Origin of the sequence: Temperatibacter marinus, from assembly GCF_031598375.1 — a bacterium.
GTDB lineage: Bacteria > Pseudomonadota > Alphaproteobacteria > Sphingomonadales > Kordiimonadaceae > Temperatibacter > Temperatibacter marinus.
In genome coordinates, this window is record NZ_CP123872.1 from 744,508 (window position 1) to 802,178 (window position 57,671).

The following is a 57,671-nucleotide window of genomic DNA, read 5'->3' on the forward strand; positions in this document are numbered from 1 at the left end:
TATCCTGGGACATATTCACGAGATCGGTTTTGACCGCTATCATGTTCATAGTAAAGTCCCGCAATCCAGTTTAAGGCACCTTCATTATTCGAGAGAACCCGTGTCTCATGAACAAAAGTTTCAGACTCAGCTTCTTCCTTTGTAAAACTAGAGAATTGTGCGAAATCACCATAACCAGGCCATAAAAACAGAAGAAGATCTGTCTGATCGCGACGCCCATCCCCTGTATATTTAGAATAAGAAGTACTAGAGAGCACAGAAAGGTCTTCGCCTTCATGGCTAATTTCCAGATTAAAGATCTCATCTTTGTTCCAGCGCGGCTCAGTATAACGCAAGCTTGAAACATATTTTTCACCAGTAAAGTCTGGATTAACCGCCTGACGGCCCTCAGCAAATTGATCTTGCATATAATAGCTGGCCGAAATTTCAGTCTCTTCAGAAAGCTTCATCAGCGCGGCGATTTTAACATTCAGTGTTTCTTCGCCGTTATTGTCTTCCACTGGCTTCGGAGCGTCAGAAACGCCCGGCACTAAATGTACATAGTTATAGTCCACAAAGCCACTATCGTGCAGATAGTTAACTGCTGCTCTGACAGCAAAATTGTCAGAGTAAGAGACATTGGCAACACCTGTAAATTCTTGACTTACAGAACCGCTGTCTTTTGTGAGATAAAATTCAGCATCCATTTCGCCGCTGACGTCATTCATGACAGGCTTCTTCGTAATATAACGAAGCGTACCCCCCATAGCCCCGCGTCCATAAAGTGTCCCTTGTGGACCACGAAGAACTTCGATGCGGTCAATATCAAAAAGCTTGATGTCCGCCGTCAAAGGCGTTTCATTCATATAGCGAGAAACTGTTGTTCCTGAGCCCTGGTTTTCAGCAGCCTGCAACGGGCCATCAGAAAGACCTCGCATAATCAATTTTCCGTTTTGGCGCGCGCCTGTATCAATAAATTGAATCCCTGGAACCATGCGAGAAATTTCTGTCAGATCACGTGCACCAAAATTTTCTAGGGCATTGCCTGACATGGCAGAAATATTATACGGTATTGATTGAATACTTGCAGCACGACGTGTCGCTGTAACAGTAATTTCCTCAAGAGAAGCTTCATCATTATCTTGCGCTGCAACTTGTGGAGCAGCCAGTGTTAGTGTTAACCCCATTGCTGTTGTTGTCAGTAAGGCTGTCGCTCTTTGACGTGGTAATTTTATCATTTTGTTATTCTCCGGCATTATTTTTCCCTTTTATATTCTGCACAAGCTTCCTGAGAACACCCGAAATTCCTGAGAACACTTGGCAGAATTCTTTCCTGTATTACCAGTTTACAGGGTTTGAATGGAGAAAATATCAACGCCGATCTTAATGTTGCGCTGCAAAATTTTTCCTATGTAACAAAAAAGTCACAATAGCAATACTTTAGACATAAAGTCCGTGCTTTCAAGATGACCATAGTCTTCTTGTAACTGCTTGATACATTCGGTAGAGTGTGCCCTCATAGAGGTGGAAAAGGGGCGCGCTAGTGACTGAAAAAAATAACTCATCGACATTTCGATTATTGAAAAGTCGACGCTTTCTCCCCCTATTTATCACCCAATTCCTAGGGGCATTTAATGACAATTTATACAAATTGGCCATGTTGGCACTCATTGTTTATGTGCTGGCAACAGGCAGTTCATCAGAGGCAGCCCTTTTGTCTAACATTGCCGCAGGGCTTTTTATGCTCCCCTTTTTCCTCGCCAGTGCACTGGCAGGGCAACTCTCTGACAAATATGAAAAATCCACATTGATAAAATTCATTAAACTCTGGGAAATAGGTTTAATGATTATTGGGGCTTATGGATTTTATACTGGGAATATCGTGTTAATGATGATCATTCTCTTCGGCATGGGGCTTCAATCGACCTTCTTTGGACCCATAAAATATGCCATTTTACCACAACACCTTGAAAAAGATGAGCTTTTACCTGCAAATAGTTTAATGGAAGCCGGTGTATTTCTGGCAATTTTACTCGGCACGCTGTTCGGGGCCCCGCTTATCTTAGCTGAAAATGGGATAGTCCTCGCTGCTATGGGCACCATTAGTATTGCAGTGCTAGGCTTTATCACAGCCCTTTTCATTCCAAAGACGGCACGCGCCGCGCCTGACATTCGAATTAGGAAAAATATATTTGCCGAAACCCGCACGCAGTTCAGAGAAGCCAAAAGCAATCCGATCATCTTTTTGTCAATTATAGGAACCAGCTGGTTCTGGATGTTTGGCTCTGTATTTTTAGCGCAAATTACACCAATGGCTCGATCGCTTCTGTATTTGGACGAATATGGTATGACAGCCATTTTGGCCCTCTTCACAGTGGGAATCGGCATCGGCTCAATTTTATGCAACCGGATCCTAAAAGGTCAGATATCAGGCATATATCAACGAAAAAGCCTCGTGATCATTCTACTCTGTGGCATTTTTCTATATGGGACACTCGTTTGGTATAGCACTGCGGTTGAACAGCCTGTGGACGGAACATTAATCTCGGTTTGGGCCTTCATACAGAACCCTATCACATGGGTCATGGGCTTGGCCATTTTGGGCATGTCCGCTGCCGGGGGAATGTTTATAGTCCCTCTCTATGCCCGACTACAGCACCAGAGTGATCCTGATAAATGTTCGCGGACCATTGCATCCAATAACGTCATGAACTCTGTATTTATGGTTTTGGGGGCTGTCGCAGCTTTGCTTATACTAAAGCTTGGTTCTGTGCTAGATCTGCCCCTTGATGTGGCAGAAATTTTACTGATTGTAAGCCTTTTAAACTATCCAATGATCAAAATATTAAAACCTCTCGAGCAAGATGTCCCTCAATCGACATCACATTGAGTCGCTAAATTTTTAGGGAGTCCTTGAAAAAATCATTTTCCCTTGCAATAGTAAACATTGGGCACAAAGAGGTAAGTTATGACGCGGATTTTCACAAAGAAAAAACGACCGATTTTAGAGTTTTTCGGCAGTATTATTTTAATTTTATCCATTATTGCTGCTGTGGTTTATGAGCTTAAATCCTTCCCGGATACTCTCACATGGTCACTGGTGGCTAAGGGCTTACCTGTGGCTCTTCTCGGTGTTTATGCCCTGTTTAATTTTCGCACCCTTGATCATGCAATCTTAGCCCTGGCTCTCTTTGCTTCCGCCGCAGGAGATATTGGCCTAGAGCTGCCTTTTGACAATAAACTCAGTTACGGCATAGCCGGCTTTTCGGTGGCGCATGTTTTTTATATGCTTCTTTTCTTGCGCAACAGACGACACCTTCAGGATCTTGCGAAAATTCGGTTGAATATCGCCTCTCTCGCTTGGGCCTTGACAACAATTGTTGCAATATTGCTCTATGACAGCTTAGGTGAAATGCAATATTTAATCATCGGCTATATGGTAATTTTAACAGGCATGGTCTCATGTGCTCAGCTATCTAGATATCCTTTCATTCTTGTTGGCATAGGCTCTATGCTCTTTTTCATCTCAGACGCTTTCATTGCTGGACGCATGTTCCTAAGCCTCCCAGATTGGTCTAATACTGTCATTTGGCTGAGCTATTATTTGGCACAATTCCTAATTACGATGGGAGTTTTAATTGCCCCTGATCAGGAAAAACGCTATCACATAAAGACCTTTACTTAATAAGATTTGAACTATGAGTGTCATTGTGAATACAGATCAGAAGAAACTGCAGAAAAAAGCAAAAATTCTCTGCGAAGCCCTGCCGTATATGAAAAAATATGCTGGGGAAACCTTTGTCATTAAATATGGCGGTAATGCAATGATTGACGATGAACTTTCCCGTCAATTTGCAGAAGATGTCGTTCTTCTCAAGCAAGTCGGAATTAACCCAATCGTTGTCCACGGCGGAGGACCTCAGATCGGCAAAATGCTAGACCGTCTTCAATTAGAGAGTCGATTTATTGACGGCTTAAGAGTGACCGACGAGCAAACGGTTGAAGTGGCTGAAATGGTTCTCTGTGGGTCTATAAATAAATCCATTGTGGCTGATATCAATGCCGCTGGTGGCAAGGCTATTGGCCTGTCTGGTAAAGATAGTAATCTGGTCATTGCAAAAAAACGAGAAAGTACTATTGATTTAGGCTTTGTCGGAGAACCAGAGGCCGTCAATCCTGACATTTTGAATTCAAGTGTCGAGGCTGGAATGATCCCTGTAATTGCACCTATCGCCGCAGGCAAAAACGGTGAAACTTTCAATATCAATGCAGATACAATGGCTGGCTGTATTGCGGGCGCGATCCAAGCAAGGCGTCTTTTCTTACTGACTGATGTTGAAGGCGTTCTCAATGAAGAGAAAGAACTGCTCACTGACCTTGTTGAATCAGAAGTAAAAACGCTGATCACTAATGGCACGATCGCAGGGGGCATGATTCCAAAGGTTACAACCTGTCTGGATGCCCTTAAAGGAGGCTCCAATGCAGCATCCATCATCGATGGACGCGTCATGCATGCCATCCTTCTAGAGATTTTCACAGAACGCGGAGCAGGCACACTTATTCGGCTCACAGAAGACGATTAACTCTGTTTGAGGCTAACGATTACTGCCTTAATCAGCTTGGTCAATAAAATAGCTGAGATGCCAGTCCAATTCATCTTCATCAATGGGATATTTCTCCCCCCCTTTGCCGTGAAGCAGTTGAGCCGATGGAACGAGCGCTAATTTCGTTTGAATGGCATAAGCAGTCCGCATTTTCAATTGGGCCCGCCAAGACAGAGCCGTCACAGCCCGTCCACTCTTTGAAAGAATGATTTTTCGCACAATTTTTGAAGATAAGTCAGCCATCAATGCCAAGCATTGGATGATAAGTTCGCGATTACTTTCTTCAACTTGCTTAACGATAAAGGCATCATCCAGAAGACCCCGATCCATGAAGTCACGAGCTTGTTTTGCAATTGCCATTTCTTCGCTTTGCTCGAGCCGTTCCCCTTCCACACGTTCTCTTACTTTCTCTAGGATATCTTCTGCTAGATCCTCCTCCAATGTCGATTGTTCCATCATGGCAAAGACAAGGGCTGAGGCAACAAAGCCTGCAATTCTTTTCATCGCTCTAATTGAAAGTTGTGGGCGCAGTGCAAGGGGTTTGTGTAATTCTTCTACAGAACTGGCTTGATCAATAATCCGATCGAGGGTGTCTTCTCTGATTTGGGCTTTTTCATTTGTTAAAAGCGCAGCAATCGCCGGCACATCTAGGCTTGAGACAACATCATCAGACACATCTTGAGACAGGCCTGCTCGCTCAGCAATCGCCTTCAAAGCGCCTGAGCTAGTCCCTGCAGCGATAATTTCTCTTAAGTCATCATCATTTAACAAGGGTGAATATTGTAGGATGGGTCCACAAACAACATCTTCGACATCTTTCGCAAGCTTTGTGACAATATCCTTCGGAATGGCTTCTAGATGCTTAATTGCATCTGCAATAAGGCTTCTAATCTTTGGTTCTTGATCTTTTGCAAGATCTTCTAAAATTTCGATGGTTGTTTCTTGCAGCACTTCTTGATCAGAAGGGTCCATATCAGGCACGATCCGCCCTATTTTTCGCGCTAATTCAAGCCTCACTTCTTCACTCTCATCTTTGGATAGAAGAGTATCTGCCTGTACTGGCGTTGCTGGATTTGAAGCAATCTTAGCGCGCACATCTGGATCTTTATCATCTGCCAAATAATAAAGCACCTCTGGACGGGCATCCTTTTGTTGAGCCAGCAGCAGACGATCTTTCTTATTGCCTTTAGAAAGCATCACACGCGCTTCTTCATACGTGACTGGCTTTTTATCGCCCCCACTAAAAAGGTTTTTTAATTTATTAAATACCATCCATTTTTATCCTTAGTGCTTTCATGATATGGCGTCGTCAGTGAGAACACCTGTCACATAGGTACTCTTTCCTTTTTTCTTTGCCGCATACATTAATTGGTCAGCTAACTTAGTCATATGCTCAAGGCTATGCTCAACAGTTGGGTTAGATTCAACGATCCCGATTGACATAGAGAGCCGTAAAGCGTCAGCCCCAATTTCTTTTCGAATTGCAGGCATAGCTTCTAACAGTGTCTGCGCTTTTCCTTTACCGACATCTGTCGTGGCTGTATCGAGCCAGACAACAAATTCATCGCCCCCAATTCTCGCAACACAGTCTTGCTCTCTGACCTGTTCGGTCAATAGCTCAGAAACTTTCTTAAGTGCCAAATCCCCTGCTGAATGACCAAGAGTGTCATTGATTTCCTTAAAATGGTCTAAGTCCACATAGAGAATAGTGCCAACTTGTCCTGTTGCTCGCATGTTTTTCAACCGTTCCCCTACGGTTTCATCCAGAGCCCGTCTGTTCATTAGTCCCGTTAATTCATCGCTGCTTGAAAGATGGTTAAGGCGCTCAATCAGCTCTGATTGTGTAATAGCGACAACCATATTGTCAGCGATGCCTGTTAACAGTGCTTTTTCCTGCATGGACCAAGGAAATATGGTGGCATCTCGGTACAAAAGAATAACACCTTTAAGCTGGTCCCCGCTTTTAAGTCGCACTGCTAAATAGCGATCCTCTTGCACAGTCATTTCAAAGGCCTGATCTTGGTTGATGTCCTGTGCGAGAGCGATCGTCACATCTTGCAAGTTCAATAGATGAGGGTCTGTTTGATTTTCCTGTGCATCTTGATCTTCGCTTTTCGCCATAAGTTTCAGCCCTCGGGACGCAGAATAGAGGATCCAACATTGATCGGCCCTTAAAACTTCTGCGAGGGCATTGACTGCGGTGGAGAGAAGGTGCGTTGCCCCTCTATTAGTGTCCTGAAGAATACGTGTGATCCGTCCTTGCAAACTTAAACGGAGGGCGTTCTGGCGCGCAACTTTCTCTTGTTCCACGAGGCTAGACATATCACGACAAATCCCGCGTACGGCTTCCAGCTCCAATTCATCATTAAAAACAGGCTGGACATAAAAAGTAATCCATTTATCACCTTCCGGAGTTGAGACACGGTGGGGTTTGCTCTCATATTTTTCACGGCAATGAAAAGGATCAATGGTTGGGCCTTCCCCGTCTGGCCAAAAAAAGCCCGAAGCATGCTTGCCGTGCAAATCTTCTGGAGATTGGCCGAATACGGCCCCAGGGCCAACATATGTAAAGCACCCATGAAGGTCCACTTCCCAGCCAAAGTCAGCGCTACAACTGATCATGTCTTTGAACATATTTCGACTATACATTAAAGCCTCAGTTACTTTATCTTGCATAGAAAAGTCTCGGCCTGCAATAAGCACTTTGTCATCTGCAACAGGAAGGGCCACCAACCAGTAAGTTACAAGAAAGCGATCAAAACGAACTCGCGATTCAATCAGTGTTTCTTCATCATAAGCCCGCACAGCAAGGGCGCGGATTTCCTCGCCCTCTTTGGCATAAATATCACTTAAAGCCTCTGCAGATTGAGAGCGCTCAACGATAGCTAACCTATTATCTAACAAGAGAGCCGGCATATCCAATTTGGATACATTGATAAACTGGGACTCTTTTTTTAACCAATTAAGCACTGACTTGCCTCTGAGTAATTTTGTCTCTGCATCGTTTTAAGAAAGGAAAAATAGATATTTTGTCATCAACTCTTGCCCTCTCGCTCACATGCTCTAAAACACTACAACAAGACAATATTAATTCATAGTGCTATACAATAGTCAATCTATGGAATAGCGATTGAGGGCAAAAAATGGCATCTTCTATCCCCTATCACCCAGATCTCATCACCGATAGATCCATCTGGATTTTTGATCTTGATAATACACTCTATCCAGCGGAGAGCGACCTCTTCGCGCAGATCGATGTCAAAATGACGGAGTATATTGCCAATCATTTTCAAATTGATAAGGCTTCAGCCCGTGAAAAACAAAAGCACTATCTTGTGACGTATGGGGCAACAATGCGGGGACTTATGGAAAATGATGGTATTGATCCGCATCATTTTCTAGAAAATGTACATGATATTGATTTTTCGCCGATTCAAAAAGACGTTCTCCTGCGTGAAGCCATCGAAAAATTACCTGGACGAAAGCTAATTTATACCAATGCGGATGTAACCTATACAGACAATGTTCTAGAACGCCTTGGGCTTTTGAACCTCTTCGAAGGCGTGCACGACATCCTAGCTTCTAACTTGACTCCGAAACCCAGTATCCCAGCGTTTGATGATTTCCTCAGTTGCTATGATATTGACCCCGCAAAAGCTGTTTTCTTCGAAGATAGTATTCGAAATTTAATCCCGGCAAAAAAAGCAGGCATGGGGTGCGTCTGGATTGATACAGGATGCGAATGGGCCGGCATGGAGTATCAAAATGATATCGCCCATGCTGAGATTAAGTTATTGAGCCCCTGGTTACAAAAATTTACAGATCGATTATAGAAGAGTTTTCATAAGACTGATCCATTCAATTTGTTGTTAGACCCATTGACAGTCCTCAGTTTACCTCTATTGTGCTCCGCAAAATATCGCAACTCTAACTTCAATGAGAAAATCTATGTCATATGAAAATCTAGAAAAAAATATCAATGACGCCTTCGACAATCGTGACACAATTAATGCCAGTACAACAGGCACATACCGCACAGCAGTTGACGAAGCTCTTGCCCTTTTAGATAGTGGGAAAGCCCGCGTTGCTGAAAAAATTAATGGATCGTGGGTGGTAAACCAGTGGCTTAAAAAAGCCGTTCTTCTTTCATTCCGTCTCAATGACATGGAATTGATTGCTGGGGGACCGGGAAAGTCGACAAATTGGTGGGATAAAGTCCCGAGTAAATTTGAAGGCTGGTCCTCAGAAGACTTTAAAACAGCTGGCTTCCGCGCTGTACCTGGGTCAATCGTACGAAAGTCTGCCTACATTGCCCCTTCCGCTGTTCTCATGCCTTCTTTCGTAAACTTGGGTGCTTATGTGGACGAAGGAACAATGGTTGATACTTGGACGACTGTTGGATCTTGCGCTCAAATTGGTAAGAATGTTCACCTCTCTGGGGGTGTTGGAATTGGGGGTGTTCTTGAACCCTTACAAGCAGGGCCCGTGATTATTGAAGACAATTGCTTCATTGGCGCACGGTCTGAAATTGCAGAAGGTGTCCTTGTGGAAGAAGGGGCTGTTGTCTCTATGGGTGTATATATCGGGGCTTCAACAAAAATCATCGACAGAGAAACTGGCGAAATCTTTATGGGGCGCGTGCCTGCATATAGCGTCGTTGTCCCTGGGACTCTCCCTGGCAAGCCTTTGCCAGATGGCAGCCCTGGGCCAAATCTATATTGTGCTGTCATCGTGAAACGAGTGGATGAGCGTACACGCAGTAAAACTTCCGTGAATGACCTTCTTCGCGATTAAGAGGAAGGGGAAGAGACATGACATCACTCACGGCTCTAACACTTGCACAAGACCTAATCCGCGTTAAATCCGTGACTCCGGATCAAGGCGCTGCAGTCTCTCTCTTAAAAGAGGCTCTTGAGGCACTTGGCTTTACCTGTCATATGCTCCTTATGCAAGAAGAAGGGGCTGAAGATGTCATGAACCTTTACGCTCGCTATGGCACTGCCGGGCGAAATTTTTGCTACGCAGGCCATACAGATGTTGTTCCCGTCGGCGTCTTAGATCACTGGAATAGTGATCCTTTCGGTGCCGAAATTAAAAATGGCATCTTGTTTGGCCGCGGCGCCAGCGATATGAAAGCGTCCATAGCTTGTTTCGTTGAAGCGGCTGCACGGGCCATTGAAAAAGAGACCCTTGGAAATAATAGTTTATCCCTTTTAATCACTGGTGATGAAGAAGGCCCTGCTGTGAATGGGACCAAGAAAGTTCTGACATGGCTTGAAGAGAAAGGCGAAACGCTTGATCTTTGCCTAGTAGGGGAGCCCACTAATCCTCATACGCTAGGTGAAATGATGAAAATTGGGCGCCGGGGGAGCATGCATGGTTATTTAACAGTCAAAGGAACTCAGGGGCATGTTGCTTATCCTCATTTAGCATACAATCCAATTCCTGATCTTGTAAAATTACTCAATAGTTTAGAGGGAGACCTCTGTTCAGGAAATGATCACTTCCAACCCACAAATCTTGAAGTTGTAAAGATAAACGCCACCAATGACAGTGACAATATTATCCCCGGGGAAGCCTTTGCCCAGTTCAATATTCGCTTTTCTAGTGAATTTACGCCTGATGCACTTCAACTCGAGTTAGAAAAGCGCCTGAAAAGCACAGGCATAAATCATGAGTTACGCTGGTGGGTTTCTGGGGATAGCTTTTTAACAGCTCCTGGAGAACTAACTGAGGCTATTTCCAAGGCATGTGAAAAACGTCTCAATAAAACTCCCGAACTCTCAACAACAGGGGGAACTTCCGATGCACGCTTCATTAAAGATATGTGCCCTGTCGTAGAATTCGGTCTGGTAGGTGCAAGCATGCATAAAGTAGATGAATGCACCACACTTGATGATCTAGAAGCTCTCACGGATATATACGAAGATATTATCTATCGGTTATTCTCGGCTGAATAAGACGTCTCCCTTGAATTTCTGCCCAGCATAGACAATTTTCTAATTGTCGTTCCTTTCTTTCTGCCTTAGGTTCTATTCATTACTTTTGGGAGAATATTAATGAATAGCGCTAGCCTTATTGCAGGACTCTTATTTTTCGCGGCGACAACATCAACGCCGGCCTTGGCTGAAGAAAGTCAAAGAAAATTCAAATCAGCAGATATTTTTAATCTCGAACATGCAGAAGACCCACGATTATCTCCAGATGGTCAATCAATCGTCTTTGTAAGGCGACAACAGGATATTATGGCAGATCGGTCAAGGTCTAACCTGTGGATTACAGACAAAGACGGCAAAGATTTACGCCCCCTCTTCACCGGCAACAATTCTTATTATTCCCCGAGATGGTCACCCAGTGGTAAACAATTAGCCTTTTTATCAAATAAAGAGGGGCGCACTCAGCTTTTCGTGCGCTGGATGGATACAGGCCAAATTGCACAATTAACTCATGTTCAGCAGGGTCTTGGTAATATTAGTTGGTCCCCTGATGGTCGAACCATTGCTTTTACAATGCGAGTCACGAAAAAAGAGCGCCCTCTCAAAGTAAAGATGCCCAAAAAGCCCAGAGGCGCAACTTGGTCAAAGCCTGTTCAATATGTCTCAAAGGCGCGGTATCAAGCTGATGGCAGAGGTATAATGGACCCCTCTTATACACATATTTTCACAATTCCTGCTATTGGCGGAACACCAACACAATTGACAAAAGGTGATTATCCAAGAAGTGGCTCCTTTAGCTGGGCTCAAGATGGATCTTCTATTTATTATTCTGCCAACCGAAGCGATAACTGGGAATATGAGACTCGTGAGAGCAATCTCTACAATGTCACCCTTTCAGGCAAAAGAGAGCAGATCACTGATGAGCCTGGCTCGGAATATAGTCCTCGGGTCAGTCCTGATGGCCGCTCCCTTGCCTATATAAAATCTGATAATAAAAAATTAGCGTTCCGTCCAGCAGTCTTAATGGTGCGAGACATTCATTCCTCTAAGACAAAATCCATTACACACACCCTTGATCGCAGGGTGAGAAACATTCAGTGGGATAGCCGAAGTAAAGGATTATATTACCAATATACAAATCGCGGCCTAACACATGTTGGCTTTTCTGATGTGGCCAAGGCAAACCATAGTGTTAAAGCCGAAGACATTGGCGGAACAACACTTGGGCGTCCTTATCTAAGTGGTACATATCATACCAATGGCAAAGCTCTAACTTACACCAAAGGCACAGCAAAGCGACCTGCGGATCTATATTACGGTACAGGCAAATCAGAGAAGCGTCTGACAGAGTTAAATCATGATGTTCTCAGCTCCATTACTTTGGGTGAAACAAAAGAGATTATCTATAAATCCTCCATCGACGGGGAAGAAATTCAAGGCTGGTATATTCTACCACCTAACTATGATCCTTCGAAAAAATACCCTCTTATCCTTGAAATTCACGGAGGCCCACACCTCGCTTATGGCCCCCATTTTACTGCCGAACTTCAGAGATTTTCTGCTGAAGGCTATATCGTCTTCTTTGATAACCACCGCGGCAGTACAGGGTACGGGGAACGGTTCGCCTTGCTGCTTCAAAATAAATATAGCAGTGAGTATGATTTCGCCGACCATATGTCCGGGATCGATGCCTTAATAGAAAAAGGCTTGGTGGATGAAAATAGATTGTTTATTGCAGGCGGCTCTGCGGGCGGTATTGCCAGTGCTTATGCGATCGGCCTAACAGATCGTTTTAAAGCCGCTGTTGTGGCAAAACCTGTGATTAACTGGATTTCAAAAGTCCTCACAGCAGATAGCTATTTATTTCAAATCCCCAATCAATTCCCAGGCATGCCTTGGGATCATGTTGAGCATTATTGGAAAAGATCGCCCCTTTCCTTGGTGGGCAACGTAAAAACACCAACAATGCTTATTACTGGGGAAGCTGACAGGCGGACCCCGATAAGTGAAACAGAACAGTATTATCAAGCGCTTAAACTCTTGAAAGTAGACACTGTGATGGTTCGAGTGCCTGACAGCCCTCACGGAATAGCTGCAAGACCGTCCAGAATGATTGCAAAGATTGAAAATATCATTGCATGGTTCAACAAATATGATGGCCAAGAAAAAGAGTAAAAAAGAGAGCCCCTGAATCTTCGACAGATTGAGGGGCTCATCTATAAAAAGATATTTCTATTGATTAACTGATATCCAGAGCATACCCCATCGATCGAACAGTGCGGATATAGTCAGGTAAATCATCGACTTCTAAAGCTTTTCTTAGACGCCGAATATGCACATCAACAGTCCGCTCATCAATAAAGACATCTTGCCCCCAAACACGGTCTAAAAGCTGATCTCTGCTAAAGACATGCTTAGGGTTTTCCATAAAATGGCGAAGTAATCGATATTCGATAGGCCCTAATTTCAAGGCGGCCCCATTACGGGTCACACGGTGAGTGATTTTATCCATTTCAATATCTTCAAACTTAAGGTTTTCGGCCGCAAAGGCTGGCCTCACACGCCGCAGAACTGAGTGCACACGGGCCATTAATTCTTTAGGCGAAAATGGCTTAATGATATAGTCATCAGCGCCTGTCTCTAATCCTCGAATTAAATCAGATTCTTCCGATCGCGCTGTAATCATCAAAATGGGTACATTGGCTGTGGCTGCTTCTTTTCTTAGACGTCGGCAGATTTCAATCCCTGACAGAGAAGGCAGCATCCAATCTAATAAAACCACATCTGGGCCTACTTCTTCTGCCAACAACAAAGCCTCTTCGCCGTCTTCTGTTGAGGTGACATCATAGCCTTCAGCTTCAAGGTTATAGCGAATAAGTTCACTGATCGCTTGATCGTCTTCTACTAAGAGTGCTTTTAATTTCATCATTTCCTCTTTAACCACTGTTTTTTTAAAACAAGAGAGCCTCACCTCTTCAATCTGATGTCTTCGTCGCATCCAAATCGAAAGAAAATGTTGTCCCTTTACCAAACTCACTCATAATTTCTAATCGGCTAGAATGGCGGAGCAAAATATGCTTCACGATAGCGAGCCCAAGGCCAGTACCGCCCATCTGTCTAGAACGGGCCGTATCTACTCGATAAAACCGCTCTGTGAGGCGTACAAGATGCTCAGGTTCAATACCTGGCCCTTCATCCTTCACATAAATTGTAACGCTTTTGTTTTTTCTATGGGCTGCGCCTATATGCACAACAGAATTCTCATTGGCATATTTAGCAGCATTTGATGCTAAGTTGATCAAAACTTGCAAGATCTGATCGCTGTCCGCCATGACAAAAGGTAAATCCTCCGCACAGTTTATTTTGAAAGTTATTTGACGCTCTGCGGCTTTTGGCGTTATCGAGTGGACGATATTTTTAATCAGCGTTGCTATATTCACCGCTTCAGTCGGGGTTGTATGGCGTTCCATCTCTATACGCGACAGAGACAATAAATCCTCTATAAGCCTTGCCATGCGCTCAGATTCTTTTTGCATAATCCCAAGAAATCGTTCAGCTGCCGCTGAATCGCCTTTGGCTGGTCCTTGCAGGGTCTCAATAAATCCCAAGATTGAAGACAGAGGCGTCCGTAATTCATGGGATGCATTCGCAACAAAATCCACCCGCATGCGTTCGGTTTTGAGCAAACGTGTCACTTCATAAAAAAAGACAATTGCTCGGCCATTGCGGACCCCTGATTGTTTTGAAATAGGTTGCACAGAAACATCAAAACTTCGGTCATCTGCTGTGGTAAACCTTAAGTTATTGTCGGAGGCAACCTTGTCTGTCACAGCTTCAGTGACAGCTGTTACGATTGCAGGCTGGCGAACATACAAAAACAAATCTTTCCCGGACAAATCCTGTCCAACAATTTCTTCTGCGGCCTGGTTTGCAAAAGAGATGGTAAGGCCATCAGAAATAATAAGAATAGGTGTGGGGATGTTATTGAGCGCTTTAGCCCGCAGTTTCATCGCGCCTTTTTTTATCCGCGATTTTTTACTTCTGGACTTTCGTTTCCTATATCTCATCACCAGTTTTCTAGTCTGGCTCTGATGCTGAAAAATAAAGAAAGTGACACAGCTACCTATGAGAAGAAGAGCGAAAGTAGTTATTGTTTCAAAAGACCAAAGAATGATCAACCCGATCCAAATCAAGCCAGTTAACAATCTGTCATCAAGGGTGTTTAAATAGTTTTTAATACTCATTTTAGCTCTCACTTCATCAATCGCGCTATAGTATCTAAAAATTCGAGACTGACGAGTTCTTATTTCAATAATATGACCCTTGCCTAAGAAATATTACACTTTTATGAAGGTAAAGAAAAAACGAGAAAATACTCTTCCTCATTCATCCTCCATAGCATACAGTGATTTGCATGACACAGTCCCTCTCTATAGCAGCACTCATTTTAGCCGCAGGTGAATCTCTTCGCATGGGTCACTTGAATAAACTGTTATTGAAACAAGGGGATAAAACGCTTGTGCATCAAGCAATTCAGCCCTATCTCCCGCTCTGTACCTCTGTCACTGTTGTTCTAGGTTGTGACGCTCAAAGAGTGGGGGATGCGATTAAAATGCTCCCTGTAGAAACAATCATAACACCGCAGTACAAAAAAGGGCATCATCAGTCTGCCCGTTTCGGGTTACAGGCATTACGGTCAAATCCTCAAGATGCTGTCCTCATTGGATTGGCTGATCAATATGCACTGACTCATGAGGATATTGCAGAAATGGCCTCTCTCTACAAGCAAGACAATAAGATAATAATTCCCAGAATCGCCAATAAACGTGGTAACCCTGTCCTTCTTCCGAAACGATTCATTGAACCTATTTTAGCTTCCAGAGAACCCATACGGACATTCTTAGATCGCCATCCAGAAGAAATATCCTGGCTTGAGTCCACGTCAACGGCTTTTCTACAAGATATTGACACCCCCGAAGAGGCTAAGTCTGCTGGGTATAGTGCTGAATAACTTCTGCAAGGCAGGAAAGAGCGACCATATTGGCATCCCTTAAAGAAGGGATGAGGCCTATGGGCCCTTTGATAGTTGCTACCCTCTTTTCAGACACCCCCTTTTCTATGAGAACTTGCTTGCGAACAGCATGGGTCTTTCGGCTGCCAAGTGCCCCTAAGTAAAAGGCCGGGCCAGAGAGGGCCTGTGCTAGCACTTCCGGTTCCCAATCATGATCATGGAACATGACAACCACAGCCGTCCAACAATCATCATCCGTTCCCGGTAGGTGATCAGGCGTTAACAAATGATGTGTCTTGAGCACACCCAGAAGGTTTGCTTGCTTCAGAAAACCATCATTAGGAGACTGTGCAATCACATCGAAGCCTGACGCTCTGCTTATACGGATGAGGGCCATCATTTCTGCGCCGACCCCCACGATCCTGATTTTCAGCTTGGGGGATAAGGTAATACTATAGGTATCTGTCACGTGGAGCCGTGTCGTCTTTCGTGCATTTAATTGATCCCTGCACTGGGTCAGGCCTAGAATATCTGGCATCGGTTTGATGAGCAGTTCAATAGACCCGCCGCAGGGTAATTGCAAATCTTTATAGGGTGACCCTGCGCCAAATTTTACTGTCATCTCCTGCTGGGCCTTCATGGCTTCTTTGGCCTTAAGAATGAGTGTCGCATCCACGCAGCCATTCGATATATGACCCGCCATTTCCCCTGTATCAGAAATGCCTATAATCGACCCAACAGAGCGGACAGACCCTCCAGATGTGGCTATCACTGCGACAAGCGCACTCATCTCGCCATTTTGATATTGATCAATGAGAAAATCTAATACATCAACAGGGTGGTCGTAAGAAATCATCAGGCATCCATTTCAAAATTATAAGCAGAGATGCCGCGACTACGCTCATCAAGAACAAGCTTTCTAGAGAGAGGTGGATGGGCGCGCTGAGCACAGCTTGGGCGCTCACATAGGCGGCAGTTTGGGCCAACTGGTGCCGCATCATTAGCCTCTAAATTATGGCCTTTAGCATAGGCCAAAGCAGCCGCATTTTTTAAATCACAAACTAGGGCGACTGCTAAGCGCTGGCGAGGTTCACCATAAGGTGTTACGCCGCGCTCAACCGTTCTAGCCACAGAGAAGAATCGTGTTTCATCAGGCATTTCAATCATTTGACTATGAATTTTACCAGGTGTGACAAAACTTTCATGGACGTTCCACAAGGGACAGGTACCCCCAAATTTAGAAAAAGGAAAGCTGCCTGCTGAAAATCTTTTGGAAACATTTCCAGCTGCATCCACGCGCAAAAAGAAAAAAGCTATTCCTTTTTTCCCTGGGCGCTGGAGCGTGGTTAGTCGGTGTGCAGCCTGTTCAAAACTGGTGCCAAATCGCTGAGCTAAATGCTCGATGTCATAGGATAAATTTTCCGCCGCCCCATGAAATTTTGAATAGGGCATCAACAAAGCGCCAGCGAAGTAATTTGCCAACGATATTTTTGCAAGTCTCACAGCCTCGTCCCCTTGAAAGTTAGCCTTATCAAGGCAAAGGTCGATGGTAGGCCCGTAGTTGAGCAGACCAATCAAATAGGCAATTTGAAAAGTCGCAGCGGAGGGCGTGAGCATCTCCGAGAGCATGAGTTGACGTCGATGCCGATCAAAATGACGCAGCGTATCTGGTAGCACATCCGTGGGCATAAATCGAGGCCTCACCGCTGTGGTTAATTCAAGGTGCGTCCCTAAAGCTTCTAGGTTATTCTTACCATTCAAGCCAAGCTCTTCACTGAGAAGTTCAGCCGCCTCATCAAGCTCAGGAAAATAATTCTGATTGTTTTGAAGAAAATCTCTAACTTGATCATTTGGCAATTGCGTAGAAGGAACCTCTCCTCCTTCTTCTGTCATATGCAAAGAAAGTTCACTTGTTCGCTCTCTGGCTTGTTGGTAGGCCCTATATAACCGTGCCATCGCTTCTGCCATCTGCGGAGCAGAAGCCACCGAATCTTGAATATCCGCTTTTGAAATGTCGATCCCTTTAAAAAGAGGATCAGATAATATTTCAGCCACTTCTGCAAAGGCACGCGCATCTCCCGATCCTGCTAGCGTGGCCAAATCTAAATCATAGACCTCGGCAAGTCGCAGTAAAAATTGGGCAGAAACAGGTCGTTGGTCTCGCTCTACTAGGTTTAAATAGCTGGTACTAAACCCCAACTCGCTCGCCATACGGCTTTGACTTAACCCCAGTTCGCGGCGCAGCCGTCTTATTTTGGGACCGGCGAATATTTTCGACTGTGCATCCATTGTGTAAATCCTGTTAATTTTTACAAAGTTTACAATTTTACAAAATTATATTTTACAGAGATATACATCAAAACCCTTTTTTAATCAAGTGTTACTAGACAATCAGGATATTTTTGTAAAATATGTTTACACAATTTCTGAGGTATTATTATGACACATGCACTACTTGATTCTATAACCAGTAATTCTCTTTGCATCGAAGGTCCCATTCATGCAGGGTATGATAAAATTTTAACGCCGCAAGCGCTTGATTTCATTCAGCAGCTAGAACGCAACTTTGGTCAAAAGCGTTTAGACTTGATGCAAAAACGACAAGACCGTCAAAAATCTTTCAATCAAGGAACTCTACCAGATTTTCGTAAGGATACTCAGTCGATCAGAGACGAAAGCTGGCACATTTTAGGGACACCGGCAGAGCTGGTAAACCGAACTGTAGAAATCACTGGTCCTGTCGACAGGAAGATGATGATCAATGCTTTTAATAGCGGCGCAAATGTTTTCATGGCTGACTTTGAAGACGCCAGTGCGCCCACATGGGATAGCATGATCAATGGGCAAATCAATATGTATGACTATGCCAGAGGCATGTTATCGTTCGCTGATGAAAGCCGCGGCAAGACTTATGTGATGAATGAGCAAACAGCTATTCTAAAAGTAAGACCGCGCGGCCTTCATATGGAGGAGAAATACATAACCTTGGATGGTCAACCCCTCTCCGCTGGTTTTACTGACTTTGGCCTCCATATGTATCACAATGCGCTCGCATTGATGCAAAATCCAAACCCTTCTATCGGCGGCCCATTCTTCTACTTGCCAAAGTTAGAAAGCTATGAAGAAGCAGCGCTTTGGAATGACGTCATCAATTATACGGAAAAGGCTTTAGGCATCAAACACGGGACGACAAAAGTGACCGTATTGATTGAAACCCTACCCGCTGCTTTTGAAATGGATGAAATTCTCTTTGCCCTTAAAGATCATATTGTGGGCTTAAACTGCGGCAGATGGGATTATATCTTCAGCTATATCAAACGCATTGGCTGCACAAACAAAGCCTATCAACTGCCGGATCGCAGTCAAGTTCTGATGAGCGATGCTTTTCTTAAAGCATATTGCCTGCTTCTTATTCAGACATGTCACAAACGAGGAGCCCATGCAATGGGCGGTATGGCAGCACAAATTCCAGTAAAGGGGGATGATGCCAAAAATCAGGCCGCTTTCGACAAAGTAAAAGCCGACAAAGTCAGAGAAGTTTCCATTGGTCATGACGGTACATGGGTCGCCCATCCAGCCATGGTAGACTTAGCAAGAGAAGCGTTTGAATCTGTCATGACGGGCCCTAACCAATTGCATCGCACCCGCGACGAAATCACAATTTCTCAACAAGACCTTCTCGAACCACACCAAGGTCAAGCCACTGAAGAAGGCTTACGTGAAAATATCCGTGTCGGTGTTCAATATACAGGGGCCTGGCTCAATGGCAGTGGCGCAGTGCCTATAAACGGCCTGATGGAGGACGCTGCTACGGCTGAAATTAGTCGGACACAAATTTGGCAGCAACTGAAATTCGGCACGGAATTGAAGGACGGCCGGTGTGTCACGCCCGCCCTTGTAGAACGCCTGTTCTTACAAGAAATGCGCACCCTCAAAAAAGATTCGATTGCCATAGCTCAGGCAGGAGATCGCCTAGAAGATGCAAGCCGCCTCTTCTTGCAAATGGTTTTAGATACAGAACTTGCTGAGTTTTTAACAACACCAGCCTATGCCGAAATTAATGAACCGAATTCATAAGTTAAAAGTAAGGAGACACCCAATGACCACGATGCAACCATCCTATACAGATGATATCAATACCGTACAAAATTTAATCAAAAGCTTTGAAGGCACATGGGATGGAATAAATCCAGAATCTGTTGCCCGAATGCGTGCTCAGAATCGATTTCAAACGGGGCTAGATATTGCCCGCTATACTGCCAAAATCATGCGCCGCGATATGGAAGCCTATGACGCAAATTCCGCAAATTATACTCAATCCCTAGGCTGTTGGCATGGCTTTATCGGGCAGCAAAAAATGATTTCTATCAAGAAACATTTTGGCGAGACCAAAGGCCGCTATTTATATCTTTCAGGATGGATGGTTGCAGCACTTCGGTCAGAATTTGGCCCTTTACCGGATCAGTCCATGCACGAGAAAACATCAGTTCCTGCCCTCATTGAAGAGCTTTACACTTTTCTTAAGCAGGCCGATGCTCGTGAACTTGGAATGCTGTTTCGTGACCTCGATAAAGCACGAGATCAAAAAGACACAAAAGCTGAAGCAGCTATTCAAGGTCAAATCGATTCTTATCAAACCCATGTCGTCCCTATCATTGCAGATATTGACGCAGGCTTTGGTAATGCTGAAGCCACCTATCTTCTGGCTAAGAAAATGATCGAGGCTGGCGCGTGTGCCTTGCAAATTGAGAACCAGGTATCCGATGAAAAACAATGTGGTCACCAAGATGGTAAAGTAACAGTACCTCACGAAGATTTTCTCGCTAAGGTTCGTGCTTGTCGATATGCCTTCTTGGAACTGGGTGTTGAAGACGGCGTGATTGTCACCCGGACAGATAGCCTTGGTGCCGGCCTAACAAAACAGATTGCTTATTCAAAAGAAGCTGGTGATATCGGCGACCAGTATAATGCATTTCTTGACTGTGATGAGATCGACCCTAGTCAATTAAACGGCAATGATGTTGTGATCAACCGTGAAGGCAAACTGCTTCGCCCCAAAAGACTCCCCTCAAATCTTTTCCAATTTAAAGAAGGTACGGGTGAAGATAGATGTGTTCTTGACTGCATCACCTCCTTGCAAAATGGCGCCGATCTTTTATGGATTGAAACTGAAAAGCCTCATGTTGAACAAATTGCTGGCATGGTAGACCGAATCCGAGAAGTAGTGCCTAACGCGAAGCTCGTTTATAACAATTCGCCTTCTTTTAACTGGACTCTCAATTTCCGCCAGCAAGTTTTTGATACATGGTTGGCAGAAGGAAAAGATGTTTCCAGTTATAACCGGGATCAATTGATGAGTGTCTCATATGATGAGACGGAGCTTGCTCAAGTCGCTGACGAAAAAATTCGCACTTTCCAACAAGATGGTTCGAAGCGTGCAGGGATTTTCCACCATCTCATCACCTTGCCGACATACCATACAGCTGCTTTATCCACGGATAGTTTAGCGAAAGAATATTTTGGTGATGAAGCAATGCTTGGCTATGTGAAACAAGTCCAACGCCGTGAAATTCGCGAAGGTATTGCCTGTGTCAAACACCAAAATATGGCTGGATCTGATGTTGGTGATGATCACAAAGAATATTTCGCAGGAGAAGCAGCTCTTAAAGCTGCTGGTGAAGATAACACTATGAATCAGTTCAACGAAGCTGCTGAATAAGTGCCACACCACATTCAGCAAACTCAAGGGGCCAACAGGCCCCTTCTTTTTTCTTAGGTTTTATCTCAGTTTAATTAAGCGTCGTGATAGCCCATAGCCGCTTTGATTTCTAAATAGTCATCAAAACCAAAGACACCGCCTTCGCGTCCATTACCGGATTGTTTAAACCCGCCAAAGGGTGTTGCCTCAGTGCCCCAATTACCATTGATATGGATATTGCCTGCCCTCAATTGACGTGAAACTGCGTTCGCGCGCTCCCGATTAGAGGAATAGATATAGGCGGATAGCCCATAGTCTGTATCATTAGCAATGGCGATGGCCTCAGCCACGTCTGAATATGTCATGATGGCCAAAACTGGCCCAAAAATTTCCTCCCTAGCAATGGTCATATCATTAGTGACGCCTACAAATATTGTTGGCTTCACGTAATACCCGGTCTCTAGGCCTTGGGGTTTTCCAACACCGCCGCAAATGAGCTCTGCCCCCTCATCAATCCCCTTTTGGATGAGGCCTTGGATTTTCCGCCACTGAAGATCTGAAACCGCAGGCCCCATAAAGACCGCCTCATCTTCTGGAGAACCGATCGTCATGGTCTCAACTACAGATAAAGCCAGTGCCTTGACTTCGGAAAGCGATGCCTCTGGAACCAAGAGCCGCGAGGGAGCATTACAAGATTGTCCAGTGTTTTGCATCATCGTCATCACGCTCTTTTTAATCGCTCTCGGCAAATCAGCATCATCGAGAATAATGTTCGGTGATTTTCCACCTAGTTCTTGCGCTACTCTTTTTACTGTAGGGGCAGAAGCTGTTGCGACAGCTGAGCCTGCGCGGGTTGATCCTGTAAACGACATCATATCAATATCAGGATGTGCAGACATGGCCTCTCCAACGGTAGGCCCATCGCCGTTTACAAGATTAAAGACCCCTTTAGGCAGGTCACTTTCATCAATAATTTCAGCCATGATCATAGCATCAAAGGGCGCGATTTCACTTGGCTTCAAAATCATTGTGCATCCGCAAGCTATGGCGGGACCGACCTTATTAGTGACTTGATTGATAGGCCAATTCCATGGCGTAATAAGCCCACAAACACCTATAGCTTCATGAATAATCTGGGTATTCCCCAACTTCTTTTCAAATTCAAATGATTTTAACGCTTCCAAAGCAGCACTGAAATTTCCATAGCCTGCACCAGTCTGTGACCCCGTAGCCAGTGTTTTTGGGGCTCCCATCTCTTTCGAAATCGCTTCTGCCATTTCTGACCAACGGGCTTTATACCCTTTTAGAATTTGCTCCATCCAATGAATACGTTCTTCTACACTGGTTAGGCTATAGGTCTTGAATGCTTGCTTCGCAGCTGCAACTGCTCGATCCACATCGGCTTTCCCGCCAAGACTGATTTGGCCCATCGGAGATTCTGTGGCAGGATTAATGACATCGAGGCTCTTCTTGGTAAAGGGCTCGACCCAAGTGCCATCAATATAAAATTTTAGATCATTTTTTGTAATCATTATCTCATCCTCTAACTCTTTCAAGACTATTTAGAAGATAAGGTAGCATTTACAAGAGTGAGAAGGAAAAGAATTATGTCACAGTTTGATAATCAGCCATCAACCCGTGTCTTAGCGCAAAATGAATGACTTCTGCTGTAGAATGAGCATCAATTTTTGACATTAAATTTTCTCGGTGTGTCCGAATAGTTGTGACATGAACTCCAAGGTCTTCAGCGGCTTCTTTATTACTTTTCCCGGCAATGATGGACAAGAGCACTTGTTTTTCTCGCTTGGTCAGTAATTTTAAAACGTTCTCATCCAGTTCAAGCATTCTTTCCTGAAGGCTTGGTGAAACATAACGCATGCCCCGTGAGACGCGGTCAATGGCATAAAGAAGAATGTCCAGAGGATCACTTTTATGCACGATGCCTTGGACGCCATCTTCCCAAAGCGATGCAAATGCATCCATCTGCATCAATCCACTCATGCTGATCACCTTGATATCAACTTTGTCAGATTTAATAGTCTCAAAAACTGCCATCCCTGACTGTTCAGGCATTGCGATGTCCATAACCAAAATGTCGACTGGGTGTGATTTGATGATTTTCAACGCTTCACTGCCTTTCGTGACAGCACCAACAATTTCAAAAAGGTCATCCATCCCCAAGGCCATCTCTAAGCTCTGCAAGAAAATTCGTTGATCATCGAGTAGTAAAATTTTGATTGGAGAGTATGTCATGACTGCTGCTTTTTAGATGAGGTTATAGGTCTTATCTGGAATATACGAAGAATCTACAGGGCCATTGAGGATGGGTCAACGGGCGTTAAAATACTTTTTCAGTGTTTTTAGGGCATTTGACGGAGTTTTTAAATGAATTCTTCTGATACGGTTTCGGCGAATTCTATAACGATGGAATTCACAGTCATTTCGGTGACACTATTTTACCTGTGATCAAAATACACGATTGCACGAGGGGGTATATAGAAAAGCATTTTTAAAGATACTGTTCACGAAGGCCTATATTATTTTCTATAAGCTGGCAGTATTCGTCTCCTACACCGCACATTACGGCTGAAAAGGCCTTAGTGGAATTCGCCTTCCCTAAACACTTTTCAGAACCATATATCTCACCGCGGTGTAGGAGGCATTTTACATTTCCTCAAATTTTGTACTCTTGACTTCCCTCTCACTTTCGCAAATAGATTGTCTTAAGGGGAAAACTATGTGGTCTCGGTTAAAAATCTTTATCTCTCTTTTAAGCGGAATTGGGCTTGGTTTAGCAGCCACACTTTATCTGCTTAATTCAGAAACCATCGGACAATCAATCCAAATTGGCAGTTGGGAAACAAATCCTGATATTGGCAATATATCTGCCAATATGTTTTTACGGGCAAAAGTCGCGCGACAAGGCTTGCTGGCATTAAATAAAGATCAAACTGTATATTTCTCAACACACAGGGATTCTGACGGGGACCTGTTGCATAGTCGTTGTACCTATAAAATCTCAGGATCTGCCTTACCTGCACGGTGGTGGTCCATTACAATATATGGCCCAGATTTTTATTTGGTAGCGAATGATGACTTTCGATATAGCATCACAAAACAGACCCTAAATCCTGAAGGATGGACCGCTAGCATTGCTTCGATTTCACAATCAGCATCTCTTTCACAGACTGACCTCATTGCCCCAGAAGACAGTGAATTCAATTTTATTCTGCGCCTCTATAATCCTGAGTTTGATTTAGAAACAGAATCAAAAAACCTCATTCTCCCGATTATTACGAAAGAGGTTTGCTCATGAAATATACTCTTTTAGCAATGACCACCGCTGTCTGCGTCTGTCTTCTATCGCTCGCCTTTGCTCCTGATATCATCATGATGGTAGCCATGAAAGGCTTGATAGATCGTAGCCAAGCCATCAATCCACAAGCTGGGTATAATATGATTTTAATTCCCACCGAGCGCACCAGTCATTTGAACCAACCTGTGGTCCGGCCTTCGAATGATATGCTATATGCCGTCTGTGTTTTTGATCTTTCTAAGGCACCTGATGGATTGCTTATCTCAGCTCCTATTCAAGATGGGTATATTTCACTTTCAGCTTTTGCATCAAATTCTGATAATTTTTATGTCCAAGACGATCGAGGTTTTGAAGGAGATTTGAAAATCCAATTAGTCTCTGACAAGGTGGCCACCCCTGTGGCGGGTCACACTGCCGTCGTTTCTCCCTCTGAACAGGGCATCGTTCTTGTGAGGCTTCTCATAGAAGACGAGACACAACTCGCCGCTTATTTTACGCAAATTAATCAGGCCACATGCAAGCCAGCATAAAAAAGGGGAAACCTAAAGCCTCCCCCTTTGCATCAAGATATGAATGGTGATCTTAAAAGACAGCTTTTATTGCTTCTGCAATAAGATCAACATTACCTTTGTGAGCGCCTGCAATGTTAATTCGACCAGAGCCAACAATATACACAGCATGTTCTTCTCTTAATCGGTTAATCTGATCTTTGCTTAAATCAAGGAAGGAAAACATGCCTTGATTTTCTGTGAGATACCCAAAGTCACCAGGAATGCCTGCCCCCGTTAAAGCCTGGGCCAACAGTTGGCGGTTTGTGTTTACAGTGCTGCAAATATCTTCAAGTTCGGAGACCCAGCTGTCTCTGAGAGTAGGTGTAGATAAAATTTTCTCAACAATGGCACCACCATGAGCTGGCGGCATAGACCAGATCCCTCGACCCACAACTTTCACATGGGAAAGCACTGCATTGACATTAGTCTTATCAGTTATCACCGCTGCAAGTCCAACGCGGTCTCTATAAAGGCCGAAATTTTTACTGCAGGACAAGGCAAGAAACATCTGTGGTACAGCTTTAGCCATCGTCCGCATACCATACCCATCCGCTTCAAGAGATGTCCCTAAACCTTGATAGGCACTATCAATGAATGGAATCCAGCCATTTTTTGCGGCACTTTCTGCGAGCTGATCCCACTGAGCCTCAGATAGGTCTGCGCCTGTTGGATTATGACAACAGGCATGCAATAAAACAATATCATCTGCTCCGAGCTTATTGAGTTGAGAAAGCATGGCATCAAAATTTACACCGTGCGTGGCTCTGTCAAAATAGGGATATGTTTCGATCTCAATGCCTACACCGCCAATCAAAGGAATATGATTAGCCCATGTTGGATCACTGACCCAAACTTTGGCTTTGGCATTAGAGCGTTTAATCATCTGAGCAATCATGTGAAGCGCCCCACATCCACCCGGTGTTAAGGTGGAAGCAACTCGACCTTCAGCTATCACGGGATGAGAAGCGCCAAGGGCTTCCGCTAGCAAAAGACTATTATAGCCGTCTTGACCCGTCATGCCGATGTAGGCCTTCGTTGTCTCGGTTTCAACACGGTAAGCTTCCGCTTTTTTCACGGCCTCAAAAATTGGTGTTTCACCCTTTTCGTTTTTGAAGACGCCGACAGATAAATCAACTTTATTGACGCGCTCATCTGCGCGAAAGGCCGCCGCTAGTCCTAAAATAGGATCCGTTGGCAATTCTGTAAGATTATTAAACATATTCTTTCCCTATGCAGCTTTTTTTTGCTCATAAGAAGCTGCGATAAAAGCTTCAAGAAGCATTGGTTTTTTTTGTTCAAAGTCTTTTAACGCGGTTTCAAACACAGGTCCATAGCCTCTTACGTCTAAATAAGATTCAAGCAATAAAATTGCTTCAGACTGATTATTTTCGTTCAATTTTTCAGCCACAAGCCCCATAATCTCTGTCACATCTTGAAGGCATTGTCTTTGCAGCCGTCTCTCATGAGAATAACCAAACACATCCAGCGGGGTATTTCTCAAAAATTTGAATCGACGAATCACGCTTAATGTTGCTTTCATCCAGCCTCCAAATTTACGTTTCTTCGGTCTGCCACTGGCATCTTTCGCCCATCCAAAAATAGGAGGAGCCATGTGATATTTTACAGAGAAATTTCCTTCAAATGTATTTCGAAGATCTTTTTCAAAAGAACCATCAGTATAAAGACGGGCCACTTCATATTCATCTTTTATGGCCATAGCTTTAAACAATGCTTTGGCCGCCACCTCAGAAACAAGCTTCTCATCGCTGATCGATTTTTCCGCCTGCATAAGCGGCTTAAGTGTTTCAGAGTAAAGAGTCGCATAGGCATCATTTTGATAGGCCGCAAGGAAAGCTTGATGATGATCTTTGAGAGCCTCAAAACTTCTGTCCATTTTTTCAACAGGGCGTGCATGTCCATTCACATAGTCAGGGTTTTCCGCTGCGAGACGGCCCCAGTTAAAGGCGGCTTTATTCTTAGAAACAGCGACACCGTTCAGCTCAACAGCCCGCATAATGGCGTCATAAGACAAAGGCACGAGACCAAGTTGCCAAGCATAACCAGCCATCAACATATTGGAGAAAACGCTATCACCCATGAGTTGCTTAGCAAGATGCGTGGCGTGGATTACATTTAAATTTTCCTTGCCCACTGCATTGGCAAGTGTAATCGTTCTGAGAGACACATCCATATCTGCATCACGGTTCATCACATAATCGCCTGTAGGAATTTCTTCATCATTCAAAGTGATCCGTGTGCTACCAGTCCCCAGTACTTTCATGGCAGCAGGGCCTGTGGCAACAACCATGTCACATGCAATCATGGCATCCGCTTGCCCCGTTTCTATCCGCACCTGATTTAGGCTGTCTGGGGAGGAAGAAAAACGAACAAAAGAAAGGACAGTTCCGCCTTTTTGGGCAAAGCCCATAAAGTCTAGGACGCTTGCCCCTTTTCCTTCAAGATGGCCTGCCATGGTCATAATCGCACCAATGGTAACAACGCCGGTACCACCAACACCACCGACGAGCAAATCATATGATCCGTCGATCGCAGGAAGGGTCGGCAGGGGAAGGTTAGCTACAGAGATGTCAAAATCATCAATTTTTGCCGCAGTGGGTTTTCTTAGCGCCCCACCTTCTACCGTAACAAAGCTTGGACAGAAACCATCCACGCAAGAGAAGTCCTTATTGCAATTATGCTGATCAATTTGACGCTTACGGCCATTCATGGTTTCTTTGGGCACAATTGACAAGCAGTTGGATTGCACAGAACAATCACCGCACCCTTCGCAAACACTGCTATTAATGAAAGCACGCTTTGCAGGATCTGGATAGGTTCCCCGTTTTCTGCGACGTCTTTTTTCTGCTGCACAGGTTTGATCGTAAATGATTACCGATACACCTTCGATTTCTCTGTATTCACGTTGCAAGCGATCCAATTCATCGCGGTAGAGCACTCGCACACCATCAGGCAATGTGACTGAATTATAACGCTCAGGCTCATCGGATAAAATCGTAATAGGCTCAACACCCTCTGCCCGTACCTGGTGAGCAATCTGAGGCACTGAGATGGGCCCATCTACAGGTTGCCCCCCCGTCATGGCAACAGCATCATTGAATAAAATCTTATACGTAATATTTGTCTCAGCTGCTTTGGCTTGACGGATCGCCATATAACCTGAGTGAAAATATGTTCCCTCACCAAGATTCTGGAAAATATGACCGTTGCCAGTAAATTTACTCCGGCCAACCCAGTTAATTCCTTCTCCGCCCATTTGGATCAAACTTTCCGTATCTCGATCCATCCAGCTTGCCATAAAGTGACAGCCAATACCTGCAAGGGCTTTACTACCCTCGGGAACTTTCGTTGATCGATTGTGCGGACAGCCTGAGCAAAAATAGGGCAATCGGGAAACATTGGTCACAGGATTTTCTCTTGTTTGTAATGTCTCAAGAGATTCCGCAACCTCAACCAAATCAAGCTTAAGAGTCTCTTTCACTCTATGGGCAACTGCTTTTGCCACCATTTTGGGGCTTAATTCCCCAACCCATGGGAGTAATGACTGACCATGGCCATCTTCTTTACCATGTACGCGGGGTTGAGGGGCTGTTTTATTGGAGAAGCAATATTCTTTAATCTCGCTTTCAATGATGCCGCGTTTTTCCTCTACAACGAGGATTTCATCTTTGCCTTCCATGAAAGCAGTTAGGCCGTTCATCTCAAGTGGCCACGTCATACCTACTTTATATATATCAATGCCTACGTCGCGACATTTCTCTTCTGTCAAGCCAAGTAACCGCAGCGCTTCCATCAGGTCTAAATGCCCTTTTCCTGTTGTAACGATTCCGAAACGTGCTTTGCTATTATTATAAATACAGCGATCGATTGGATTAGCACGCACAAATGCTAAGACAGCTTCTTTTTTCACAACCATACGGTTTTCAATTTGTGGCCCTGGTAAGTCGGGCCAGCGATAGTGAAGCCCCATCTCTGGTACATCATAATCAGGAGGGGTGATAAAAGTCGGCAACGCGCCAATTTCGATAGAAGCAGCCCCTTCGACAGTTTCGCTGATCGCCTTAAACCCAACCCACATGCCGGAAAACCTCGAGAGGGCATATCCATAAAGGCCAAATTCGATATATTCACTGATACTCGCAGGATTGAGCGTTGGCATAAACCAATCCATAAAGGCTACATCTGATTGATGAGCCATCGAAGACGATACACACCCATGGTCATCCCCTGCGACAACCAACACGCCGCCATTTTCACTCGACCCGTAGGCATTGCCATGTTTGAGGGCATCCCCCGCGCGATCAACTCCAGGGCCTTTTCCGTACCACATGGCATAGACCCCATCGACCGTTTTATCCGGGTCTGTTTCCACTTGCTGTGATCCTAGGACAGCCGTGGCCGCCAAATCCTCATTTATGGCAGGTAAAAATTCAACGTCAGCTGCCTTGAGATGTTTCTTTGCTCGCCATAATTCCTGATCGACCGCGCCAAGAGGGGATCCTCGATAGCCAGAGACAAAACCTGCACTTTTGACATTGTCCCGCTTATCCATTGCCGATTGCATCAATAAAATGCGTACCAATGCTTGTGTGCCTGTTATGTATACTCGACCTTTTTCGCGGTCATATCGGTCTAAAAGTTCATATCCAGAATCAAGAGGGGCCATGAAATATTCTCCTATTATATGTGAGTATTTTACAGCACATACCCTGAATTATGTGATCAAAATTAGGTGTTTTTTTGCACGAGTTGAATTTTATATTCAAATTTATCAAATAACAGTGTATAATATATTCATGATATCCTTAGATCAAAAAGACAAAGATATTCTCGACCTAATCATCGAGGATAGCAAATTATCGCATCAGCAAATTGCTGAAAAAATAAACAGTTCCCAAGCCTCAGTTTGGCGCCGCATAAAAGCTTTGGAAGATATGGAAGTAATCACGGGGTATGGCGCAAAGGTTAACCATGAGAAGCTGGGCTTTGAAATGGTTGCTTTTGCCATGATTACCTTGAATAGACATAGTCGAGATACAGTAGGAAAATTTGAGACGGCCATGCAAATGTCTAAAGCTGTATTGGAGTGTCATTCCATCACTGGCCAAGCGGATTATATTTTAAAAATTCAAGCCCATACTATTCGGCAATATGAATTCTTTCTCAATGATGAATTATTTCGGACACCGGGGGTCGAGCATGTTCAAACAAGCATCTCTCTCAGGCCCGTAAAATCATGAAGCTACTTACCGTATTCTCACTTTTTTCATTCTCCATTTTACATATCACCCAAGCGAATCTGCCGCCGCTTGCGGATCGATTGACACGATGTGGAACAGGGACCGCAGCGAAGGCCATTTCTGGTGATCGGTTTATATTGAAATCTGGTGAGTCTATAAAACTGGCTGCTATCAAAGCCCCAATGCTTTTTTACAAAGATGTCGGTACAGTGGATCGAGATCGGAGTTGGCCCTATGCTGTTGCTGCTAGACATGCCCTCGATCGTCTCATCAAAAATAAGGCGCTCATTTTTTACTGTGAAGGGCGTCGCAAAGATTATCAAGGTCGACTGGTGGTCTATCCAGCACTAAGAGATGCCCCGAATGATCTCCTCAATCACACGATGGTTCAACAGGGTTTTGCATGGACTTACCCCTACTCGGGACAAAAAAAGGCAGCCTTCTATTTTTATAAAGTTGAAGAAACTGCCCGCAAAAACCAACGTGGACTATGGAACCACAAACCATACCGTCCTAAAGCTGCCTCACAGGTGCAAACTATTCCCTATCACTCTTTTGAAACAATCATTGGTGTTGTTCACAAGAGTGCCCGTCGGGGGCCTTATGTTTATTTGAATTTTTCTGAGCAAATTTACGAAGATTTCACCCTTAAAGTTCCTATCAACTTTATACCTCATTATTTCAATACTGATAGGCTTACTTCAAACCCAAACAAGGATTACTTTAAAGGGATTAAAATCATGGTCAGAGGATGGACTGAGAAAAAAGGCGGTCCCTTGATTACTGTTGATCAGAAGGACCGCCTTATCATACTTTCAAGGCAGAAAATCTAGGTGCCGAGCAAGCCTGCTTTGTAGGGGTCTCCGATGATTGACATCATCCGAATTTTAAGCTTCTTCATCGCTTGAGCTTCAATTTGCCGCACTCGCTCTTTTGAAATGCCGAGCCGCCCTCCTAAAGAAGCCAACGTAACCGTCTCACCAGACAGTTGACGCTCTGATACAATCATCACTTCACGGTCTGTAAGACTGCTCATCGCTTTTTGGATGATCGCTTTTGTTTTTGCTGTATCAACAGCGTGCTGCACGGTTTGGTCTGGCGTGGGATCCATGCTTTCAAGCGTATCTTGCCATGAAAATCCTTCTCCTTCACCTATGGGTGCATTCAACGATCTATCAACCCCAGACAGACGCCCTTCCATCAATTCAACGTCCTTGGTGCGAACTCCCATTTCTTCTGCAAGCTTCTGACGGTTACCCTGCGAGAGGGGTCCCTCACTCAACCCATCAATTTGCGCCTTCACGCGCTTGAAATTAAAAAATAGAGATTTATGAGCAGCTGTTGTTCCGGTTCTCACGATTGACCAATTTCTCAAAATGAAATCTTGAATAGAGGCCTTAATCCACCAACTGGCATAGGTTGAAAAGCGCACTTCTCTATCGGGGTCAAACCTGTTGGCTGCCTGCATAAGGCCGACATTCCCCTCTTGGATGAGATCGTTCAGTGGAAGACCATAGACTTTAAAACGGCTTGCTATAGAAATAGCAAGTCTCATATACGGACGGATGAACATATCCAGCGCTTTTTTATCTTGATGATCTCTCCACTTCACAGCCAGTTCATATTCTTCTTCACGTTCAAGAAGCTTTTCGCGCATGGCTTTTTGAATTTGCTTGCGATCTAAATCGACTGGGCCATCGTTTTTTGGCGGCGCGGATTGAACCTCAAAAGGCGGGACTCTTGGTGAACTGTTTTCGCACTCTCCTTCCAGAGGTTGCCGCAGCTGTCCATCAGGCATAAATGATCTCCTCTTCCTTCTTACCATAGTCTCTACGGTCAGAATTTCTTCTTAGATCATATTATGAGTAAATTAGTCTTATTTAAAATCACAACTTTGTCAGATCGATTTTAATCGATTAAATCGATTAATGTTTATTCATTCCAACTAAAGCCCTCATAGGTGGGTAAGATTAATTCCTTTTCAGGATCCTGCAGAAGCTGCGTCTTTAATCGCTTTAAGTCCTTCGCAAGTGTTGACCTGAATTTTGCCAATTCGTTCCATTCCTCATTAAAAGACTCTGGGGCTTTCCCTTGTTTATAAGCTTTGAGTTGAGGGCCTACGTGACGAAATCCCTTCAACACTCTTTTAGCCATTTGCTCTTCAAATAATTTCAATCTAGCAAGAGCCGCTTTATTGATAGGTGGCCTTTCCGAGACTGAGGAGCTCGCTGTGGCATGCTCAGTGAAATAATGAACTGTTTCCTCCAAATCAATAGCGTAAGCATTCCGCCATTTGTGAAGGGTAGATTTATTCACTACTTCATGGGAAGACGGATCGATAATCATAACTGTCGGAGTGCCTAAAATTACAGGCAACCCAAAGCGAGGCGAGACATCTAAGGCTTGATCATAATATCCGACACTTGTGTAGTGAATGATATAATGCTCATCCAACAAAGGTTTCATCTCAGCCGTAGACAACTTTCGTGCCATGCTACGACTATCGTGACACCAATTGGCCCCAATAACCAAAATTAATCTTTTCTTCTCCTCCAAAGCTTTTGAGAGGGCTTTGTTGACATCCGCATGAGGTTCTAAACTTTCTTTGTATAATTCGAAGTCCTTATCTTCTGCCCAAGCGCTACAAGCGCCACAAGCACTGAGAGACAAGAAACCAACAACGAAAACTAATAAATATTTATACGGCATCATAGGACTCACTATATTATTTTTCAGCACTAATCACCCAGGTAACATTCCCGGCGAGCGTTAAAGCCCCTTTTAAACCATTTTCACGGTTTTTAAAGGGTATTTGATATAAACCAAGAGGGGTAACCACTGCAAAGGTGTGCCCATTTTCATCGTGAGACAATCTCAATAACTTGAGCTGATCGGGCAGCGGTGCGCCCTTAGAGATGAAACGCGCCCTAAATTGCCCTGGCGTCTCAATCAAGCCAGTGCACCGTGCCCCCTCATCAACAATTGTCATCTGACCTTTGGTGAATTCTGCACCAAAATTGCCCCGATACTCATAAACACCGACAGGACAATCTTGAGGAAAGTTATAGTCTTCTTTCACAAATAAACGCATCGGCTCAACTAAGGTTTCACTGGTATGACGAGCGTCCAAATCTGCTCGGGCATTCGCAGCATAAGCAACATGAAGGCCATATCGGGGATAACTTAAATAAGCAGATGTCGATCCTATGGTCTTTCCGTCCATATGAAAGAAGAGGTCGTTATCACGTGTACGCGACAAGCGCCAAGCAAGAGCAGGGTCAAAGTCCAAATTCTGGCGCGCCTTGTCCGAAAAAGGCACCGCTTTCAACATTTTGATCCATTCCACGGGATCTAAGATGAGTCCAGACCAATAACTGGCAAGTAATTTAACGACAGAGGCAGGTGTTCCATTAATTCCAGCTGCAGGCTTAACATAACTAAAGTCTCTTTCAGCTGCCACTTCTGCTGTTTCTTCAAACCGATTATAAAATTTAGTCTCGCTATCCGGCCTATTTCCAGCATTATCAAAGTGGAGATCGTTGATCAGCAAAGGTGATAAAATTGCTGCGTTCAAAAAAGAATCATATGACTGGCCTGTGACATTTTCTATAACAAGGCCCAACAAAACATAGCCATATGAAGAGTAGACATAGCGGGAGCCAGGGTTAGACAACAGAGGTCTCACAGAGAACTGTTTTAAAGCTTCTCTCAATGTTTTAATATGTTTTTGACCGCGATTATAATCATTAAAATCAAAGTGAGTAATGCCTCCAGTATGGGACAGTAACTGTCTGATGGTAACTGCCCCTCTCTTTTGCGGAAACTCAGGGACATATTTGCGCACATCGGCATCCAGATCAACGCGTCCTTCGCTCACCAGCTTCATAATGGCACTGGCTGTAAAGAGAGTGCCGACTTCGCCTAAGCGAAACCGAGTGCTTGGCAAAACAGGTTTTTCACCGCTAATATCCGAGAGACCAAACCCTTTTTCGAGAAGAATATTTGATCCATAACCAATGGCTAGGCTTACCCCGGGTATCCCAGAGGCAGCATGAAATTCATTCATCAACCAAGTTATGTCTTCTTGCGTTTGCAACAGACGGGCATTGCGATCTACCTCTTGAGACAGAAGTGCATTTGTCCCCATAAGGGCCACAATGCCTACCGCCGTGAAAGTGGTGACAGCCTTTGTAAAAGTCTTGTGCAAATGTTTGATCATAATTTTCGCCCTCAACGCATGCTAAATTTACCCCAGCATGATTGCAACAAAAAAGGGCGTCAACATGACGCCCTGATTTCTTTGATGCTTCTTAGCATTATTTTGCAAGAGCAGATTTAATAGCTTTGGTAATCTTTGTCCCTTGTGGCCGCTCTCGGGATGAAAAATACGCAACAGGTTCGCCGTCTTTACCAATCAAATATTTATGGAAATTCCAACGCGGTGCCGATTTTTCGCCAAGCTTTGATGCCAGCCAAGTATACAAGGCATGTCTTTTTGCCCCAACAACTTCCATCTTATCGGTCATTGGAAATTTAACCTGATATGTTTTTTCACAAAATTCGGCAATTTCTTTGTTAGAGCCGGGTTCTTGCTCATTAAAATTGTTAGCAGGCACACCCACGACAACAAGGCCTTTATCTTTATATTCATCATAAAGCGCCTGAAGCCCTTCATATTGAGGCGTAAATCCGCAAAAGGAGGCTGTATTCACCAGCAACACGACTTTGCCTTTATATTGATCAAAACTCATTGGCTCCAGAGCCAGAGATTCAAGCTTAAAGCTATGGAAATTATCATTTGCTGTAGCAGCTAGTGTAAGGGAAAAACTGAGCAAGAGCCCTGCGATTAAAGTTTTCATTTTTGACATACTATTCTCTTTCATCTTTCTTTCTATACAGACATAGAGCAGAAGTAGATTAAGTCACTGCATTTTTTACAGTATATTTGTCCTGCTTGTAAGACTGAGTGCTCATGATATCTTTCAAGATCATAACTGCTTGATAAATATCTTCATAGCCCACATACAGCGGAGTCACCCCAAATCGAAGATGGTCTGGGGCTCTAAAATCGCCAATTACACCGCGATCAATCAATGCTTGAATGATGGCATATCCGTCCGGGTGTCGATAGGTTATATGAGACCCTCTTGTTGAGCGATTTCTAGGGGTAACCGCGGTAAAACCATAGCCTGTAAGCTGATCGTCCATTAGCCTAGAAAACAGATCTGTTAAATCCAATGATTTTTCTCGAAGAGTCTTTAAATCAACGTCTTCCCAAAGGGATAGTGCTTCATCCAAGAGAGCCATCGCTGACACGACTGGCGTACCAACTTGCATGACTCTAATATCAGGCGCCCCTTCAAAATCATCGACAAAGTCAAAGGGCCTCTTATGTGAAAACCACCCAGACAGGGGCTGCTTCACAGAGCCTAAATGTCTCTTATTGATATAGGCAAAAGCAGGTGCTCCTGGACCACCGTTTAAATATTTATACCCGCACCCAAGAGCAAAATCGACCTCACAATCATCCAAAGATAAAGGCACTGCGCCGGTCGAATGAGACAAGTCCCAAACCATCAAGGCCCCTTTTTCATGGGCTGCGGCTGTCATAGCTTTCATATCCCACATTTCTGCCGAAATATAATGAACATGGGTTAAAAGAACACAAGCTGTCTCTTCATCAATTGCATCAAGAAGTTCCTCACGGGGTTTAATGACTACTTCCAAGTCTCCCTGCATGAAGGCCTCAAGACCATCCAGCATATATAAATCCGTCGGAAAATTACCAGGTTCAGACAGGATTTTTCTCCGCCCCTTATTCAAGGCGCATGCTGCAGCGACACATTTAAAAACATTCAATGATGTACTATCTGTGGCAATCACACTTTCTGGTACAGCGCCAATCAAGGGAGCAATTTTTTGACCAACCGTCAGAGGAAGCGTAACCCAATTCGCATCATTCCAACTTTTTACAAGCCCCGTCGCCCACTCTTGCGACAACACTGTTTGCATCCGCGGCACTACAGATTTCGGTTGCGCGCCGAGAGAATTTCCGTCCAGATAAATCACACCTTCCGGCAAATTAAAAAGAGCTTTTTTGGAGGCCAAAGAGTCTGATTGGTCGCACTTTCGGCATTCTTCGAGTGTTATCATAAGTTTTCATCCAGTGGGCGGAGGATGGCTCTGACAGGACTACCGTCACATCCTTCAAGTTTTAGCGGAAGGGCAATTAATTCATAATAGCCCGGATTAACAGCTTCTAATTTTAAGCTCTCTAGAATTGATATTTTATGGGCAGCGATTGCTTGATGCGACGGCATCTTCTTACTCTCTTGAGGATCCATAGACGGGGTATCTATCCCAATCAGTACACACCCCCTCGTAGCCAAAAATTCAACAGTATCAGGGTGCAGGGCAGTAAACCCAAAAGGCCATTTGTCTGACGAGTATTCTGCCGTCGTCTGAATAAGTACTCGCTCAATAGTGTCTGGAATTTGATCTTTTATATGCTCAGGAGTTACCAAGTCACCGCAGTGAAGGGCATCAACAACCAAAGCCTTTCCAATATAGGGTTCTAAAGGCATTTCTGAAGAAGACACACCTTTGGAATCATAGTGGAAACAACTATCCATGTGAGTGCCTGTATGCGGTGATAAAGTTAACTTACTCACATTCACAGGGCAATCATCTGAAATCCTCATGACCCACTCCATTGAAAAGTCAGAATCTCCTGGCCAGACCGGCATCCCGGGCTTGAGAGTCATGGTGATATCAATAATAGGTTTAGACATCCAAAATCCTTTGGCTTTATATTTTTGTTCGTGCTGTCCAGAGCTCTGGGAAAAAGCGAATATCCAGGGCTTTGACAAGATAAGATACGCCCCCAGTACCCCCTGTTCCCTGTTTATATCCAATAATTCTCTCCACCGTTTTCATGTGAGAGAAGCGCCAGCTGTGAAACTGATGTTCCAAATCTACAAGCTTTTCTGCAAGTTCGTATAGTTCCCATTCTTTTTCAGGATTACGGTAGATCTGCAGCCAGGCATTTTCCACAGATTCATCAGCCACATAAGGCTGAGAAAAGTCGCGCTGTAACTGTGTCTTTGAAATGGGAAAGCCCCGTTTCGCAAGCAACGCAATAACCAAATCATAAAAACTAGGTGCATGTAAGGTCGCAGATAAAGCATCATACCGTTTTGGATTGTCTTTATGAGCATTAATCATCGCAGCATTTTTATTACCTAAAGCGAATTCTATGGTGCGATATTGATACGATTGAAAACCAGAAGATTGTCCTAATTGATCTCGGAATTTCGCATAGTCTGCGGGCGTTAAGGTCGAAAGAACATCCCAGCTCTGCTCGAGTTGAGCTTGAATGCGCGCAATTCTAGAAAGCATCTTAAAAGCCGGGCCGAGGGTATTCTTTTTTACGCATTCCATAGCCGCCATTAATTCATGGATACAACATTTCATCCAAAGTTCAGCCGATTGATGAATGACAATAAATAACATTTCATCATGTTCGTCCGAGAGCGGCTCTTGACATTCCAATAATTTTCCAAGTTTCAGATAGCCCCCATATGAAATATCTTGAGACCAATGGATATCTGTCTCTTCAGAGATATCGATACTGGTTTTCGTAAGATCTTTTTGATCTGTCATCTGCATGCTCCCACGGCCTTTAAGTTTCATGTGAAACTATTTATCATGGAGACTATAGAAAGTCCAATCCATTCCTAAAAGAATTGAGGTTCATCTCCTTCATGCCACTGACTATATTTTGTCATGATCGATTGAAACAAATCACCTTCTAAAAAAGTCTTCAGCCAAGGTCGAAGATTAGGAAGGTCTTGATCGTTGAACCAGGCCTGTTCTACCATTGAAAATTGTCGAACAAACGGAAGAATAACATAGTCCACAAACCCTTTCTCTTTTGTAATAAGGCCTCGGCCGTTTGCCAGCTTTTGGTCCAACTCCCTTAAATAACTTAGGGCCTTTTCGCGGTGTATCAGAGGATCAATATTGTCATAATCTCTTTTGGCATATTTATACTTATTTAATTCAGGTATGAAAAAGGCATGAAGCCCCTCAAGGAGCGGCTTTGCTTTTTCCGTATCAGAAGACAGCCATGATTGCGGATCATGCTTTCCCAAGATGTATCGCATCACGTCTAAGCTTTCTTCAAGAAGTAAGTCCGGTGATACGACTAAGACTGGCACAGTCGCTTTGGGACTGATCGAAAGCATCGCTTGAGGTTTATCCCGCAGAACAACCTCTCTGATCTCCACTGAAAAACCAGAAGATTTTATGGCAAGACGCGCACGCATTGCATAGGGGCATCGTCGAAAGCTATATAATACTGGACTCATACATATTCCTATTTAAAGTAAATTGAACCTTATACCTCATTTAGAAACTTGGAAAGAGAAAGGCACATAGAATGTTAGAAGGGATTTGGCATCCATCGCTCTTAACATTTTTAGGGGTCTCTGCTGTACCTATCTATCTCCTAATTGCACGAAAAAATCTTGGAGGGGAAGACAAAGGTTATATGGCTTTGCTCTTTGGAGGCCTGATCATCTCTTTAGCCAGCCTTATAGATTATCTTGAAGAGTTACCTGTCCTTAAACCCTTGGTCTTAGATCTCAACAATGGCCTCGCATTAAATCAAACATTTCTACCCTTTGCCTACGCGGCAGGCACGATATTGATTGCCTATGGCTTGGCCAATTGGTTTCCTGGGATCATTCGCCTAGCGAAAGAAATAAGAAGCCGAGAAAAGAAGGAAGATGAGTTAAAAGCGTTAGCAAAAGAATTAGAAGGAAAAGCTCTAGAGGCCAATCAATCTAACAGCGCCAAAAGTGAATTCTTGGCCACCATGTCCCATGAATTGAGAACCCCTCTAAATGCAGTGATTGGCTATGCACAAATGTTAAAACTGGGAATTGTTCCTATGGACAGCATAAAGGCACGGGAATATCTGGACCATATTGAGAGCAGCGGTAGTCATCTGCTCTCAATCTTGAATGATATTTTGGACCTTTCTAAGCTAGAAGCGGGTCGCTTTGAGGTCCATAATGCCCCCTTTGATCTAGACCAAGTTATTCAAGACAGTCTTGCTTTTTGCCAGCCTCTGGCTCTGGCGAAACAATTACCAATTCAATATCAAAAAACAGAAGTTAAATTAAAAAGTGATGAGCGCATTCTCAAACAAATCGTCATCAACATTTTATCGAACGCCGTTAAGTTCACGCCCGCATTAGGGTCTATAGATCTCTTTGTGACGCCGCACGAAAACACGCATATTTTACATATTACAGATACAGGCTTAGGGATGAGCCCTGAAGAATTAGACAAAGCCGTGCAGCCTTTCCAGCAGTTAGAGAGCAGTTTTTCACGTTCACAAGAAGGAACTGGCCTTGGACTTGCCTTAGTCATGCGACTTAGTCAATTGATAGACGTCACTATTGAGGTAAATTCAGTGAAGAAGAAGGGAACAGAAGTTTTGGTGAAATTGCCCGTCTCTTCAATTCTTCAGGACGAAAAGAGTCTTGGAGACGCCGATAATTAAGATTGCGACATGAGGGGGAAGAGCGTACAAGATGCCCTATCCACCGAATGACTAAAGGTAAAATGACCATGACTGAAAAAGCAACCATTGAAGACCGTGTAATTGAACTGGAAACCCAGATGGCCTTTCAGCAAGAAACCATCGATCATTTGAACGACATGGTCACAAGGCAGTGGGATCTCATAGAGAATCAGAAAAAAATGATCAAGCAACTGGATGATCAACTCTATGCTCTAGAGCAACAATCCTCTGGGGGAGCGATCCAACACCAAGTGCCGCCGCATTACTGAGAAGAAACGCGTTGGCTTATCATCCGATCAAAGGCCTCTGACACTTTATCAAGATAAGGCCGAGTGTATGGAAAGTTACCTGCATGATCAAAATTATGCCGCATGGACGCATTGGCTTCAAAAATAAACAATCGTCCGTCGGGGAGCTTGGTGAAATCTACGCCAAAAAAGTCCAATTTAAGCTGATCTCTTATGGCGTGTAACGCCGTTAAACCCTCCCCAAGAAATTCATGGAAATTCTCTAGATAATTTTGTTCCCATTCTTGTAATCTCTTCTGCTTGTCCATCACACTATAGCGATCACCAGAATGTATATTCCACTGATCATGGTGCAAACCCGCAACAGGATAAAAGGTGCCGTCGATACAGAATGTTCTATTCTTATTATACAGTCCCTCATCCGTAACCGTTTCTCTATATTCTATGGCATAATAATCGCCCCAATACCTGTGACTTTCAAAATATGACTCGACGTCCTCTCTAGTTCTGGCAAGGGTCACAAATTTTCCTGTATGGGTCACGGAAGGTCTTAGGATAATGGGATAGTTCAGGGCCGCTTCATCAATTTTTTTCATGACCGCAAGGAGAGAAAGCCCTTCAACAGTGAAGAGCTCTGTTCTTGGAAAGACAAGACCTGGTATGGCACCGAGGGACTGATAATTTTTCACCCTTGTTGTTTCCAAAACATTCCGAGGCGGATTTATAATGCGGCGACATCCACTGTTCTCAACAAAAGTTTCAAGGGCAGTCAATCCTTCTTTCATGCGCTCGGCACAAGCGACTGTATTGACAAAAATGTCTACGTCGGGCGTTGCCAACGAGGCCCAGTCCGTTTGATCATAATGATTTAATTTTGTTATATTGAACTCATCTGAGCGCAGGAAATTTCGTAAAGAAAAATGCCCTTGCATAAGCGACGGAGAATAGCGACCAGCTGACTTTTTATATATATATTTGCCGTCCTTAAAACCTCTGATTGTCATCACAGAGATACGCTCTTTCTTCATCTCGGTTTCAGCCACTAGAGGACGTCGTTGGCAGGCCTTTTTCTTCGCTCTCTCAGCCTTCTCTTTTTCACCGAGGCTTCCATAAATCGCGGCCAAATGAAAAGGCCGCGAACTATCAGAGGCGAAAGCATCAAAATAGGATTCTATCAATGCCGCTGCAGTTTTTAAATCGTCTTGTCTCAATGCTTTTTTAATCTGTTTGTCTACAGCACTCATATCGACGGGTATAGACTTTCGGATGGCATACCATAATTTTTTTATCATCTTGAGGGGCCACCATGACAACCGAAGATGTGACAGGGTTGGATGAATAGAAATGCGTCCTCGATAGATAAGTCGATTACTTTTATCACTAAGAGCCGAGCGCGCATGCAAGACTTTATGGTTGTTGATCAAGATCATTTCGCCTGCACCCATGGCATCTTGAAGATGAGCATCTTCCTGCCCCAACAAGCCATCGATTTTATCCAGTAAAGGACCGACTTTCTCCTGCAAAGCATTCTCTTTTGATAGGGCGATATCCAGTTGACTTCTATAATAGCGGATTGAGGGCCCTTCTTCATCATCGTATAAGATAGGCAGCACTGTCCCTTCTCTGAAAGGAAAGAGATCTTCACGCAGTAATGCCTGTTCAGGTTCAGTGAGATTATCTAACAGATGATCAATAGGCATTAAGAAACTGACCCCACCAGAAGGATCCGGAACAATACACTGAAAACCCATAATATTATGGGGGTTCATGTCATAACTAGAGTCTGTGTGCATTGAGATCTTTTGATCTGTACGGCTGTACCGTGTCACTGACGATTTTTGGCGACTTTCTTCAGGTTTTATTTCTACTCTTGTCATTGATACCTTCGCAGAAGACGACGGATCAGCAATTGTTTTAAGCGCTTTTAGTAGATGAAATATTTCTGATTTATATTCATCAGTGAAATGCCCAATGAGTCCTGAGATTTTAAGACAATAGGGATAGGTGCTCAAGGCATTCATGACAGTCCGCAGCAAAGACCGCGGCGGCCTACTGCTCAACAGTGCTGTCACCTCTTTTGGAGAGAGTGTAATCTCAGGAATTGTGTTTTGTTTTTTCATGCCATGATCTCTTTAATTGAAGTTTTACACATTTCCATACCCCATGCAATTGACGATTATCTGGTCTTGACAGAGCCCCCCTATCCCTTGTCTTATGAACATGAGCCTAGAGGAGACATCCATGAAACATATCGTCGGCATTCTGATCCTTTCCAGCATTATGAGTATTCAAGCGCATGCCCAAAAATCAACCACCTATCCTAAGGTCAAGTCAATGCAAGAGCGGGCTGCCCTCGAGGACGCATGGTTAGAAAAGCGTTTTGAGACTGTCATTCCGAAACTGATGCGGGAGCGCGGGGTCGATATGTGGCTTATGATTGCTCGTGAATATAACGAAGATCCTGTCGTGAAAACAATGTTGCCTGCAACATGGCTCAGTGCCCGCAGGCGCACCATCCTAATTTTCCATGACACCGGCAATACTGTGAAAAGATATGCGGTAAGTCGCTATGCCGTCGGTTCCTTTTTTGAGGCTGTATGGAACCCAGAAAAAGACCCTGATCAATGGCATCGTCTTAATGAATTTGTCACAGAATTAAATCCTAAAAAAATTGCGATCAACACATCGAATATTTATGCACTTGCAAGTGGCCTTACTGCGAGCCAACATGCTGGTCTTATGCGGGCACTACATCCAAACTTAAAAGCAAAGATTGTCACTGACCCTGCTCTAGCCATTGGATGGCTCGAAGAACGCATTCCCGAAGAAATGGCCCTGTATCCAGAGATTGTCCAACTCGCCCACGCCATAATAAAAGAAGGATTTTCAAATAAAGTTATTGTTCCGGAGCAATCGTCCGTCGACGATGTGCGTTGGTGGTACAGGGATAAGATTAGGCAAATGGGTGTGGTAGCTTGGTTCCATCCCAGTGTAAGCATTCAACGCCGTGATGGTCTGGTCAAAGACAAGATTATACGTCGAGGTGACCTTCTTCATGTGGATTTTGGCATTACATATATGGGTCTGAACACAGATACACAGCAACATGCCTATGTGCTGAATGAAAATGAAACGGCTGTCCCAAAAGGAATACAGCAAGCCTTCAAAGTTGGGAATCGACTTCAGGATATTCTAACGAATAACTACAAAACAGGTTTGAGCGGCGATCAAGTCCTCGCCAAAAGCAGAGCCGATGCCATTAAAGAAGGGATCGTTCCAAGCATCTATACACATCCCATCGGCTATCATGGTCATGGGGCCGGTGCCACCATTGGCATGTGGGATTCACAGAATGGTGTCAAAGGTCGCGGTCTCTACCCTATAAGGGCCAATACTGCTTGGTCCATAGAGCTCAATGCTACAGTGTCAATTCGTGAATGGGACAATCAAAAAATTCGCATCATGCTCGAAGAAGATGCATATTTTGATGGCACATCGGTTCGATATATAAGCGGCCGACAAGAAAAGATCCACGTGATCAACTAACTCAAGACACTCAAACCTAAGGATCACTTATGGCTTATGATCAGACAAATATTTTTGCTAAAATCCTCAAAGGGGACATCCCTTGTAACAAAGTTTATGAGGACGAGTTTGCCCTCGCTTTTCATGACATTAATCCTCAAGCCCCTGTACATGTCCTTGTCATTCCCAAAGGTGACTATATTTCTATGGCAGATTTCACAGCCAAAGCGCCTGCAGACTTAATCACGGGCTATATGCGCGCCGTAGGGAAAACAGCTGAAGCCTTGAATTTAGTGGACGCAGGGTACAGAACCCTTGCCAATGCAGGCGAGAATGCCCATCAAGAAGTGCCTCATTTACATATCCATATTTTTGGCGGCAAGCCTCTTGGCCCCATGTTAGATGCCCGGTTCACCTAAGGGAAAGGATCTTCTCTTGGTGAGGGCATCACGATTGTCCTGATCATTCGTGGCATTAGTTTTGACTGAATTAGCCAAACAGAGAAGGAAACAGCTGGGATATAAACCAGACAAACTGTGATAACATAGTCTGTTAAAGAGCTATATGAGCCAATGCGAAGGGATTGAGCCAAGGCGGCTAAATTTAATCCCATGAAACTATAACACATATTAAAATAATGATTTGCAAGGGCTCTTGGGCTTTTTGTTTTCTGATATTGCACTATCGACCACCAGCCTCTTGAAACACTAACGATGCTCACGATTGAGAAAAAATGGAAAATATTAAAGCCGCCATTAAACTCATACATCCCAAAACCACTTAGAGCCGCTAGCAGCATACTTACTGCGTATATTTTTCCCCATAATTTATGATGGGGTCCTGCTTTTGGAAATACAAATACAAACCATGCGGCAATATAAGAGAAGGCTACACCGCTAAGGTGTACCCACCCAAAGGGAGAGAAATCAAACATAAGGTCCTCGCTGTCGTAAGGCCGTCAATCAGTCTATGCTGATTTTAAGACGGGTTGCCAATCATGGCTGTTAATTTGTGAAGATAATCCCCAAAGGCTTTTTCTCCTTCTGCGGAGAGTTTCACTGTGGTTTGAGGCTTTTTACCGATAAATTGTTTCTCTAGAACAACATAGCCTGTTATCTCCAGTTTCGATAAATGAGTAGAAAGATTGCCATCCGTCAGATTGAGCTGCTTCTTCAGAGCTGTAAAGTCTTCAGAACGAGCCGTCATTAAATATGACATGATCGCAAGTCTCACTCTGGAATGAATTATATCATCCAGAATTCGATAATCAAAATCACTCATGATACTGATACTTTATCTTTACTTGTTAGGCTGTGTGCCCGGCGCATCACAAAGCCAGGCAGTAAGATAAATAAGGCACAGGATGCAGCCATCAACAGCAAAGATTCCTTATCTAAATTTTGCATTGATCCAAAATAGGTCATGATAGACCACCAGCCAAAAGCAGGAATAAAAAGCGCATCCAAGCGCGTAATTGAGGCGATTATGAAGAAGGCAGCTCCAAACAAAGAAGAACAGATTAGCGTGATAGCCAGAGGACTGAAGGCCCCCATTGCCATTGAAATGGCAAAATAAAGACCAGATCCAATACCCGTCATCATCCATGCATAGGAATAGACACGAATATGCGTATTGCCTTCAGAACGCTCTGCATCTCTCTTGCCATAATAAAAGGATAGTGCCGTACCTATAAGGGCAATGGGCACCCAGATGCCAACAATTGTTTCAGGGATCTTGCCTACTACGCTGGCATATTGCGCATAAAAGGCAAGCATTAAGAGCCCCCCCCATATAATGAGATGCGAGCCATCAATGCGCGCTCTTTTACGTCCGGCTTCCATCATATGACGGATAAGGGCTAAATTTTCTTCTGCTGTCGTCTCGGGCCGATCGATCTTGACCGTTTTTATGTCAATCTCTTCTGATCTCTGTTCAGCTTTTGCTGATTTTAGAGTTTCTTTTGTCATTTTAGTTTCGCTTTCGTGTCTCGGGTTTTCGCTCTTTCAAAGAACTTTGAATTACAAAGTACATAGACACGCAGACAGAGTCAAGAAAGAATCACAGGAATAATTTTATACTAGGGTTAAGGGACCCTTAGCCACACTGAGTGACATCTTCGAGCTTTTGCTGAGCTAGAGGGGTATAGACATCATCCGCAGACAAAGTCGATATATGTTCAAAGAGGGCGCAGGCTTGGTTTTTTCTGCCCGAAGACATAGCGGCTCTGGCGAGAAGATATTGCACTTGGATATTGTTGGGAATTAATTTATGCGCATGCTCAAGGGCTGCATAGGCCTGAACAGGATTACCGATATCTTCAACCAACATCTTCGATAAACCATATAAGTAGTGAACCTTAGGGTTGTTTGGATATAAATCTTTCATATCAGAAAGCGCTGTTTGAACGTTTTCTATGTCCTGATTATTATAAGTGACTTGATTTTCATAATTGTCAAAAACATATTTCATCAGCAAATATTGGCTTTCCAGATGCGTATATTTCTTGCGGTCTCTTCGAGGAACCAAAGGGACTAATTGGCGCAAAACTCTCAAGGCATCTCGATATTGATTGGCCCCAGCATAAGCCCGCATAAGAATATCTTGAAATGAGGTGTTCGCCTTCATAGGAAGCGTATTGATCAGCTCCATTCGACGAGCTGCTTCAGCAAAGACCTTAGGCTTATGTGCAAATTCCACAAGAATATGCCAATTCATCGTCATCTGCCGATCATTGCTAACTTTATATGATTTTACCCGTGCTTTTTTCACCACTTTATGCACGGTTTTTCTTTTTCCTGAATTAAACATCCGCGCATATGTGCGAAGAGCCTTGTCCACATCCTTTATGGACATCTGATAGACTATGCGAAAGGCTTCTTCGCCCGACATGCCCGTACCAAGTGCCCGTGTAAACTCATTGTGCTTAGGAGAAAATCTATCACTCATATGAATCATATGAACAAGAAGCCACGACATAGAATAAAATTTACTGGTTGAGAGATCAAAATTTTCATGGGAACGCATGGCTCGTGATTGATCAAAAAGAGACTGAACACTACTCCAGACAATATCTTGCTCAAAATATCTTTCACGCGCTACTAAAGTCTTCCCTAAATTCATAGAATTACTTGAATAAACACCTGTGGATAAGAAATCAGCCAATCCTTCATTATACCAGTGAGGTAGATTATGTTTATACTTCTGGTCTATCAAGTAATGAAGATATTCATGATAACTAATGATCTCATAACTCAAATCCCATTCATATCGATTATATAGCCCAAGCGCGGCTGCGCGAATACCATCAAGCGAAGAGAAATAGATCCCACTGATACGCTGGGCCTCTGAGGCCTCTTTTACTTTTGTCAGAGACCGTGTGAGATATAAGTTCAGGGGAATTTCAGAGGCTTTTGGGTCTAATTCAAAATAATCTGATAAATGAGCATGCATAAATTCCAGGTCTTGAATCAGAGTTCTGACGGTCCTAGATTTCATATTACTGACAACATGAACCGTAGATGAGCGGAATTCTCGCCACTTTGTGGCTGCATGAACATCCGAAGGTAGAACCCACAGACCAAGGAGCATGCAGCACCCTACTCTAAAATTTTTAAACCACTTATCCATCATATACCATATGATTTAGTATAGCATATGCGGAAGTCAAAACCTAACTGATGTCCTGTTAACTTTAGATTATAGGATCTGTCTAAAAGTCAAAATCCACAAGAACAGGGGCATGATCAGACGGTTTTTCCCAGCCGCGTGCCGCACGGACCATTTCCATAGCCTTAGCTTTCCCTTTAAGAGAAGGGCTGGTCCAGATATGATCCAGTCGACGTCCTTTGTCTGCCGCAGACCAATCCTTGGCACGATATGACCACCAGCTATATAGTTTTTCATCTAAAGGCACAAAATCACGCATTACATCTACCCAATCATGCGCCGCCATCAACTCAAACATCATGTCACGTTCAAGGGGGGTATGGCTGACCACTTTCTTAAGTTTTTTAGTGTCCCAAACGTCATGCTCATGCGGTGCTATATTTAAATCTCCGACTAAAATTGACGGTTCTGATAAACGGCGTGACCATTCTGTCATCTCTTCTAAAAACTGAATTTTGTGGGCAAATTTATCATTCACTTCAGGATCAGCAACATCCCCCCCCGCAGGCACATAGAAATTATGTAGCGTTGGTCCCTCTGCTAATTTTACTGCGATATGGCGGGCATCCCCTTTATTGCACCAATCAATAATTTCAGTTGACTGGAATGGTTTTTTGGAGAGTGTCGCGACGCCGTGATAGCTTTTCATTCCGTGGAGAGCCATATGCTCATACCCTAAGGCCTGAATGAATTTTACTGGAAATTGATCATCCATCGCTTTGGTCTCTTGTAGACAAATCACATCAGGATCATACTGTTTTACAAAATCTTCAACCAAATGTGTACGCGCTCGAATGCTGTTAATATTCCATGTCACTAGACGCATCTTATTCTCCTAAAAGGTCTGATACCCTCTTTTAATAAATAGCAAAACTGGTGCCCTGAATACCAATAGGTATCCGGCCCAACTCAAATAATTTAATTCTTTTACTGAGTGGATGCTCTTCATCCTCTGCGGTAAGCATCACTAAAGCGGCTTGATGGATAGCTTGAGCTGCTAACCCAGTCACGGCCACAACAAACTCTTCATCCATTATCAAGAGTTCATCCCGAACTTCTTCAGCATACTCTTCGACTACGGGTATTGTTTCGCTTGCGATATGACTAAAGACCATCTCGAAGGTTTGGTCGTCTAACACGGAAAGCACTCGGTCTGTGAGCGACGCACGTTCCTGCTCTTCAGCTTCCCATCCGGGGCTATTATAATTATTCGCTTCCAAAGCATAAGCAGCCTCTTCCCAGTCCGGCACAAAATGCGCATAGGCCTCTGGAAACCCTAAACTAGCTGCATAATCGTCTGCAGCGGTGCATATAGCCTCTGAAGGCTGCTCACCAACAGTTCTAAACCATGGAATATGGCGAATAACTTCGATAAACGAAGGTACCATTTTTAATGTCGGTAAATCTTCGATTAAGTCGATATCAGAAAAATCCGTCATACAGAGCCCCTATAGTAAATGTCCAGTGCGATCTCTTTTCACTTCGAGATATTTTTCATTATATTTATTGGTTTCAAAATAATGAGGGACGCGTTCTGCAATAGAGATCCCAGCCCGCTCTAACCCTATTACTTTGTTTGGGTTGTTTGTCATTAACCGAATTGATGTGAAACCCAATTGTTTAATCATCTCAGCTGCGGGGTAAAAAAGGCGTTCATCAACATCAAAACCTAAAGCCGTATTGGCATCTACCGTGTCATAGCCCTGATCCTGTAAACTATAGGCTTTTAACTTGCTCGTCAGTCCTATGCCGCGGCCTTCTTGTGCCATGTATAAGATCAAGCCGCCCCCTGCCTGACCAATATTTTTTATAGCCCCACTCAATTGTTCGCCGCAATCACATTTCAAAGACCCGAGCAAATCCCCAGTGAAACATTCGCTATGAAGACGCGCAAGAACACTCTCCCCGCGCGGCGGATCACCCACAACAATGGCGATATGCTCAACGCCACCGCTCTTAGGTCTAAAACTGACCAACTGCGCTTTCTCTGCCCCGGCAAGTGGAACATTTGCCCGCGCTACCATCGTCAGTAACTCTGCTTCTTTATGCTCGTACTCAAGAATATTTTCAGCCGATACAGCAAGAAGGCCATCAGGAATATCATCTAGATCAGCGACTAGCGCAGCCGGTAAAAGCCGTGCAATCTTTAGAGCTTTAATGGCGGCATGAGATAAAATATCTGGTTCTTGATCAATCCGTTTAAAAGGTCCTTTTAAGGGGGTCGCTAAATCAAGCGTAGGATCCGCCAGAGCCACCATATCTTCCGGCGTAAACCATACTGGGCGTTCAATGCCGACCACTGGCCAGCCTTTTGGTGCAACTTTTAACGCCAAAGCTCGATTGTCAGTAATAAGAAGCCGCGCATTCTTTTGACCTATAATCTGATCAAATGCTGGCAGAGTTTGCTTGTTAGCAAATTCAGCAGGAAAAACCATAAGAAAACGAGTCTGTTCACGCACAAGGATAGGCTGTCCTCGTCTTAAATCATCTGCGACGCGCAGGATCGCGGCTTGTTGTTGTTCATCACTGTTTAAAAAGTTAAGCATGGGGCTCTTTTGGCATAATCTAAAGGGGCGATCAATCGGAGATTTTCAAATAAATGTGATCAATTCTTTAACAAACGTGAATTGAAGCCTTAGAAAAAAACTTTATGAAAGAGGCAAGGCATGACATGATAAAAATAAGAAATAAGGAATAGACGATGGCAAAACAGAAAATATTACTGGTAGATGATGATAACGATTTGAGAGAAGGCCTCGCTGATCAATTAGATCTGTTGGATGAATTTTCCATTTCACAAGCCTCTGGCGCTTGCATGGCCCTCGAAATTATCGAAGAGAACAGCTTTGATTTAATGATTTTCGATGTTGATATGCCTGATATGGATGGCCGCGAGTTATGTAAGCGTGTGCGCAAAAAAGGCGTCACAGTGCCCATAATCATGCTGACTGGCATGGACGGTGATGCAGATACAATCTTAGGTTTAGAGAGCGGCGCCAATGATTATGTGGCTAAACCATTCTCATTTACCGTCTTACTCGCGAGAATCAGAGCACAATTTCGACAGTTTGCGCAAAGTGAAGACGCGACCTTTTCTGTGGGTCCCTATAAATTTCGTCCTGGCACCCGCGAACTCGACCTTCAGGACGGATTACGCCCTTTAAAGCTGACGGAGAAAGAAACGAACATCCTCCGATTTTTGCTTAAAGCACAAGGAGAAGCTGTTAGCCGTGAAGAGCTTTTGAGCGAGGTGTGGGGATACAACAGCGGCATCACCACCCATACACTCGAAACGCATATTTACCGACTCCGTCAGAAGATTGAGAAGAAGGATGATCAATCAATCAGCCTCATTCTGACAGAGCCAGGCGGCTATGCTCTTAACAAATTGGCCCTATAGAGTTGAAGAAATGCTTTCATCTCTGATATTTGAGATGAGGGCATTTATATCAAGCTCTAATGCTTTGCTAATCTGAACCATTTCAAGGAAATCAATCCCGCGTTCAGCTGTTTCAATTTTAGAAATGAATTGTTGGCGAACGCCTAATTCCTTCGCGAGATCAGATTGGCGAATGCCTTTTTCTTTTCTGGCCTTAATGAGCTTGTCGCGAATGAAACTATAGCGTGGATCACTTTTTTTAAACAACATGGAAAATCCCCATTTACTAGATACTAAAAAACAGTGAAGCTTCAGCTATATCAACCAAATATAAGTTTGCTCGAACCCCATGCAAAACTTCACTGTCATAAAAGGTACACGCATATCGTTAAGAAACGGTAAAAAGAATAAAATAAATTCTCCTTAAAGATGCATGAAGAAACTTAAGGATATTTTCTTCATTTGAGCATTATCTCCCTAAGCGTAGGAATAGCCTTGCTATCTTTTATGAGAAAAGATTAAATAACAAGACTGCTGATACCTGTTTACAGTTCAAGGACCTTATTCAAGACTAATCATTAGCATAGAAGGATGAAATCGTGAGCACGCCTGTAGAAGAAGATCTAGAATCTCTTTCCCCCGAAGTTAAAAATTATCGTTTTGGGCGCGGTGGCTGGCCAGCTTTTCATAATTATGGCATGCCCATCCAAGAATTACTAAAAGCAGCTGAAAAATGGGCCGAGGCTTTTGAGGGCATTGAAAAGCCCTGGCTCGTTTGGAATGCTCATCCTGAATGGTGTATCATCCAACAAAATCTTGTAGAATCAGTTGGTTGGACCCCCATCGTCGGCTTTGATCCTCGTCTAGGCCCGCCAGAGAAAAAGTCTCCTAATGCCATCATCTATAATTTCAACAGTGACCTTGATTTGCTCTATATGAGTCCCATGTTCGTCATTGAATTTTTATTCTGTTATGCAGATAAAATGGCGATGTTTCATTCTGATTTTCTGCTCGCACCTGAAGACTTGGCCGTTTATGCTAAACAATTTGAACAGTTAAAAGACGGGGAAACAATTGCCACATCTTTTTGGCGGTTAAATCGATTTTGGCGTAAACCAGATAGACATTGGGAGCTGCTTGCCTGCAACACACGAGCAGCCTCAAAGAGTCAGTTTGACCAAGCCGCAGATTGGTGGTGCAATATCCACGATCATATTAATTGTCCCGATGAGGCTGGCTATGAACTCAGAAAAACAAAAGTTGGTTGGGATCATACTTCTGGCATTTTATTTTGGGAAAAATACTGCGGTGGTACCGTTCATAAGATTCCTTTGTCTAAGATAGAGCATGGCCATTTCTCACCCAGCAGCCATCCCCTTCGTTTTAATCGCACCAATCACGAAAAGTCCCGCCGTGTGCGCGACCTCAAAAGTCAGTTGGATAAAAGTATTAATATAAAAGAAGCATGTGCTTATGTTGGCCTAGACTACGATCATTTCTCAAAAGGAGAGACCGTATCGTAAACTCAAGTCTGTAATTTTTTCGTTGCCCAGTCAGCCGCATCCCGAACCATTTCTGAAGCATCCTTCCCAAGAGGGGCTATGATGGGCAAATAGTCAGCTTGACCACTATTTCCAATGGCGTAGAGAACATTCCGGATAAATCTATTGCGCCCTGACCGCTTGATGGGACTTTTTGAAAAAACCTCTCTGAAAGTGGCATCATCAAGAGTAACCAAATCTGCCAATTGTGGATTTTCTAAAATTTCTCTCGTTTTAAAACGCGCTTCTCGAGCTTCATGGGCGAATTTATTCCATGGACACGCTGCAAGACAGTCATCACACCCATATATTCTATTGCCCAAAGCCTCGCGAAATTCTTCGGGCACAGGGCCATCGTGTTCTATGGTCAAATAGCTGATACACCGCCGTGCATCTAATTGATATGGCGCCGGAAAAGCTTTCGTCGGACAAGCCTCTAGACAGGCAGTACAACTCCCGCATTGATCTTTATGAGGTTTATCCACATCAAGTTTCAATGTCGTATATATCGCCCCTAGGAAAAACCAACTGCCGATTTGATTAGAAACAAGATTGGTATGCTTGCCCTGCCAGCCTACCCCTGCCTCTTCTGCAAGAGGCTTTTCCATCACTGGGGCTGTATCAACAAAAACTTTGACCTCACAGTCGAAGGATTGGCACATCCAACGGCCTAATTGTTTCAATTTTTTCTTTATGATGTCATGATAATCTCGACCCCGAGCATAGAGAGACACGCCCGCCTGATTAGGATCGCCAAGGTGGGCAAGAGGGTCGGGATGTGCATTATAATTCATGGCTAACATGAGCACGCTCTGGCACTCGGGCCAAAGCGACTTTGGGCTCGCTCTGTGCTCATGGCGTTTGTCCATCCACGCCATTGTGCCGTGTCTTCCCTCAGCGATAAACTGACGATATTGATCATACATGCCTTCTTTACCCTCAGCACGGCAGAAGCCCACTTGATCAAATCCGATCTCATGAGCATATTCAATAATCTGTGCCTTCAGGTCTTGTGACATAAGTCTATCCTAAACATTTCTCCGTAGATTTAATAGACATGGGGATAGGTCTTAAAAATCAATATCTGCATAATGAGACGGCGGCGTTAATCCTGAGACTCGATCTGAAAGTAACGGCTGAATAGACCGGCGTCCCTTCACCCGACTATACCATGCCTTTGCACCTGGCCAATCCTGCCAGCGAATATCCCCGAAATAGTCAATCACTGTAATATGAGCGGCAGCAGCCGCATCAGCCATAGTAAATTGCCCGCCAGCTAGATAGTTGTTTTCTATGGTAAGAAATTCAATATAGCGAAGATGGTTTTTCAAATTATGGGCGGCACATCTCAAGGCCTCGCTATCGGGCTCTCCGATCCCCAAAAATCGTTTCAAAAGTTTTTCACTCACCAAATGACGTGTCACTTCAGATCCAAATTTTGTATGAAACCAATCAACAAGATTGCGCACCTGATACCGCTCTTCAGCATTACCAGGAATAAGTTTTGGCTCAGGTATAGTCTCTTCAAGATACTCAGAAATCGCACGTACGCCTGAATAGGGCTTGCCTTCAGTGGACAGAATGACAGGTACTTCCCCAGCCGGATTGAGGGTAAGAAATTCAGGTCGGCGTTCCCACTCTTTCTCAAGACGCAGAGCAAATTCCATACGCTTTTCCGTTAACAGCACGCGAACAAGACGTGATGCAGGGGATAACCAGTGATGGTAAAGAGTAATCATAAGATTCTATGTAAAGATAAGCAGCGCCAATGCCAATAGAAGATTTATGAAAAAGACAAAAAAAGGAAAGACTCGCTAGAAGAATCTTTCCTTTCATTTAGTTAGGCCAGCTTTTGTCTAGGCAACATCGCTAGATTCTGGTGCTTCATCTGACAAGGGCTCACTCAGTCTTGATAACATTTCTTTGGGACATACCTGCCAAACATGACCGCGCATTTCTTCCCAATTTGCAAGAATAGTTGCCCCCCAGCGGCTGCCAGTTTCTAACACATGAGCACGGATACCACTTAACAGGTCCTCTTCCCAATATTGACTAGCAAGGCGCTGATAAACAACACTTTCGGAATTCACTCGACTTTCAAAAGTCCCGTTTTGATCCAGAACGAAAGCCATTCCCCCCGTCATTCCTGCACCAAAATTCTCACCAACATCACCGAGAATGATGGCAGTCCCTCCCGTCATATATTCACATCCACAGGCCCCGCAACCTTCTACAACAACATTTGCCCCAGAATTTCTCACGGCAAAGCGTTCACCGGCCTGTCCTGCTGCATAGAGAGTTCCACTTGTTGCTCCGTAGAGTACTGTATTTCCAATGATAGTATTATCGCGACTATTCAAGCCACTGGCTTTTGGTAACTTCACAACAATCGAACCACCAGACAACCCTTTGCCGACGTAGTCATTGGCATCGCCAGTCACAACGAGCTTTACCCCTTGGACAAGAAAGGCGCCCAGAGATTGGCCTGCAGAGCCTCGCAAGCGCACTGTCACATGGCCATCTGTCAAAGACTTCATGCCGTATTTCCGTGTTACATGAGAGCTAAAACGAGTCCCAATAGCTCTGTCAGTATTGCGCACTGTATAATTGAGCTGCATTTTCTCACCCCGTGTAAATACAGGTTTAGCATCTTCAACCATTTGAGCATCGAGTGTATCAGGGACTTCATTCCGACCCTCAAGCGAGCAAATTGTCTGAGCATTGCGGCCCGAAACCTGAACTAGTAACGGGTTTAAATCTAAATCATCCAGATGTTTGGCACCGCGACTGACCTGCGACAAAAGTTCGGTTCGGCCGACAATTTCATTTAAGGTTTTTACCCCGAGTTGAGACAATATATCTCTCACTTCTTCAGCAATGAACGTGAATAGATTGACCACTTTATCGGCTGTGCCGACAAACTTTTTCCGCAGTTCATCGTCTTGCGTACAGACGCCAACAGGACAGGTGTTGCTATGACACTGACGGACCATAATACAGCCCATGGCAACAAGACTTGCTGTGCCGACTCCAAATTCTTCAGCGCCCAGGATGGCACCGATCACGACATCACGACCTGTTTTAAAGCCACCATCAACCCGCAGCTTCACACGATGGCGTAGATTATTGAGAGTCAAAACCTGATTGACTTCTGCAAGCCCTATTTCCCAAGGTGTTCCTGCATATTTAATGGAGGTCTGAGGACTGGCCCCAGTTCCACCGTTATGTCCAGACACAAGAATAACATCAGCATGAGCCTTAGCAACGCCAGCAGCAATGGTGCCGATGCCAGCACTTGAAACAAGTTTCACACAGACTTTGGCATCAGGATTGATCTGTTTGAGATCATAGATAAGTTGCGCCAAATCTTCGATTGAATAAATATCATGATGCGGTGGCGGTGAAATCAAAGTCACGCCCGGTGTTGAATGACGCAGTTTAGCAATCATATCGGTGACTTTGAAGCCTGGCAGCTGCCCTCCTTCACCGGGTTTGGCACCCTGGGCGACTTTAATCTCAATTTCCTCACATGCATTCAGATATTCTGCAGTTACACCGAAGCGTCCGCTGGCAATCTGCTTGATCGGACTGTTGGCATTGTCACCATTATCATAGGGCGTAAAACGGCGTTTATCTTCGCCGCCTTCACCGGAGACTGATTTTGCTCCAATGCGATTCATCGCTATAGCCAGAGTTTCATGAGCCTCTTTAGACAGCGCCCCAAGCGACATGCCCGGCGTGATAAAACGTTTGCGAATATGTGTAATACTTTCAACATCATCAAGTGGCACAGTCTCTCCATTTGGATTAATCTCCAAAAGGTCTCTTAAATTCACAGGCGGCTGGTCTCGCAAACCCCGCGAATAGGTAAGATATTTCTGAAAATTATCCTCAGTGACTGCAGACTGTAAAGTATGGATTAGTTTACCGTCATAAGCGTGCATTTCTTCATTGCGGCGTAGGCGATAAAGCCCGCCAATTGGCAATGTCTTTGCCGTGGCTGAATAGGCTTTCTCATGCTGCTCAAGAATTTGAGCCTTAATCCCAGAAAGGCCAATTCCAGAAATTTTAGACGGCATGCCTGGAAAGAATTCAGCGACAAGTGAGCGAGAGAGCCCGAGCGCTTCAAAATTATAGCCCCCGCGATAGGAAGACACTACAGAGATCCCCATCTTTGCCATAATCTTAAGAATACCTTGATTAATGGCTTCTTTCTGATTCGCAACCGCTTGATTCAGTGATAAATCTCCGAGCAAGCCACGACTATGCCGTTCTGCCAGGGTCTCTTGGGCCAAATATGCGTTCACTGTGGTTGCACCAGCACCCAGCAACACACAGAAGTAATGAGTATCCAAACATTCAGCGGCAGCGACATTCACACTTGTGAATGTCCTCAGACCCTTTGCCACCAGATGTGTATGGACGCCAGCTGTCGCCAGGATCATAGGGATGGGCGCTCTTGAATCTGATATATTTCGGTCACTTAAAAATAGGTGTCCTCTTCCTTCACGAACAGCATCTTCCGCCTCTTGGCGAATGCGTTCGATCGCGAGTTTAAGAACCTTTGGTCCTCCGGCAGCATCAAAGGTACAGTCAATTTCATGCGCACTGTCTCCAAAATTGCCTCGTAGGGCCTCAAATTCAGCATTCGTCAAGACGGGGCTTTCTAGAACCAACGCGCCTTCTTGCGTGTGACCTTCGTCGAGAACATTGGCAAAATTTCCAAAGCGCGTCTTCAGACTCATTACACCACTTTCCCGCAAGCTATCGATCGGTGGATTTGTCACTTGAGAGAAATTCTGTCTAAAGTAGTGACTTAAATTTCGATATTTTTTACTGAGAACTGCAATCGGGGTATCATCTCCCATGGACCCAATTGCCTCTTTTCCGGTCACAGCTTGAGGTGTCAAAATGAGTTCAATATCTTCGTGGCTCAAACCTGCTGCCAATTGATGCCGACGAAGGCCTTCACTTTCCATGCCTTGTTTTTCCTCAATGGCTGGCCCAAAAACATCTTCAAAAGTCTGAATATCTTTTGACCATTCTTCGAAAGGCTGGCTGCTACAAAGAACATCTTTAATGTCTCGGTCGTGATAAAAACGACCCTCTTTTAAATCCACAGCAACCATTTCGCCTGGCCCAAGCCGGCCTTTTTCGAAAGCATGGTCTTCATCAACCACAACCATGCCTGTTTCACTGCCAACAACCAAAAGATTATCATCTGTCAATGTATATCGCATCGGCCTTAAACCGCTTCTATCAAGACCAGCAATGACCCAACGACCATCCGTTGCAGCAAGCGCCGCAGGACCATCCCAAGGTTCCATCACACTATTGGTGTAGGCATACATTGCTTTATGCGCATCA

General features: G+C 44.1%; 51 protein-coding genes (2 of these 51 only partly in view). 20 read left to right on the forward strand and 31 right to left on the reverse strand.

The features are described 5' to 3' along the window. Positions 1 to 1,235, reverse strand: partial view of a TonB-dependent receptor gene (locus QGN29_RS03395; RefSeq protein ID WP_310799267.1) — the 5' portion only. Its footprint begins 1,027 nt before the window's first position; the window shows 1,235 of its 2,262 coding nt (coding positions 1-1,235); it begins with the start codon at positions 1,233 to 1,235; its stop codon lies off the left edge, out of view. A gap of 287 nt (positions 1,236 to 1,522) precedes the next feature. Between QGN29_RS03395 and QGN29_RS03400 the strand changes: the two genes are divergently transcribed. The 3 genes from QGN29_RS03400 to argB all read left to right on the forward strand — a co-directional run bounded on the left by QGN29_RS03400 (position 1,523) and on the right by argB (position 4,562). Further along, positions 1,523 to 2,869 (forward strand): MFS transporter, encoded by a 1,347-nt coding sequence (locus tag QGN29_RS03400; protein ID WP_310799268.1) that lies wholly within the window; start codon positions 1,523 to 1,525, stop codon positions 2,867 to 2,869. A 78-nt stretch (positions 2,870 to 2,947) separates the two neighbouring features. Next, positions 2,948 to 3,664 carry a lysoplasmalogenase gene (locus QGN29_RS03405; RefSeq protein ID WP_310799269.1) on the forward strand — a complete coding sequence of 239 codons (717 nt, stop codon included), beginning with the start codon at positions 2,948 to 2,950 and terminating at the stop codon, positions 3,662 to 3,664. A 13-nt stretch (positions 3,665 to 3,677) separates the two neighbouring features. Further along, a complete protein-coding gene (gene argB / locus QGN29_RS03410; protein WP_310799270.1) occupies positions 3,678 to 4,562 on the forward strand; it encodes an acetylglutamate kinase in 885 nt (294 codons plus the stop codon). A 27-nt stretch (positions 4,563 to 4,589) separates the two neighbouring features. Here argB and QGN29_RS03415 read toward each other — a convergent pair whose 3' ends face one another. Both QGN29_RS03415 and QGN29_RS03420 read right to left on the reverse strand, forming a co-directional pair. Next, complete coding sequence (locus QGN29_RS03415; RefSeq protein WP_310799271.1) at positions 4,590 to 5,855, reverse strand: DUF2336 domain-containing protein; 1,266 nt, start codon at positions 5,853 to 5,855, stop codon at positions 4,590 to 4,592. 21 nt (positions 5,856 to 5,876) lie between these two features. After that, positions 5,877 to 7,553, reverse strand: a complete 1,677-nt coding sequence (locus QGN29_RS03420) for a diguanylate cyclase (RefSeq protein ID WP_310799272.1) — start codon at positions 7,551 to 7,553, stop codon at positions 5,877 to 5,879. Between the two features lie 173 nt (positions 7,554 to 7,726). On the opposite strand from QGN29_RS03420, the gene QGN29_RS03425 reads away from it, so the two are divergent. From QGN29_RS03425 to QGN29_RS03440, 4 genes are all read left to right on the forward strand, one after another. Then, positions 7,727 to 8,416 carry a pyrimidine 5'-nucleotidase gene (locus QGN29_RS03425; RefSeq protein WP_310799273.1) on the forward strand — a complete coding sequence of 230 codons (690 nt, stop codon included), beginning with the start codon at positions 7,727 to 7,729 and terminating at the stop codon, positions 8,414 to 8,416. Positions 8,417 to 8,531: 115 nt separating this feature from the next. Continuing rightward, a complete protein-coding gene (gene dapD / locus QGN29_RS03430; RefSeq protein ID WP_310799274.1) occupies positions 8,532 to 9,377 on the forward strand; it encodes a 2,3,4,5-tetrahydropyridine-2,6-dicarboxylate N-succinyltransferase in 846 nt (281 codons plus the stop codon). Positions 9,378 to 9,394: 17 nt separating this feature from the next. Further along, positions 9,395 to 10,543 (forward strand): succinyl-diaminopimelate desuccinylase, encoded by a 1,149-nt coding sequence (gene dapE, locus QGN29_RS03435; protein ID WP_310799275.1) that lies wholly within the window; start codon positions 9,395 to 9,397, stop codon positions 10,541 to 10,543. A 99-nt stretch (positions 10,544 to 10,642) separates the two neighbouring features. Further along, complete coding sequence (locus QGN29_RS03440; protein ID WP_310799276.1) at positions 10,643 to 12,694, forward strand: prolyl oligopeptidase family serine peptidase; 2,052 nt, start codon at positions 10,643 to 10,645, stop codon at positions 12,692 to 12,694. A gap of 64 nt (positions 12,695 to 12,758) precedes the next feature. Here QGN29_RS03440 and phoB read toward each other — a convergent pair whose 3' ends face one another. Beyond that, a complete protein-coding gene (gene phoB / locus QGN29_RS03445; RefSeq protein ID WP_375164623.1) occupies positions 12,759 to 13,448 on the reverse strand; it encodes a phosphate regulon transcriptional regulator PhoB in 690 nt (229 codons plus the stop codon). 46 nt (positions 13,449 to 13,494) lie between these two features. Then, on the reverse strand, positions 13,495 to 14,763 hold the full coding sequence (locus tag QGN29_RS03450; RefSeq protein WP_310799278.1) for an ATP-binding protein: 1,269 nt from the start codon (positions 14,761 to 14,763) through the stop codon (positions 13,495 to 13,497). Between the two features lie 170 nt (positions 14,764 to 14,933). Here QGN29_RS03450 and QGN29_RS03455 point away from each other — a divergent pair, with 170 nt between their 5' ends. Beyond that, the gene (locus tag QGN29_RS03455) at positions 14,934 to 15,530 is read left to right on the forward strand and encodes a nucleotidyltransferase family protein (protein WP_310799279.1); all 597 of its coding nucleotides are present in this window, start codon (positions 14,934 to 14,936) and stop codon (positions 15,528 to 15,530) included. On the opposite strand, the gene QGN29_RS03460 is transcribed toward QGN29_RS03455, so the two are convergent. Together QGN29_RS03460 and QGN29_RS03465 are read right to left on the reverse strand one after the other, a co-directional pair. Next, positions 15,502 to 16,386 carry an XdhC family protein gene (locus QGN29_RS03460; protein ID WP_310799280.1) on the reverse strand — a complete coding sequence of 295 codons (885 nt, stop codon included), beginning with the start codon at positions 16,384 to 16,386 and terminating at the stop codon, positions 15,502 to 15,504. The genes QGN29_RS03455 and QGN29_RS03460 overlap by 29 nt on opposite strands. Then, positions 16,386 to 17,819 (reverse strand): helix-turn-helix domain-containing protein, encoded by a 1,434-nt coding sequence (locus QGN29_RS03465; protein WP_310799281.1) that lies wholly within the window; start codon positions 17,817 to 17,819, stop codon positions 16,386 to 16,388. Before QGN29_RS03465 ends, QGN29_RS03460 begins: the two co-directional genes overlap by 1 nt. A gap of 150 nt (positions 17,820 to 17,969) precedes the next feature. On the opposite strand from QGN29_RS03465, the gene aceB reads away from it, so the two are divergent. Next, positions 17,970 to 19,607 (forward strand): malate synthase A, encoded by a 1,638-nt coding sequence (aceB, locus tag QGN29_RS03470; protein WP_310799282.1) that lies wholly within the window; start codon positions 17,970 to 17,972, stop codon positions 19,605 to 19,607. Between the two features lie 31 nt (positions 19,608 to 19,638). Beyond that, positions 19,639 to 21,249, forward strand: coding sequence for an isocitrate lyase (locus tag QGN29_RS03475; RefSeq protein WP_375164671.1), 1,611 nt, complete (start codon positions 19,639 to 19,641; stop codon positions 21,247 to 21,249). 74 nt (positions 21,250 to 21,323) lie between these two features. On the opposite strand, the gene QGN29_RS03480 is transcribed toward QGN29_RS03475, so the two are convergent. Together QGN29_RS03480 and QGN29_RS03485 are read right to left on the reverse strand one after the other, a co-directional pair. Then, positions 21,324 to 22,760: an aldehyde dehydrogenase family protein gene (locus QGN29_RS03480; protein ID WP_310799284.1), complete on the reverse strand. Its 1,437-nt coding sequence runs from the start codon at positions 22,758 to 22,760 to the stop codon at positions 21,324 to 21,326. 73 nt (positions 22,761 to 22,833) lie between these two features. Then, positions 22,834 to 23,481, reverse strand: coding sequence for a response regulator (locus QGN29_RS03485; protein WP_310799285.1), 648 nt, complete (start codon positions 23,479 to 23,481; stop codon positions 22,834 to 22,836). A 484-nt stretch (positions 23,482 to 23,965) separates the two neighbouring features. Here QGN29_RS03485 and QGN29_RS03490 point away from each other — a divergent pair, with 484 nt between their 5' ends. Further along, the gene (locus tag QGN29_RS03490; protein ID WP_310799286.1) at positions 23,966 to 24,544 is read left to right on the forward strand and encodes a DUF1214 domain-containing protein; all 579 of its coding nucleotides are present in this window, start codon (positions 23,966 to 23,968) and stop codon (positions 24,542 to 24,544) included. Further along, positions 24,541 to 25,074: a DUF1254 domain-containing protein gene (locus QGN29_RS03495; protein ID WP_310799287.1), complete on the forward strand. Its 534-nt coding sequence runs from the start codon at positions 24,541 to 24,543 to the stop codon at positions 25,072 to 25,074. Before QGN29_RS03490 ends, QGN29_RS03495 begins: the two co-directional genes overlap by 4 nt. 52 nt (positions 25,075 to 25,126) lie before the next feature. Here QGN29_RS03495 and QGN29_RS03500 read toward each other — a convergent pair whose 3' ends face one another. Both QGN29_RS03500 and QGN29_RS03505 read right to left on the reverse strand, forming a co-directional pair. Continuing rightward, complete coding sequence (locus QGN29_RS03500) at positions 25,127 to 26,314, reverse strand: amino acid aminotransferase (protein WP_310799288.1); 1,188 nt, start codon at positions 26,312 to 26,314, stop codon at positions 25,127 to 25,129. A 9-nt stretch (positions 26,315 to 26,323) separates the two neighbouring features. Beyond that, the gene (locus QGN29_RS03505; protein ID WP_310799289.1) at positions 26,324 to 29,779 is read right to left on the reverse strand and encodes an indolepyruvate ferredoxin oxidoreductase family protein; all 3,456 of its coding nucleotides are present in this window, start codon (positions 29,777 to 29,779) and stop codon (positions 26,324 to 26,326) included. Positions 29,780 to 29,909: 130 nt separating this feature from the next. Here QGN29_RS03505 and QGN29_RS03510 point away from each other — a divergent pair, with 130 nt between their 5' ends. After that, on the forward strand, positions 29,910 to 30,353 hold the full coding sequence (locus QGN29_RS03510; protein ID WP_310799290.1) for an Lrp/AsnC family transcriptional regulator: 444 nt from the start codon (positions 29,910 to 29,912) through the stop codon (positions 30,351 to 30,353). After that, on the forward strand, positions 30,350 to 31,186 hold the full coding sequence (locus QGN29_RS03515; RefSeq protein ID WP_310799291.1) for a thermonuclease family protein: 837 nt from the start codon (positions 30,350 to 30,352) through the stop codon (positions 31,184 to 31,186). The genes QGN29_RS03510 and QGN29_RS03515 overlap by 4 nt, the downstream gene beginning before the upstream one ends. Here QGN29_RS03515 and QGN29_RS03520 read toward each other — a convergent pair. The 8 genes from QGN29_RS03520 to QGN29_RS03555 form a co-directional block, all read right to left on the reverse strand. Then, on the reverse strand, positions 31,183 to 32,151 hold the full coding sequence (locus QGN29_RS03520) for an RNA polymerase factor sigma-32 (protein WP_310799292.1): 969 nt from the start codon (positions 32,149 to 32,151) through the stop codon (positions 31,183 to 31,185). The genes QGN29_RS03515 and QGN29_RS03520 overlap by 4 nt on opposite strands. 134 nt (positions 32,152 to 32,285) lie before the next feature. Next, positions 32,286 to 33,065: a thioredoxin family protein gene (locus QGN29_RS03525; RefSeq protein WP_310799293.1), complete on the reverse strand. Its 780-nt coding sequence runs from the start codon at positions 33,063 to 33,065 to the stop codon at positions 32,286 to 32,288. Positions 33,066 to 33,078: 13 nt separating this feature from the next. Continuing rightward, complete coding sequence (locus tag QGN29_RS03530; protein WP_310799294.1) at positions 33,079 to 34,572, reverse strand: serine hydrolase domain-containing protein; 1,494 nt, start codon at positions 34,570 to 34,572, stop codon at positions 33,079 to 33,081. Positions 34,573 to 34,669: 97 nt separating this feature from the next. Beyond that, the gene (locus QGN29_RS03535; RefSeq protein ID WP_310799295.1) at positions 34,670 to 35,221 is read right to left on the reverse strand and encodes a glutathione peroxidase; all 552 of its coding nucleotides are present in this window, start codon (positions 35,219 to 35,221) and stop codon (positions 34,670 to 34,672) included. Between the two features lie 49 nt (positions 35,222 to 35,270). Beyond that, positions 35,271 to 36,506, reverse strand: coding sequence for a kynureninase (gene kynU / locus QGN29_RS03540; protein WP_310799296.1), 1,236 nt, complete (start codon positions 36,504 to 36,506; stop codon positions 35,271 to 35,273). After that, positions 36,503 to 37,144 (reverse strand): arylformamidase, encoded by a 642-nt coding sequence (gene kynB, locus QGN29_RS03545; RefSeq protein ID WP_310799297.1) that lies wholly within the window; start codon positions 37,142 to 37,144, stop codon positions 36,503 to 36,505. Before kynB ends, kynU begins: the two co-directional genes overlap by 4 nt. Positions 37,145 to 37,160: 16 nt before the next feature. Next, the gene (kynA, locus tag QGN29_RS03550; RefSeq protein ID WP_310799298.1) at positions 37,161 to 38,015 is read right to left on the reverse strand and encodes a tryptophan 2,3-dioxygenase; all 855 of its coding nucleotides are present in this window, start codon (positions 38,013 to 38,015) and stop codon (positions 37,161 to 37,163) included. 74 nt (positions 38,016 to 38,089) lie between these two features. Continuing rightward, a complete protein-coding gene (locus QGN29_RS03555) occupies positions 38,090 to 38,722 on the reverse strand; it encodes a glutathione S-transferase N-terminal domain-containing protein (RefSeq protein WP_310799299.1) in 633 nt (210 codons plus the stop codon). 71 nt (positions 38,723 to 38,793) lie between these two features. Between QGN29_RS03555 and QGN29_RS03560 the strand changes: the two genes are divergently transcribed. Together QGN29_RS03560 and QGN29_RS03565 are read left to right on the forward strand one after the other, a co-directional pair. Further along, positions 38,794 to 39,924 carry a sensor histidine kinase gene (locus QGN29_RS03560; protein WP_310799300.1) on the forward strand — a complete coding sequence of 377 codons (1,131 nt, stop codon included), beginning with the start codon at positions 38,794 to 38,796 and terminating at the stop codon, positions 39,922 to 39,924. Between the two features lie 68 nt (positions 39,925 to 39,992). Then, positions 39,993 to 40,214, forward strand: coding sequence for a SlyX family protein (locus QGN29_RS03565; protein ID WP_310799301.1), 222 nt, complete (start codon positions 39,993 to 39,995; stop codon positions 40,212 to 40,214). On the opposite strand, the gene QGN29_RS03570 is transcribed toward QGN29_RS03565, so the two are convergent. Then, entirely contained in the window at positions 40,208 to 42,313 is a 2,106-nt protein-coding gene (locus QGN29_RS03570) for a TauD/TfdA family dioxygenase (protein ID WP_310799302.1), read from the reverse strand. The genes QGN29_RS03565 and QGN29_RS03570 overlap by 7 nt on opposite strands. Positions 42,314 to 42,434: 121 nt before the next feature. Here QGN29_RS03570 and QGN29_RS03575 point away from each other — a divergent pair, with 121 nt between their 5' ends. Together QGN29_RS03575 and QGN29_RS03580 are read left to right on the forward strand one after the other, a co-directional pair. After that, the gene (locus QGN29_RS03575; RefSeq protein WP_310799303.1) at positions 42,435 to 43,739 is read left to right on the forward strand and encodes a M24 family metallopeptidase; all 1,305 of its coding nucleotides are present in this window, start codon (positions 42,435 to 42,437) and stop codon (positions 43,737 to 43,739) included. 29 nt (positions 43,740 to 43,768) lie between these two features. After that, on the forward strand, positions 43,769 to 44,137 hold the full coding sequence (locus QGN29_RS03580) for a histidine triad nucleotide-binding protein (RefSeq protein WP_310799304.1): 369 nt from the start codon (positions 43,769 to 43,771) through the stop codon (positions 44,135 to 44,137). Here the strand turns inward: QGN29_RS03580 and QGN29_RS03585 are convergent. From QGN29_RS03585 to ribA, 7 genes are all read right to left on the reverse strand, one after another. Then, complete coding sequence (locus QGN29_RS03585) at positions 44,134 to 44,652, reverse strand: DUF2306 domain-containing protein (protein WP_310799305.1); 519 nt, start codon at positions 44,650 to 44,652, stop codon at positions 44,134 to 44,136. The two genes, QGN29_RS03580 and QGN29_RS03585, sit on opposite strands and share 4 nt — an antisense overlap. Positions 44,653 to 44,696: 44 nt before the next feature. Further along, on the reverse strand, positions 44,697 to 44,999 hold the full coding sequence (locus QGN29_RS03590) for a winged helix-turn-helix domain-containing protein (RefSeq protein WP_310799306.1): 303 nt from the start codon (positions 44,997 to 44,999) through the stop codon (positions 44,697 to 44,699). Beyond that, entirely contained in the window at positions 44,996 to 45,685 is a 690-nt protein-coding gene (locus tag QGN29_RS03595; RefSeq protein ID WP_310799307.1) for a hypothetical protein, read from the reverse strand. The genes QGN29_RS03590 and QGN29_RS03595 overlap by 4 nt, the downstream gene beginning before the upstream one ends. A gap of 127 nt (positions 45,686 to 45,812) precedes the next feature. After that, positions 45,813 to 47,306 (reverse strand): tetratricopeptide repeat protein, encoded by a 1,494-nt coding sequence (locus QGN29_RS03600; RefSeq protein ID WP_310799308.1) that lies wholly within the window; start codon positions 47,304 to 47,306, stop codon positions 45,813 to 45,815. A 121-nt stretch (positions 47,307 to 47,427) separates the two neighbouring features. Beyond that, complete coding sequence (gene xth, locus QGN29_RS03605) at positions 47,428 to 48,210, reverse strand: exodeoxyribonuclease III (RefSeq protein WP_310799309.1); 783 nt, start codon at positions 48,208 to 48,210, stop codon at positions 47,428 to 47,430. 31 nt (positions 48,211 to 48,241) lie between these two features. Continuing rightward, positions 48,242 to 48,823 carry a hypothetical protein gene (locus QGN29_RS03610; protein WP_310799310.1) on the reverse strand — a complete coding sequence of 194 codons (582 nt, stop codon included), beginning with the start codon at positions 48,821 to 48,823 and terminating at the stop codon, positions 48,242 to 48,244. 9 nt (positions 48,824 to 48,832) lie between these two features. Beyond that, the gene (ribA, locus tag QGN29_RS03615) at positions 48,833 to 49,930 is read right to left on the reverse strand and encodes a GTP cyclohydrolase II (RefSeq protein ID WP_310799311.1); all 1,098 of its coding nucleotides are present in this window, start codon (positions 49,928 to 49,930) and stop codon (positions 48,833 to 48,835) included. 155 nt (positions 49,931 to 50,085) lie between these two features. Here ribA and QGN29_RS03620 point away from each other — a divergent pair, with 155 nt between their 5' ends. After that, positions 50,086 to 50,784 carry a response regulator transcription factor gene (locus tag QGN29_RS03620; protein ID WP_310799312.1) on the forward strand — a complete coding sequence of 233 codons (699 nt, stop codon included), beginning with the start codon at positions 50,086 to 50,088 and terminating at the stop codon, positions 50,782 to 50,784. Here the strand turns inward: QGN29_RS03620 and QGN29_RS03625 are convergent. Then, positions 50,779 to 51,033 (reverse strand): helix-turn-helix domain-containing protein, encoded by a 255-nt coding sequence (locus QGN29_RS03625; protein WP_310799313.1) that lies wholly within the window; start codon positions 51,031 to 51,033, stop codon positions 50,779 to 50,781. The genes QGN29_RS03620 and QGN29_RS03625 overlap by 6 nt on opposite strands. A gap of 329 nt (positions 51,034 to 51,362) precedes the next feature. Here QGN29_RS03625 and QGN29_RS03630 point away from each other — a divergent pair, with 329 nt between their 5' ends. Beyond that, positions 51,363 to 52,286, forward strand: a complete 924-nt coding sequence (locus QGN29_RS03630; protein ID WP_310799314.1) for a hypothetical protein — start codon at positions 51,363 to 51,365, stop codon at positions 52,284 to 52,286. 2 nt (positions 52,287 to 52,288) lie between these two features. On the opposite strand, the gene queG is transcribed toward QGN29_RS03630, so the two are convergent. The 3 genes from queG to gltB form a co-directional block, all read right to left on the reverse strand. Then, positions 52,289 to 53,323 (reverse strand): tRNA epoxyqueuosine(34) reductase QueG, encoded by a 1,035-nt coding sequence (queG, locus tag QGN29_RS03635; RefSeq protein ID WP_310799315.1) that lies wholly within the window; start codon positions 53,321 to 53,323, stop codon positions 52,289 to 52,291. Between the two features lie 51 nt (positions 53,324 to 53,374). Then, the gene (locus QGN29_RS03640) at positions 53,375 to 54,043 is read right to left on the reverse strand and encodes a glutathione S-transferase family protein (RefSeq protein WP_310799316.1); all 669 of its coding nucleotides are present in this window, start codon (positions 54,041 to 54,043) and stop codon (positions 53,375 to 53,377) included. Positions 54,044 to 54,160: 117 nt separating this feature from the next. Further along, positions 54,161 to 57,671: the 3' portion of a glutamate synthase large subunit gene (gltB, locus tag QGN29_RS03645; protein WP_310799317.1), read on the reverse strand. It continues 1,001 nt past the right edge of the window; only the last 3,511 of its 4,512 coding nucleotides appear in the window; its start codon lies beyond the right edge, outside the window; the stop codon is at positions 54,161 to 54,163.

Bases quoted from the DNA above. Each gene is read 5' to 3' on its own strand.
- QGN29_RS03405 (WP_310799269.1), top strand. From the start codon at position 2,948: ATGACGCGGATTTTCACAAAGAAAAAACGACCGATTTTAGAGTTTTTC.
- argB (WP_310799270.1), top strand. From the start codon at position 3,678: ATGAGTGTCATTGTGAATACAGATCAGAAGAAACTGCAGAAAAAAGCA.
- QGN29_RS03415 (WP_310799271.1), bottom strand. From the start codon at position 5,855: ATGGTATTTAATAAATTAAAAAACCTTTTTAGTGGGGGCGATAAAAAG.
- QGN29_RS03425 (WP_310799273.1), top strand. From the start codon at position 7,727: ATGGCATCTTCTATCCCCTATCACCCAGATCTCATCACCGATAGATCC.
- dapD (WP_310799274.1), top strand. From the start codon at position 8,532: ATGTCATATGAAAATCTAGAAAAAAATATCAATGACGCCTTCGACAAT.
- dapE (WP_310799275.1), top strand. From the start codon at position 9,395: ATGACATCACTCACGGCTCTAACACTTGCACAAGACCTAATCCGCGTT.
- QGN29_RS03440 (WP_310799276.1), top strand. From the start codon at position 10,643: ATGAATAGCGCTAGCCTTATTGCAGGACTCTTATTTTTCGCGGCGACA.
- phoB (WP_375164623.1), bottom strand. From the start codon at position 13,448: ATGATGAAATTAAAAGCACTCTTAGTAGAAGACGATCAAGCGATCAGT.
- QGN29_RS03450 (WP_310799278.1), bottom strand. From the start codon at position 14,763: ATGAGTATTAAAAACTATTTAAACACCCTTGATGACAGATTGTTAACT.
- QGN29_RS03455 (WP_310799279.1), top strand. From the start codon at position 14,934: ATGACACAGTCCCTCTCTATAGCAGCACTCATTTTAGCCGCAGGTGAA.
- QGN29_RS03460 (WP_310799280.1), bottom strand. From the start codon at position 16,386: ATGATTTCTTACGACCACCCTGTTGATGTATTAGATTTTCTCATTGAT.
- QGN29_RS03465 (WP_310799281.1), bottom strand. From the start codon at position 17,819: ATGGATGCACAGTCGAAAATATTCGCCGGTCCCAAAATAAGACGGCTG.
- aceB (WP_310799282.1), top strand. From the start codon at position 17,970: ATGACACATGCACTACTTGATTCTATAACCAGTAATTCTCTTTGCATC.
- QGN29_RS03475 (WP_375164671.1), top strand. From the start codon at position 19,639: ATGCAACCATCCTATACAGATGATATCAATACCGTACAAAATTTAATC.
- QGN29_RS03480 (WP_310799284.1), bottom strand. From the start codon at position 22,760: ATGATTACAAAAAATGATCTAAAATTTTATATTGATGGCACTTGGGTC.
- QGN29_RS03485 (WP_310799285.1), bottom strand. From the start codon at position 23,481: ATGACATACTCTCCAATCAAAATTTTACTACTCGATGATCAACGAATT.
- QGN29_RS03490 (WP_310799286.1), top strand. From the start codon at position 23,966: ATGTGGTCTCGGTTAAAAATCTTTATCTCTCTTTTAAGCGGAATTGGG.
- QGN29_RS03495 (WP_310799287.1), top strand. From the start codon at position 24,541: ATGAAATATACTCTTTTAGCAATGACCACCGCTGTCTGCGTCTGTCTT.
- QGN29_RS03500 (WP_310799288.1), bottom strand. From the start codon at position 26,314: ATGTTTAATAATCTTACAGAATTGCCAACGGATCCTATTTTAGGACTA.
- QGN29_RS03505 (WP_310799289.1), bottom strand. From the start codon at position 29,779: ATGGCCCCTCTTGATTCTGGATATGAACTTTTAGACCGATATGACCGC.
- QGN29_RS03510 (WP_310799290.1), top strand. From the start codon at position 29,910: ATGATATCCTTAGATCAAAAAGACAAAGATATTCTCGACCTAATCATC.
- QGN29_RS03515 (WP_310799291.1), top strand. From the start codon at position 30,350: ATGAAGCTACTTACCGTATTCTCACTTTTTTCATTCTCCATTTTACAT.
- QGN29_RS03520 (WP_310799292.1), bottom strand. From the start codon at position 32,151: ATGCCTGATGGACAGCTGCGGCAACCTCTGGAAGGAGAGTGCGAAAAC.
- QGN29_RS03525 (WP_310799293.1), bottom strand. From the start codon at position 33,065: ATGATGCCGTATAAATATTTATTAGTTTTCGTTGTTGGTTTCTTGTCT.
- QGN29_RS03530 (WP_310799294.1), bottom strand. From the start codon at position 34,572: ATGATCAAACATTTGCACAAGACTTTTACAAAGGCTGTCACCACTTTC.
- QGN29_RS03535 (WP_310799295.1), bottom strand. From the start codon at position 35,221: ATGTCAAAAATGAAAACTTTAATCGCAGGGCTCTTGCTCAGTTTTTCC.
- kynU (WP_310799296.1), bottom strand. From the start codon at position 36,506: ATGATAACACTCGAAGAATGCCGAAAGTGCGACCAATCAGACTCTTTG.
- kynB (WP_310799297.1), bottom strand. From the start codon at position 37,144: ATGTCTAAACCTATTATTGATATCACCATGACTCTCAAGCCCGGGATG.
- kynA (WP_310799298.1), bottom strand. From the start codon at position 38,015: ATGACAGATCAAAAAGATCTTACGAAAACCAGTATCGATATCTCTGAA.
- QGN29_RS03555 (WP_310799299.1), bottom strand. From the start codon at position 38,722: ATGAGTCCAGTATTATATAGCTTTCGACGATGCCCCTATGCAATGCGT.
- QGN29_RS03560 (WP_310799300.1), top strand. From the start codon at position 38,794: ATGTTAGAAGGGATTTGGCATCCATCGCTCTTAACATTTTTAGGGGTC.
- QGN29_RS03565 (WP_310799301.1), top strand. From the start codon at position 39,993: ATGACTGAAAAAGCAACCATTGAAGACCGTGTAATTGAACTGGAAACC.
- QGN29_RS03570 (WP_310799302.1), bottom strand. From the start codon at position 42,313: ATGAAAAAACAAAACACAATTCCTGAGATTACACTCTCTCCAAAAGAG.
- QGN29_RS03575 (WP_310799303.1), top strand. From the start codon at position 42,435: ATGAAACATATCGTCGGCATTCTGATCCTTTCCAGCATTATGAGTATT.
- QGN29_RS03580 (WP_310799304.1), top strand. From the start codon at position 43,769: ATGGCTTATGATCAGACAAATATTTTTGCTAAAATCCTCAAAGGGGAC.
- QGN29_RS03585 (WP_310799305.1), bottom strand. From the start codon at position 44,652: ATGTTTGATTTCTCTCCCTTTGGGTGGGTACACCTTAGCGGTGTAGCC.
- QGN29_RS03590 (WP_310799306.1), bottom strand. From the start codon at position 44,999: ATGAGTGATTTTGATTATCGAATTCTGGATGATATAATTCATTCCAGA.
- QGN29_RS03595 (WP_310799307.1), bottom strand. From the start codon at position 45,685: ATGACAAAAGAAACTCTAAAATCAGCAAAAGCTGAACAGAGATCAGAA.
- QGN29_RS03600 (WP_310799308.1), bottom strand. From the start codon at position 47,306: ATGCTCCTTGGTCTGTGGGTTCTACCTTCGGATGTTCATGCAGCCACA.
- xth (WP_310799309.1), bottom strand. From the start codon at position 48,210: ATGCGTCTAGTGACATGGAATATTAACAGCATTCGAGCGCGTACACAT.
- QGN29_RS03610 (WP_310799310.1), bottom strand. From the start codon at position 48,823: ATGACGGATTTTTCTGATATCGACTTAATCGAAGATTTACCGACATTA.
- ribA (WP_310799311.1), bottom strand. From the start codon at position 49,930: ATGCTTAACTTTTTAAACAGTGATGAACAACAACAAGCCGCGATCCTG.
- QGN29_RS03620 (WP_310799312.1), top strand. From the start codon at position 50,086: ATGGCAAAACAGAAAATATTACTGGTAGATGATGATAACGATTTGAGA.
- QGN29_RS03625 (WP_310799313.1), bottom strand. From the start codon at position 51,033: ATGTTGTTTAAAAAAAGTGATCCACGCTATAGTTTCATTCGCGACAAG.
- queG (WP_310799315.1), bottom strand. From the start codon at position 53,323: ATGTCACAAGACCTGAAGGCACAGATTATTGAATATGCTCATGAGATC.
- QGN29_RS03640 (WP_310799316.1), bottom strand. From the start codon at position 54,043: ATGATTACTCTTTACCATCACTGGTTATCCCCTGCATCACGTCTTGTT.